General features: G+C 39.1%; 47 protein-coding genes and 1 pseudogene. 46 read left to right on the forward strand and 2 right to left on the reverse strand.

Features of this window, described 5'->3' with window-relative positions; translation table 11 throughout:
* Positions 1–299: 299 nt before the first annotated feature.
* From NE638_RS14130 to ptsP, 9 genes are all read left to right on the forward strand, one after another.
* A complete protein-coding gene (locus NE638_RS14130) occupies positions 300–1,610 on the forward strand; it encodes a peptidase dimerization domain-containing protein (protein ID WP_161209467.1) in 1,311 nt (436 codons plus the stop codon).
* Between the two features lie 104 nt (positions 1,611–1,714).
* A complete protein-coding gene (locus tag NE638_RS14135) occupies positions 1,715–2,977 on the forward strand; it encodes an ABC transporter ATP-binding protein (protein WP_173746455.1) in 1,263 nt (420 codons plus the stop codon).
* Entirely contained in the window at positions 2,970–3,824 is an 855-nt protein-coding gene (locus NE638_RS14140; protein ID WP_015525679.1) for an ABC transporter permease, read from the forward strand. Before NE638_RS14135 ends, NE638_RS14140 begins: the two co-directional genes overlap by 8 nt.
* Positions 3,821–4,615, forward strand: a complete 795-nt coding sequence (locus NE638_RS14145; protein WP_022426292.1) for an ABC transporter permease — start codon at positions 3,821–3,823, stop codon at positions 4,613–4,615. The genes NE638_RS14140 and NE638_RS14145 overlap by 4 nt, the downstream gene beginning before the upstream one ends.
* Positions 4,605–5,651, forward strand: coding sequence for a spermidine/putrescine ABC transporter ATP-binding protein (gene potA / locus NE638_RS14150; RefSeq protein ID WP_015525681.1), 1,047 nt, complete (start codon positions 4,605–4,607; stop codon positions 5,649–5,651). The genes NE638_RS14145 and potA overlap by 11 nt, the downstream gene beginning before the upstream one ends.
* A complete protein-coding gene (locus NE638_RS14155; protein ID WP_173746457.1) occupies positions 5,651–6,469 on the forward strand; it encodes an ABC transporter permease in 819 nt (272 codons plus the stop codon). The genes potA and NE638_RS14155 overlap by 1 nt, the downstream gene beginning before the upstream one ends.
* Positions 6,470–6,481: 12 nt before the next feature.
* On the forward strand, positions 6,482–8,335 hold the full coding sequence (locus NE638_RS14160) for an extracellular solute-binding protein (RefSeq protein WP_173746459.1): 1,854 nt from the start codon (positions 6,482–6,484) through the stop codon (positions 8,333–8,335).
* Positions 8,336–8,368: 33 nt separating this feature from the next.
* Positions 8,369–9,409: a polyamine ABC transporter substrate-binding protein gene (locus NE638_RS14165; RefSeq protein WP_161209455.1), complete on the forward strand. Its 1,041-nt coding sequence runs from the start codon at positions 8,369–8,371 to the stop codon at positions 9,407–9,409.
* Between the two features lie 29 nt (positions 9,410–9,438).
* Positions 9,439–11,091, forward strand: coding sequence for a phosphoenolpyruvate--protein phosphotransferase (gene ptsP / locus NE638_RS14170; protein WP_022426290.1), 1,653 nt, complete (start codon positions 9,439–9,441; stop codon positions 11,089–11,091).
* Positions 11,092–11,247: 156 nt separating this feature from the next.
* Here ptsP and NE638_RS14175 read toward each other — a convergent pair whose 3' ends face one another.
* Positions 11,248–12,126, reverse strand: coding sequence for a homocysteine S-methyltransferase family protein (locus tag NE638_RS14175; protein WP_022426289.1), 879 nt, complete (start codon positions 12,124–12,126; stop codon positions 11,248–11,250).
* A gap of 299 nt (positions 12,127–12,425) precedes the next feature.
* Here NE638_RS14175 and NE638_RS14180 point away from each other — a divergent pair, with 299 nt between their 5' ends.
* The 24 genes from NE638_RS14180 to NE638_RS14295 all read left to right on the forward strand — a co-directional run bounded on the left by NE638_RS14180 (position 12,426) and on the right by NE638_RS14295 (position 37,356).
* Positions 12,426–13,151 carry a polysaccharide biosynthesis tyrosine autokinase gene (locus NE638_RS14180; protein ID WP_015525686.1) on the forward strand — a complete coding sequence of 242 codons (726 nt, stop codon included), beginning with the start codon at positions 12,426–12,428 and terminating at the stop codon, positions 13,149–13,151.
* Positions 13,152–13,187: 36 nt separating this feature from the next.
* On the forward strand, positions 13,188–13,904 hold the full coding sequence (locus tag NE638_RS14185) for a CpsB/CapC family capsule biosynthesis tyrosine phosphatase (RefSeq protein WP_015525687.1): 717 nt from the start codon (positions 13,188–13,190) through the stop codon (positions 13,902–13,904).
* A 12-nt stretch (positions 13,905–13,916) separates the two neighbouring features.
* Positions 13,917–14,651, forward strand: a complete 735-nt coding sequence (locus tag NE638_RS14190; protein ID WP_110102089.1) for a YveK family protein — start codon at positions 13,917–13,919, stop codon at positions 14,649–14,651.
* Between the two features lie 51 nt (positions 14,652–14,702).
* Positions 14,703–15,497: an immunoglobulin-like domain-containing protein gene (locus NE638_RS14195; protein ID WP_022426287.1), complete on the forward strand. Its 795-nt coding sequence runs from the start codon at positions 14,703–14,705 to the stop codon at positions 15,495–15,497.
* Between the two features lie 88 nt (positions 15,498–15,585).
* The gene (locus NE638_RS14200; RefSeq protein ID WP_173746461.1) at positions 15,586–16,812 is read left to right on the forward strand and encodes a sugar transferase; all 1,227 of its coding nucleotides are present in this window, start codon (positions 15,586–15,588) and stop codon (positions 16,810–16,812) included.
* 630 nt (positions 16,813–17,442) lie between these two features.
* Positions 17,443–18,894, forward strand: coding sequence for a sugar transferase (locus NE638_RS14205; RefSeq protein WP_173706475.1), 1,452 nt, complete (start codon positions 17,443–17,445; stop codon positions 18,892–18,894).
* 187 nt (positions 18,895–19,081) lie between these two features.
* Positions 19,082–20,203 carry a UDP-galactopyranose mutase gene (gene glf / locus NE638_RS14210; protein ID WP_055052972.1) on the forward strand — a complete coding sequence of 374 codons (1,122 nt, stop codon included), beginning with the start codon at positions 19,082–19,084 and terminating at the stop codon, positions 20,201–20,203.
* Between the two features lie 2 nt (positions 20,204–20,205).
* Positions 20,206–21,288 (forward strand): glycosyltransferase, encoded by a 1,083-nt coding sequence (locus NE638_RS14215; protein WP_173706476.1) that lies wholly within the window; start codon positions 20,206–20,208, stop codon positions 21,286–21,288.
* Positions 21,288–22,268, forward strand: coding sequence for a glycosyltransferase (locus NE638_RS14220; RefSeq protein WP_173706477.1), 981 nt, complete (start codon positions 21,288–21,290; stop codon positions 22,266–22,268). Before NE638_RS14215 ends, NE638_RS14220 begins: the two co-directional genes overlap by 1 nt.
* A gap of 30 nt (positions 22,269–22,298) precedes the next feature.
* Positions 22,299–23,273: a glycosyltransferase family 2 protein gene (locus tag NE638_RS14225; RefSeq protein ID WP_055052969.1), complete on the forward strand. Its 975-nt coding sequence runs from the start codon at positions 22,299–22,301 to the stop codon at positions 23,271–23,273.
* A gap of 7 nt (positions 23,274–23,280) precedes the next feature.
* Entirely contained in the window at positions 23,281–24,372 is a 1,092-nt protein-coding gene (locus tag NE638_RS14230; protein ID WP_055052968.1) for a polysaccharide pyruvyl transferase family protein, read from the forward strand.
* A gap of 11 nt (positions 24,373–24,383) precedes the next feature.
* Positions 24,384–26,138 (forward strand): 2-succinyl-5-enolpyruvyl-6-hydroxy-3-cyclohexene-1-carboxylic-acid synthase, encoded by a 1,755-nt coding sequence (gene menD, locus NE638_RS14235; protein WP_173746464.1) that lies wholly within the window; start codon positions 24,384–24,386, stop codon positions 26,136–26,138.
* Between the two features lie 15 nt (positions 26,139–26,153).
* On the forward strand, positions 26,154–26,531 hold the full coding sequence (locus NE638_RS14240) for an SDR family NAD(P)-dependent oxidoreductase (protein WP_173706478.1): 378 nt from the start codon (positions 26,154–26,156) through the stop codon (positions 26,529–26,531).
* Positions 26,527–27,003 (forward strand): SDR family NAD(P)-dependent oxidoreductase, encoded by a 477-nt coding sequence (locus NE638_RS14245; RefSeq protein ID WP_256137229.1) that lies wholly within the window; start codon positions 26,527–26,529, stop codon positions 27,001–27,003. The genes NE638_RS14240 and NE638_RS14245 overlap by 5 nt, the downstream gene beginning before the upstream one ends.
* A 36-nt stretch (positions 27,004–27,039) precedes the next feature.
* Positions 27,040–28,158, forward strand: a complete 1,119-nt coding sequence (locus NE638_RS14250) for a glycosyltransferase (RefSeq protein ID WP_055052965.1) — start codon at positions 27,040–27,042, stop codon at positions 28,156–28,158.
* Entirely contained in the window at positions 28,155–29,285 is a 1,131-nt protein-coding gene (locus NE638_RS14255) for an EpsG family protein (protein ID WP_055052964.1), read from the forward strand. The genes NE638_RS14250 and NE638_RS14255 overlap by 4 nt, the downstream gene beginning before the upstream one ends.
* A 35-nt stretch (positions 29,286–29,320) precedes the next feature.
* A complete protein-coding gene (locus NE638_RS14260) occupies positions 29,321–30,301 on the forward strand; it encodes a glycosyltransferase family 2 protein (protein WP_173746466.1) in 981 nt (326 codons plus the stop codon).
* Positions 30,302–30,326: 25 nt separating this feature from the next.
* Positions 30,327–31,463 carry a polysaccharide pyruvyl transferase family protein gene (locus NE638_RS14265; protein ID WP_055052962.1) on the forward strand — a complete coding sequence of 379 codons (1,137 nt, stop codon included), beginning with the start codon at positions 30,327–30,329 and terminating at the stop codon, positions 31,461–31,463.
* A gap of 16 nt (positions 31,464–31,479) precedes the next feature.
* Complete coding sequence (locus tag NE638_RS14270; protein WP_055052961.1) at positions 31,480–33,000, forward strand: lipopolysaccharide biosynthesis protein; 1,521 nt, start codon at positions 31,480–31,482, stop codon at positions 32,998–33,000.
* A 57-nt stretch (positions 33,001–33,057) separates the two neighbouring features.
* Positions 33,058–34,122: an acyltransferase family protein gene (locus NE638_RS14275; protein ID WP_173746468.1), complete on the forward strand. Its 1,065-nt coding sequence runs from the start codon at positions 33,058–33,060 to the stop codon at positions 34,120–34,122.
* A 28-nt stretch (positions 34,123–34,150) separates the two neighbouring features.
* Complete coding sequence (locus NE638_RS14280; protein WP_256137227.1) at positions 34,151–35,143, forward strand: Coenzyme F420 hydrogenase/dehydrogenase, beta subunit C-terminal domain; 993 nt, start codon at positions 34,151–34,153, stop codon at positions 35,141–35,143.
* Positions 35,144–35,220: 77 nt separating this feature from the next.
* The gene (locus NE638_RS14285; RefSeq protein WP_081016994.1) at positions 35,221–35,415 is read left to right on the forward strand and encodes a 4Fe-4S binding protein; all 195 of its coding nucleotides are present in this window, start codon (positions 35,221–35,223) and stop codon (positions 35,413–35,415) included.
* 142 nt (positions 35,416–35,557) lie between these two features.
* On the forward strand, positions 35,558–36,460 hold the full coding sequence (locus NE638_RS14290) for a sugar phosphate nucleotidyltransferase (RefSeq protein ID WP_055052958.1): 903 nt from the start codon (positions 35,558–35,560) through the stop codon (positions 36,458–36,460).
* 152 nt (positions 36,461–36,612) lie between these two features.
* Positions 36,613–37,356 carry a hypothetical protein gene (locus NE638_RS14295; protein WP_217798545.1) on the forward strand — a complete coding sequence of 248 codons (744 nt, stop codon included), beginning with the start codon at positions 36,613–36,615 and terminating at the stop codon, positions 37,354–37,356.
* Between the two features lie 45 nt (positions 37,357–37,401).
* On the opposite strand, the gene NE638_RS14300 is transcribed toward NE638_RS14295, so the two are convergent.
* A complete protein-coding gene (locus NE638_RS14300) occupies positions 37,402–37,758 on the reverse strand; it encodes a hypothetical protein (RefSeq protein WP_055052957.1) in 357 nt (118 codons plus the stop codon).
* A 149-nt stretch (positions 37,759–37,907) separates the two neighbouring features.
* Between NE638_RS14300 and NE638_RS14305 the strand changes: the two genes are divergently transcribed.
* The 13 genes and pseudogenes from NE638_RS14305 to NE638_RS14365 form a co-directional block, all read left to right on the forward strand.
* Positions 37,908–38,150 (forward strand): helix-turn-helix domain-containing protein, encoded by a 243-nt coding sequence (locus tag NE638_RS14305; RefSeq protein WP_044987291.1) that lies wholly within the window; start codon positions 37,908–37,910, stop codon positions 38,148–38,150.
* Positions 38,151–38,261: 111 nt separating this feature from the next.
* On the forward strand, positions 38,262–38,864 hold the full coding sequence (lexA, locus tag NE638_RS14310; RefSeq protein WP_055052956.1) for a transcriptional repressor LexA: 603 nt from the start codon (positions 38,262–38,264) through the stop codon (positions 38,862–38,864).
* Positions 38,865–39,049: 185 nt separating this feature from the next.
* The gene (locus NE638_RS14315; RefSeq protein WP_004612933.1) at positions 39,050–39,286 is read left to right on the forward strand and encodes a hypothetical protein; all 237 of its coding nucleotides are present in this window, start codon (positions 39,050–39,052) and stop codon (positions 39,284–39,286) included.
* A gap of 518 nt (positions 39,287–39,804) precedes the next feature.
* Positions 39,805–40,158, forward strand: coding sequence for a helix-turn-helix domain-containing protein (locus tag NE638_RS14320; protein ID WP_055052955.1), 354 nt, complete (start codon positions 39,805–39,807; stop codon positions 40,156–40,158).
* 180 nt (positions 40,159–40,338) lie between these two features.
* The gene (locus NE638_RS14325) at positions 40,339–40,479 is read left to right on the forward strand and encodes a hypothetical protein (RefSeq protein WP_167338126.1); all 141 of its coding nucleotides are present in this window, start codon (positions 40,339–40,341) and stop codon (positions 40,477–40,479) included.
* A 164-nt stretch (positions 40,480–40,643) separates the two neighbouring features.
* A complete protein-coding gene (locus tag NE638_RS14330; protein WP_138344312.1) occupies positions 40,644–41,348 on the forward strand; it encodes a sigma-70 family RNA polymerase sigma factor in 705 nt (234 codons plus the stop codon).
* Between the two features lie 451 nt (positions 41,349–41,799).
* Positions 41,800–47,787 carry a SpaA isopeptide-forming pilin-related protein gene (locus NE638_RS14335; protein ID WP_173706481.1) on the forward strand — a complete coding sequence of 1,996 codons (5,988 nt, stop codon included), beginning with the start codon at positions 41,800–41,802 and terminating at the stop codon, positions 47,785–47,787.
* A 105-nt stretch (positions 47,788–47,892) separates the two neighbouring features.
* Entirely contained in the window at positions 47,893–48,051 is a 159-nt protein-coding gene (locus tag NE638_RS14340; protein ID WP_172725704.1) for a hypothetical protein, read from the forward strand.
* Positions 48,026–48,271, forward strand: a complete 246-nt coding sequence (locus NE638_RS14345; RefSeq protein WP_173706482.1) for a hypothetical protein — start codon at positions 48,026–48,028, stop codon at positions 48,269–48,271. The genes NE638_RS14340 and NE638_RS14345 overlap by 26 nt, the downstream gene beginning before the upstream one ends.
* 58 nt (positions 48,272–48,329) lie before the next feature.
* Positions 48,330–49,190 carry a DUF6017 domain-containing protein gene (locus NE638_RS18105; protein WP_256137228.1) on the forward strand — a complete coding sequence of 287 codons (861 nt, stop codon included), beginning with the start codon at positions 48,330–48,332 and terminating at the stop codon, positions 49,188–49,190.
* 20 nt (positions 49,191–49,210) lie between these two features.
* Positions 49,211–49,729, forward strand: coding sequence for a PcfB family protein (locus NE638_RS14355; protein ID WP_173706483.1), 519 nt, complete (start codon positions 49,211–49,213; stop codon positions 49,727–49,729).
* Complete coding sequence (locus tag NE638_RS14360; RefSeq protein ID WP_173706484.1) at positions 49,726–51,621, forward strand: VirD4-like conjugal transfer protein, CD1115 family; 1,896 nt, start codon at positions 49,726–49,728, stop codon at positions 51,619–51,621. The genes NE638_RS14355 and NE638_RS14360 overlap by 4 nt, the downstream gene beginning before the upstream one ends.
* 141 nt (positions 51,622–51,762) lie before the next feature.
* Positions 51,763–51,891, forward strand: a pseudogene (locus tag NE638_RS14365) (Maff2 family mobile element protein); the annotation flags it as partial.
* Positions 51,892–51,925: the final 34 nt, after the last annotated feature.

Consider the following 51,925-nt stretch of genomic DNA (forward strand, 5'->3'; position numbering starts at 1 on the left):
AATGCAGTAGTGGGAGAAGCAAGAATCCCCCTGCTTTAGCTGTGGGGAGTGTCAACATAAATATAAAAATAAATATCATGTTGTTTATCAGAAGGACATCTACACAGGAGAGCAGTGGCTGGAGATCATGCCGCAAAAAGCATCCAAAGCGCAGGCTGCTTTGCAGCTAAAACAAAAACTGGAATGTGACAGATTAGTTGTTTTTGGTGATGGAAGTATCTCCCAAAAATATCTATTTCCAAATCAACTGTTTTATGATATCATATAGCTTAACCTGCGGAAAATGGAGGTTATAAGACATGAATCATATTGAAGAAAAGATCATTCAGACTATAGATGAACACAGAGATGAGATCATAGCCTTTGCGAAGGATATCCAGAGCCATCCGGAGCCGGGATTTTATGAGGAGAGAACAGCCGCACATGTTGCGGCTTTTTTGCGTGGCCTGGGACTTCGTGTGCATGGAGGACTTGCACGCACAGGAGTCCGCGCTGAGTGGATGGAACAGGACGGACCGAACGTTACGATTATCGGAGAACTTGACGCCATCGGATGTAAGTCGCATCCGATGGCTGATCCCGTTAATGGGACAGCACATGCATGCGGACACCACGCACAGATTGCAGCCATGATCGGCGCAGCATTGGCACTGACCAATGAGGAGGTTCAAGCCTCTCTGTCTGGGTCCGTATCTTTTTTTGCCGTTCCGGCGGAAGAATACATTGATGCAGATAAACGTGCACGGCTTCGGAAAGAGGAAATCGGCTTCCCGGCATCCGGAAAAAGCGAGCTGATCCGGCTTGGAGAATTTGATCATTCAGACATTATTTTGACCACACATGTGCACATGATGCCGGTAGAAGAAGATTTTTACCTGGGAAATGCGGCATGCAACGGATTTTCCGCAGAACGAGTGACAGTAAGAGGAAAAGCCGCACATGCAGCCATTGATCCATGGGATGGTGTCAATGCATTAAGTATTACTTCCAGTGCCATCCAGATGATGGGACTGATGCGGGAAACCTTCCGGGAGGAAGACCATGTGCGTCTTCACAACGTGATCCGAAAAGCCGGGGATGTGATCAATGCAGTTCCGGACGAAGCGGTGATCGAAACAAAAGTCCGTGCAGCGTCTCTGGATGCGATCCGGGCAACACAGGAAAAAATGGATCGTGCCTATGACGGAGCTGCCTATGCATTCGGTGGTACGATCGAAAGAGAACCGCTTCAGGGATATATGCCGATCCTGCACAGAGGTGCGGATAAAGTGATGGAAGAATCTGTAAAGCTTCTGGACGCTACGTACCGGTGCTCAAAGCCGGCAGATTTTAACAACGCCTGTACCGACGTAGGAGACCTGACCCATCTGTTTCCAGTGCTGAATTTTACATTCGGAGGATTTGCGGGAAAACTTCACGGAGCAGATTTTAAGATCATGGATGAAGAACTGGCATATATCAAACCAGCCAAGCTTCTGGCACTGACTACGTATCGTCTTCTCTGTGATCAGGCAAAAGAAGCAAAAAAAATCTGTCGGGAATTTAAACCTGTATTTAATAAAGAAACTTATTGTCAGTATATACGAGATAATTTTCATGAAAATGAGTAGTTAACCGAATCAGGAGAATCCCCTGCGAGAGTACAATAAGCAATCTTATATCAGGAAAGTCCCATGCAGGGGGCGGATATCATAGCAAACAGAAGGAGAACTAAATGTCCGAAATTTCATTAGAACTGAAAAACATAAAAAAGAGCTTCCAGGAAGGTGAGGACGTCCTGGAAAGCATCTGTCTTACAGCAAAAAAAGGAGAATTTGTCACTCTGCTGGGGTCTTCCGGCTGTGGAAAAACCACCACACTGCGGATCATTGCAGGCCTGGAACAGCCAGATTCCGGACAGGTTTTTCTGGATGGAAAGGATGTGACATCCCTGGAACCGAATCAGCGCAATGTGAACACAGTGTTCCAGAATTATGCACTTTTTCCCCATATGAATGTAGCAGATAACATTGGATATGGGCTGAAATTGAAAAAAATATCGAAAGCGGAGATCAGCAGAAGAGTCAAAGAAATGCTGGAGCTTGTCCAGCTTCCGGGCTTTGAGAGGCGTAAGCCGTCAGAGCTTTCCGGCGGTCAGCGCCAGCGTGTGGCCATAGCCAGAGCACTTGTGAACAATCCGGAGGTACTTCTTCTGGACGAACCCCTTGGTGCGCTGGATCTGCAGCTGAGGCGTGCCATGCAGCACGAGCTGAAGCGCCTGCAGAAGAAGCTGGGGATCACCTTTATCTATATCACTCACGATCAGGAAGAAGCCATCAACATGTCTGATACGATCGCTGTGATGAACCACGGTCGCTTTGAGCAGATTGGGACGCCGGATGAGATCTATAATCATCCGAAGACCAGCTATGTGGCAACCTTTGTTGGAAATGCCAATATCCTGACCGGTATTGTGGAAAGCATTGCGGAAGAGGAGATTGACGGTACTTCCGCTCAGATCACCGTAAGAACTGATGCCGGAAAAGTAAAAGTATCAATGGACACCGTAGCTACATCTGACAGAGGATTTTTTCCGCAAAAAGGAGAAAAGGTTACCATCGCAGTAAGAAGCGAAAATATCCGGTTTGAGGAAAATAAAAAAAATGCACAACAAAGCACGCCGAATTGCACATCAGAAAACACACAAAAGAGTGTACAGGAGCCCGCAGAAAAACACACAGAGGACAGCTGCGATGGCTTAACCGCCGAAGTCATTGAAAAAACCTTCGCCGGCGGCCAGCTCCGTGTTGTTTTGAAAACTTCGGAAGGTCAGGAAATCGTGGCAAGCCGTTACGGCATTGATACAAATGTCAGTGTAGGAGAAAAGGTGCGCTGCTGTTTTCTTCCTACAGATGCAGTGCTGGTAGATCGGGAAGAAAGATCAGAAGAAGTATTGCCGGATCAGTCAGGTCCCTGTGCAGGAGGTACCCATGCGTAAGCACAGAGCAGGCTCCGTATGGATGATCCTGCCGCTGTATCTTTTTACACTGATCTTCGTCGCACTGCCTCTTCTGTATGTAGTTGCACTGAGCTTTTCCACAGCAGACGGCGGCTACGGCGTGAACTGGAAATTTACTCTGGATAATTACAAGCAGATCCTGGAGCCTGTATACCTGCAGACCTTTACGGGATCCTTCCGCCTTGCGCTCACCAGCACTTTGATCATCTGTCTGGTGGGCTACCCCTTCGGATACTTTATGGCAAAGCTTTCCGAGGGCAAAAAGAAGCTGGCCATGCTTTTCCTGATGCTGCCTTTCTGGGTGAATTCCCTGATCCGTCTTTATGGCTGGATCATCATTCTCCAGAAAAAGGGCCTTCTGAATTATCTGCTGATGAAGCTTGGCATCATCCAGGAGCCCTTAAAAATCCTGTACAGCTATCCGGCGATCGTGATCGGTATGATCTATGTATTGCTGCCGTTTATGGCACTGTCCGTATATTCCAGTGCGGAAAAGCTGGACTGGTCCCTTGTGGAAGCTGCCAGAGACCTTGGAGCCAGCAGATGGAAGGCTTTCTGGAGCGTCACCTTTAAGCTGACTTTGCCGGGACTTCTTTCCGGAGTGATACTTACCTTTATTCCGTCTATGGGTCTGTTTTTTATTGCGGATATCCTGGGCGGAAACAAGATCGTACTTGTGGGAAGTCTGATCCAGGAGCAGATGACAAGAGGCAATAACTGGCCCTTTGCCGCAGCACTGGCTGTGGTACTGATGATACTGACAACTCTGATGATCGTATTATATCGGAAGCTTACCAATGTGAAGGAACTGGAGGGAATCGGATGAAAAAGAACTCAAAGCTTTCAGGACTGTACCTGGGAATCCTGTTTTTCCTTATGTATCTGCCCATTGGTGTGGTAGTGGTATTTTCGTTTAATGAAGCAAGACTTCCGGTGCGCTTTACCGGATTTTCCCTGAAATGGTATCAGGAACTGTTTCAGGACAGGGATCTGATCCAGGCATTGAAAAACAGTTTGATCCTGGCGGTGTCCAGCTGTGGGGTATCTGCAGTGATCGGAACACTGGGGGCTGTAGGACTTTCCAGGATCCACTGGAAAACAAAAGGGGTGATGGAGTATATTTCCATCCTGCCTCTGATGATCCCGGAAATCATTCTGGGAATGGTACTGATGGCATTTTTCTATATGCTGAACCTGCCATTTGGAATGCTGACACTTCTGATCGGACACACGGTTTTCTGCGTGCCCTATATTTTGATGGAGGTAAAAGCAAGGCTTGTGGGAATGGATCCGTCCCTGGAAGAGGCAGCCAGAGATCTTGGTGCCGGTTCCTTTCGGGCCTTCTGGGACATTACCCTGCCGCTGATCATGCCGGCTGTTATATCCGGTTCTCTGCTGGCCTTTGCCATGTCCATGGACGATGTGGTGATCAGTATTTTTGTAACCGGGCCACGTGTATCCACGCTGCCGATAAAAGTTTACACACAGATGAAAACAGGCGTTACGCCGGAGATCAATGCACTTTGTACCATAATGCTGGGAGTGATCCTTCTGGTACTGGCAGTATATCTGATCGCAGGAAAACGCGGGAAGGGGAATATAAAAGATGAGCAATAAACTGATCGAGTTAAAAAATCTCACAAAAAACTTTGATGACCAGCAGGTGCTCCGGGGCATTAATCTGGACATTCACGAAAACGAATTCCTTACGCTTCTGGGACCCAGCGGCTGTGGAAAGACAACAACCTTAAGGATCATTGCCGGCTTTGAGGAGCCAAGCGGCGGAGAGGTACTGTTTAACGGAATTGAGATCTCCAAGCTGCCTCCATATAAAAGAGAGATCAACACGGTATTCCAGAAATATGCATTGTTTCCGCATCTCAATGTTATGGACAATATCGGTTTCGGCCTGAATCTGAAAAAGGTAGATAAATCTGTTATTGAGCAGAAGGTAAAAAGAATGCTGAAAATGGTAGGGCTGGAAGGCTTCGAAAAAAGAGATGTTACACTTCTTTCTGGTGGACAGCAGCAGCGAGTTGCCATTGCCAGAGCTCTTGTCAATGAGCCGAAGGTTCTTCTGCTGGATGAGCCACTCGGCGCACTGGATGCCAAGATCCGTAAGCAGATGCAGATCGAGCTGAAAAAGATCCAGAGAGAGGTAGGAATCACCTTTATCTATGTTACCCATGACCAGGAGGAGGCACTTTCCATGTCTGATACGGTAGTAGTCATGAACAACGGTGAGATCCAGCAGATCGGCAGCCCGACAGATATCTATAATGAGCCGGAGAACCGTTTTGTTGCCGGCTTTATCGGAGAGTCCAATATTATAGAAGGAACGATGATCAGGGATTTCCTTGTGGAGTTTGATGGCTTCCGTTTTGAATGTGTAGACAAGGGATTTGAGGACAACGAAGCCATTGAGGTTGTTCTCCGCCCGGAGGATCTGGATATTGTGGAACCGGATCAGGCCAAGATCAGAGGAACTGTACGGAACATTACGTTCAAGGGCGTGCATTATGAGATCCTGGTCGAGACGGAGCTTCGCACATACATGGTGCATACTACCGATTATGCAGAAGTGGGACGTGAAGTGGGACTGAAGTTTGGTCCTGAGGATATCCATGTTATGTGCAGAATGGGAGGATACTAATGAAACAGTTCAAGCATCTGATCAAGCCGTATATCATCTGGGCTTCGATCCTGATCGTGGTACCATTGATCCTGATCGTGCTTTATGCATTTACCTCAGATGGAAATGAAGTTCTGACCCTGCATTTTACATGGGCGAATTTTGCAAAATTTCTGGAAACTACATATTTAAGTGTTATCCTGAAATCCTTCCGCCTGGGTATCCTGACCACACTAATCTGCCTGGTCTGCGGATATCCGCTGGCATACATTATTTCCAAATATTCCGAAAAGGTGCAGAGCTTTCTGATCCTTATGGTCACCATTCCCATGTGGATCAACATGCTTCTCCGTACCTATGCATGGATGAACATTCTTTCTGACAATGGTCTGGTGAACAACCTTCTGAAAATGCTGGGAATCTCACCGATCACCATGATGTATACAGATTTTTCCGTTATCGTGGGCCTTGTCTGTAACTTTATGCCCTTTATGATCATTCCGATCCATACATCCTTAAGTAAAATGGACAAGTCACTGATCGAAGCGGCCAACGACCTTGGTGCCAATCCCTTCCAGACCTTCTGGAGGATCACCTGGAAGCTTTCCATGCCAGGTGTGGTCAATGGTATCATGATGGTATTCCTTCTGTCCATATCAACCTTCGTTATTCCGAAGCTTCTCGGCGGCGGCCAGTACATGCTGATCGGTAATCTCATCGAGTCACAGTTTATTTCTGTAGGTGACTGGAACTTCGGAAGTGCCATCTCTCTGATCCTGGCAGTGATCATTCTGATCTTTATGAGCCTGATGAAGAAGATGGATACTCAGGACGATTAAAGGAGGCAGGAGATGAAAAGAAAAAATACCATATTTTCAAAATTATATGTAGTGCTGTGTCTGGCATTTTTTTACCTGCCGATCCTTGTGACCATGATCTTTTCCTTTAACTCATCCAAGTCCCTGACCAGATTTACAGGATTTTCCCTGCGCTGGTACGGAGAGCTGATAAACAACATGGAGATCAGTAAGGCAGTTTATGTTTCGGTCACAGTGGCAATTCTGGCAACTGTTATTTCCACAGTGCTGGGAACCATCACAGCCATCGGACTTTCAAAATCCAGAAAGGTGCTGAAGGAGATGGTCCTTACCATCAATAACTTTCCAATTCTGAATCCGGAGATCGTAACCGCGATTGGTCTGATGCTGCTGTTTTCTTCGCTGGGAATGACGAAAGGCTATCTGACCATGCTGCTGGCACATATCGCATTCTGTACGCCCTATGTGATCACCAGTGTATATCCGAAGGTACGAAGCCTGGATCCGAACCTTGCCAATGCAGCCATGGATCTTGGTGCAACGCCATATCAGGCACTTACCAAGGTTATCGTGCCCATGATCAAAGAAGGGATTTTTGCGGGAGCGCTCCTGGCCTTTACCATGTCCTTTGACGATTTCGTAATTTCCTACTTTGTTTCCGGAAACGGAGTAAAAAATATATCCATTGTTGTATATAATATGACAAAGCGCATCAATCCCACCATCAACGCCCTTTCTACTATTGTGATCGTGGTCATTGTACTGGTGCTTCTTTTTGCAAATCTGATCATGCCGAAGCTTCAGGCCTCCACCGTGAAAAAAATGGATCCGAAAAAAAGAAGGATCGTTGCGGTTGTCACAGCTGCTGCGGTTGTTCTGGTATTGGGAAAGTGGACGATTGTAAGCCAGGGAAACCACGTGCTTCGTGTATATAATGCCGGAGAATATATGGACCTGAGTCTTCTGGACAAATTTGAGAAGCAGTATAACTGTACTGTTGTATATGAAACCTTCGAGTCCAATGAGATGATGTACACCAAGCTGGCCAGTGGTGAAACCTACGATGTTCTGGTTCCGTCAGATTATATGATCGAAAGACTGATCAAGGAGGAATATCTTCAGGCCCTTGACTGGAAAAAAATCCCAAACAGCAAAAATCTTCTTCCCGAGGTACAGAATAAGGACTATGATCCGGGAAATCGTTATTCCTGTCCGTATTTCTGGGGAACTGTAGGAATCCTTTATAATAAGAATGTAGTCTCTCAGGAGGATCTTGACAAAGAGGGCTGGAATATTCTCTGCGATGAAAAATATAAGGGAGATCTTTATATGTATGATTCCGAAAGGGATTCCTTTATGATCGCCCTGAAGGCGCTGGGGTATTCCATGAACACAAAAAATCTTGATGAGATCCAGCAGGCTTATGAGTGGCTGATCCGGCAGAGAGATACCATGGATCCGATCTATGCAGGTGATGATGTGATCGACAACATGATCTCAGGAAACAAGGCAATGGCGGTTGTTTATTCCGGAGATGCTTCCTATATTATCAGCGAAAATCCGGAGCTTGGCTATTATACTCCGCAGCAGGGAACCAATACCTGGTATGATGCCATGGTCATCACCAAGGACTGTAATGAAGTAGATCTGGCTCATGAGTTCATCAATTTTATGCTGGATGATGAAAATGCTCTTTCCAATACCGAAGAAGTAGGATATACTTCTACTGTAAAGAGTGCATTCGAGGAGATGAAGAACGGAACTTATGAGGGAATTTCTTCCTATATTCCGCAGATCGACAATCCAAAGAATGAGATCTTCGGATACCAGAAGCCAAAGATTAAGAAGAAATTCGCAGAGCTTTGGACAAAGGTAAAAGCAAAATAACAAGACGTCAGAGAGAGACATGAAGGAGGTTCTATGAAATCAAAAAAAGCAGCAGCGATCATGTTATGTGCGGTACTTGGAACATCTATGATAACAGGTGTCAGTGTCAGTGCAAAGGATAAGGATGAACTGGTACTTTATACATGGGACGGAATGTTTCCGCAGGAAGTGCTGGATGATTTTGAAAAAGAAACAGGGACCAAGGTGGTATATTCCAACTTTGATACCGATGAGACCATGCTTGAGAAGCTTTCCCAGGCAAAGGGCGGCGATTACGATGTGGTAATTGCAGATGATTACATTATCGACAGCGCGGTAAAAGAGGGACTTGTCCAGAAGATCGACAAGGATACCGTTTCCAATTTTAAGAACATCAACCCCCTTTATCAGGGACAGTTTTATGATCCGGATGACGAATATACAGTACCTTACGGAGCAGGAATCCCACTGATCGTTTATGATCCGGAGCAGGTAGATATCGACATTAAAGGATACAAGGATCTCTGGGATAAGTCTCTGGAGGACAGCATTGCCATCGTAGGTAATTACCGCGTGATCTGTGGCATCACACAGCTTTCCATGGGAGAGAGCATGAACGAAGAAGATGTAGCCGTGATCGACAAGACCGGTGAGAAGCTGAAAGAGCTGGCACCGAACATTCGTATGATCCAGGATGACAATACACAGAATGCCCTTCTCAACGGAGAGGCAAGTGTGGCATTTCTTTATACATCACAGGTAACACAGGCACTGAAGGATAATCCGGATCTTAAGGTGGTTTATCCTAAGGAAGGTCTTGGATTTGGTATTATGGGAATGTTTGTGCCAAGTGAAGCACCGAATGCGAAGGCTGCCAATGAATTTATCAATTATATCCTGGAGCCGGAAGTATCTGCACAGTGCATCAACTATATCGGATACTACAATACAAACAAGGCAGCAGATGATCTGGTAGACGAGAGCCTGGTTGTTCCGGACAGCGTGACAAAGGGTGAGATCGTACAGAATGTAAGCCAGGAAGCAGAGCAGGAATACAATAAGATCTGGACAGAGTTTAAAGCTGCCTGCGATTAAGCAGACGAACCAGTAAGGGGGTTTTTCAGGTGGAGATATACAAAGGTACATCCGCTTTTTCCGGAATAGCCATTGGAAAAATACTGTATTACCACAGAGGCGAATATCAGATCCGTCAGTCCATGGTAGACAATGTAAAAAAGGAGCTGGATCGTCTGGATAATGCAAGAACAGCGGTAAAGAACCAGATCCAGCATATGTATAAAAACGGAGCACCCCTCCCTAAAGAGCAGGAGCTGACCTTGAAACGTCAGCTGAAGCTCTTAAGTGGCGGCAGCTTTCAGCGGGCCGTGGAAAGCATGATCACGACAGAAAAGGTCAGTGCAGCTTACGCAGTCCAGACAACCAGGGATGAGCTTGCCAATGTGTTCCGCAAGCTGGAGGACGAGGCTGTCAAAGAACAGATCGAAAATATCAGGGAGATTTCTGAGCTGCTGATCGGCGCCATGGGTGGCTCCCATGCACGGATCAATCTGGGAGATGAGCCGGTGATCCTTGCAGCAGAGCAGCTTTCCCCCAATGAACTTCTGGAGATGAACAAAGCCAGTCTTCTGGCGGTAGTCATGCATCAGGGGTCTGTTATTTCCCATGTATCGATCATGGCAAAATCCATGGAAGTCCCCACCCTGGTCGAGGTGGAGATACAGAAAGAATGGGATGGTCATATGGCTATTGTAGATGGGTATACAGGAACACTGTATATCGATCCGGAGCCGGAGCTTCTTAAGGAATATGAGATCCGTCATGCAGCAGATAAGGAAGAGCGGGAAGAACTTTTGAGACTTCGGAACCAAAAGGATATTACAGCCGATGGCAAGGAGATCAAGCTTCTGGCAAACATCGGAAATCTGGATGATCTGAATACGGTTCTTTATTACGGAGCAGCAGGTATCGGCCTTCTTCGAAGTGAATTCCAGTATCTCGGAAGAGAGAATTATCCAAGAGAGAATGAGCTGTTCCGTGCCTATAAAAAAGTAGCTGAGGATATGGATGAACGTCCGGCAGTGATCCGTACCGTGGACCTGGGGGCAGACCGTCAGGCAGAATATATGGCAATTCCTGATGAGGTCAATCCTATGATGGGAAACCGCGGCATCCGCCTCTGCCTGGATCGCAAAAAAATGTTTAAAGCGCAGCTTCGGGCTATTTACCGTGCAAGTGCCTATGGAAATATCAACCTGATGTATCCGATGATCACGTCCGAGGATGAACTGGATGAGATCGAGAAGCTGATCCGTGAGGTAAAAAAGGGCCTGGATGAGAAGAACATTCCTTACAAAAACATCCGTACCGGAATTATGATCGAAACACCGGCAGCGGTCATGATCAGTGAAGAACTTGGAAAACGTGTGGATTTTCTGAGCCTAGGAACCAATGACCTGACCCAGTATACCCTGGCTATGGACCGGCAGAATCTTCTTTTGAAGGATAAATACAACGATCATCATCCAGCGCTTGTAAAGATGATCCGCATGGTAACAGAGGCAGGACATAAGTCAGGATGTGAAGTTTACATATGCGGAGAGCTGGCAGCAGATTCCAATCTTACAGAAGCTTTTATCCAGATGGGAGTGGACGGCCTTTCCGTTGTTCCTGCCTGTGTACTTCCAGTGCGAAAAGCGATCCGCAGCTCCTATGCGGATGAGGCAAACCGGCCGGAAGAAGCAGTAAAAGAGAAATAATATCCGGAAAAATAAAAATCCTGAGAATTTCTATGTTGATATCTGTTGATATCTCACATAGGATCCTCAGGAATTTTTTGACGGAATCTTTCACTCACGGCTTATTGCTGTTCTAAATTGAAGCAGTGCGTGGAAGCATATCTGTTCCGGTTAAAGTTATCGAAGTCCAAGCACCTGGGCGGTTTCCGAAATAAACTCCGGTGTGGTACCACAGCATCCGCCGATCACGGAAGCACCGTTGTCCACCAGCACCTTCATATAACCTGCAAAATCCGCAGGGGTCATGCTGTAAACTGCATTTCCAAGATCATCGATCTGGGGCATTCCCGCATTGGGTTTGGCAATGACCGGAATGGAAACGTTCTCCTTGATATTGCGGATAACCGATACCAGCTGATCCGGGCCAACCGAGCAGTTGATGCCGACAGCGTCTGCACCTGCAGCTTCCAGGGACATGGCAGCCTCTATGGCATTTCCGCCGCTGAAGATACTTCCGTCTGCTTCTACAGTCACGGTACAGATGATAGGAAGCTCGCAGACACTCTGGCAGGCGTCTACAGCAGCCAGTGTCTCCTCGATATTGATCATGGTTTCCGCTACGATCAGGTCCACACCTGCATCACGGAGATAGCCGATCTGTTCCTGATAGACTTCGAAGGCTTTTTCGTAAGTCATGTCACCGGCCGGTGCCATCATCTTGCCTGTGGTGGTGATATCACCTGCTACGAAAACACCCTCCGGTGCGATCTCCTTTGAATAGCCGGCCAGGGTATGATTGATCTGTTCAATCTGATCCTCAAGTCCGTGCATAGTGAGGTTAATGCGGTTTCCTCCGAAGGTAGGCGCATAGATGATATGGCTTCCCGCCTCGATGTATGCCTTCTGCAGAGACTGGATCACATCCTTGTGCTCAAGCACCCAGCTCTCTGTGCAGACACCACGCGGCATGCCGGCCTTCATCAGGTTGGAGCCGGTAGCACCATCCAGCAGCAGGACATGATCTTCGGTCAGTTTCTGAAATTCCTGTTTTGTCATATGTTTATATCCTCCTTATGGCAGCCAATCACGGTTGGCAAAAAATAGGGCTCCTCCTGTAACCGCTGCACTCATTGCCGTGGGTTTATTTTAACACAGGGAATAAAAATAATCTATCCTGTTTCTGGGACGGGAAATAAAAAATAATAAAAATTAGGCAAATTGTACATATTTAACGACTTTTCTGTCGAATAAAGAACTTGCGTATTAGAAAATAGGATTGTATAATAACCTATAGACATGCCCAAAGGGCAAGACTGTCATCAGATAGAACATAAAGGTAAAGGTGAAAAGGAATTATGATTAAAGTTAAACTGAGCAACTGGAAGTCTGATCACCAGATGGATGAGGCTTATAAAGCTCTGCGAACAAATATCCAGTTCTGCGGAGCAGATAAGAAAGTGATCGCACTTACCAGCTGTACTCCTAATGAGGGAAAGAGCAGTGTGGCATTTAATCTTGCTGCCTCTCTTGCTGAGAGCGGCAAATCAGTGCTTCTGATCGATGCCGATCTGCGTAAATCCGTTTTGATGGGACGTGTGACAGTAGACCAGGAGGTAATGGGACTTGCTCATTATCTTTCCAAGCAGGCCAAGCTTTCTGACGTGATCTGTGCCACTACACTTCCGAAGTTCCATATTATCTTCTCCGGTATCGTACCTCCGAACCCGGCAGAGCTTCTCGGAAACAGACTCTTCAAGGATATGATCCGCGTGGTAAGAGATGTTTATGATTACGTTATTGTAGATACACCGCCGCTTGGATTGATCATCGACAGTGCTATCATAGCAGATTCCTGCGACGGATCTGTAATCGTCGTTGAATCCGGTACCATCAGCTACCGTTTTGTACAGGAAGTAAGAGATCAGCTTGCCAAGAGCAACTGCCCGATCCTGGGAACCATCCTGAACAAGGTGGACTACAGCAAGGCCGGCAATTACGGTCACTATGGCAAGTATGGTAAATACGGCAAGTACGGTAAGTATGGTTCCTACGGAGATTATGGTGAGAGCAGCAGTAAATAAAAAAACATTGACAACAGAAATGAGTGGGTTATTTTAATGAAGGGACTTTATGATATTCATTGTCATATCCTCCCCGGGGTGGATGACGGTGCAAGAAACATGGAAGAATCACTCTGGATGCTCAACAAGGAGTATCAGGAGGGCGTACGTCATGTGATCCTGACACCACATTTCCGGTACGATATGTTTGAGCCGCATATGAACATTGTGACAAGACAGTTCATGCAGCTGCGTAGAGCAGCCATGAATATTGGTGATGAAGGCATGAGACTTTATCTGGGCTGTGAACTCCATTCCAGTATGGATATGGTGGAATGCCTTAAGAAGGGACGGCGGCTTACCCTTGCAGGTTCCAGATATGTGCTTGTGGAATTCAGCAACGGAGATGAGAAAAATTATATTGAAGAACGGGTCAGAAGTCTTCTGATGAATGGTTTTATCCCGATCATCGCTCATGTGGAACGTTATAAGGCTACCCGGAACGATATTGGATTTTTGACAGAGCTGAAGGATATGGGAGCACATATCCAGGTCAACGCAGATACCATCAGCGGTCAGGACGGATTCGGGGCAAAAACCTTTGCACGGAAAGTCATGAAGCATGGGCTTCTGGATTTTGTCGGTTCTGACGGACACCGTAAGACGGAGCGTATCCCGGAGATCGGCAAATGTGTCGCCAAAATGGAAAAAACAATGGGGAGCGAATATGTAAAGAAGATCTTTATCAAAAATCCCCGGAAAATCACAGGGTAATGGAGAAAAGAAATGGAAAATCAGACTGTTAACAACAACGACGAAGTAGAGATCGATCTTGGTGAGGTATTTCACCTGTTACTGAGCAAGCTGGGTGTTATCGTTTTATCCGGTATTGTTTTCTGCCTGGCAGCTGTTATGGGAACCATGCTTCTGATCACACCGAAGTATGAATCCACAACCAAGATCGTGGTACTGTCCAAGCAGGACAGCAGCACACTGACCAATCAGGATATCCAGACAAGTACATCACTGACCAAGGACTATGCGGAGCTGATCAAGAGCCGTACAGTTACTGAGGGTGTGATCGCACAGCTGAAACTGGATATGACACATGAGAAGCTTCTTAAGAAGCTTTCCGTAGATACACCAACGGATACACGAGTAGTATCCATCACAGTTACAGATACCGATCCTTATACAGCGGCAGAGATCGCAAACGCAGTAAGAGATATTGCTTCCAAGCATATCCAGCAGGTTATGGATATCAAGGCAGTAAATGTGGTAGAGACAGCAAACATCCCGGATGAGCCATCAAGCCCAAGTGTACCGAAAAACGGTGTGATCGGCGGACTTCTGGGTATCCTTCTGGCAGCAGCTGTTGTGATCATCGTATATCTGACAAACGATACTGTAAAGACACCGGAAGACGTAGAGAAATATCTTGGATTAAGCGTACTTGGTACAATCCCATACTCTTCCAAAATGGGCAAGAAATCCAAAAAGAAAAAGAAACGTCACGCATAAAAATAACAACAACGGATCAAAGTGTTGGGAAAGGCCGGGAGCAGCAAAAATATGAAGAAATTTTTTGTGTTTTTATTAGTGGTCATCTGCCTTGGTATGGGAGCCGGTGTAGTATACATGAAGAGCTCCGAGGATAATGAAGGACCGAAGATCACATTTGAAGAGGGAAAAGATACGAATTATACATCCGATATGACAGAAGAGGATCTTCTGAAGGATGTAAAGGCACAGGATGACAGAGATGGAGATGTTACAGAGTCTCTTACTGTAGAAACCATATATCCGAAGAATGACGGAAAACAGGTTTCTGTTATCTTTGTTGCAAAGGACAAAAACAACAATGTAACAAAAAAAGAATTTACCATGGAAGCTCAGGACGGCAGTGCCGAAAATCCGCAGCTGGGACTGATCGATAATGACGGTCTCACAGAGGACGGAGATTCCACAGATACCACAGAGCCTGCAGAAGAGACAGATATGCAGGATGGGACAGAAGCAGACAGCACAGATGCTGAAAGCGGAGATTCCGCAGAAGGAGAACTGACTCCGGAGGAACAGGCGCAGAAGACACAGGAAGACAAGATCGAGCAGCTTTCTCCGCAGGACCCGAAGATGTATCTGACTACCTATTACGTAGAGGTACCAGTAGGAACTACGCTGGATAAATTAAGCTATGTAAAGGATATCCAGGATGATACAGAGTCAACCAGTGATCTTTTCAAAAGAATCCAGATCACCGGTGATGTAAATACAGCTGCACCGGGAACTTACGAGCTTACATATTATGTAGTAGACAACAGTGGAAACAGCTCCAACGGAGCCGTACTTACCATTGTCGTGAAATAAATATCATCCCCTCTCCAGGTGCCTGAGATACCGGAGAGGGGATAAATGCAACAAAAAAATGTAAGCGAGGGAAGGCGTAGAAAAGAATATGTATCAAAAAGAAAACAGCAGCTGGGTAAAACATGCAGATTTTACGATTTGCGATATGCTGTGTCTGCAGCTTGCGTTTGTACTTGCATACTGGATCCGAAACGGGATCGATCAGCCATACGAGACAGAGCTGTACCGAAATGTGGCAGTGGTGATGTTTCTTATCCAGCTGATGGTCACATTTTTTAATGAAAGCTTCAGCGGAGTTCTGCGAAGAGGAATGCTGGTGGAACTGAAGAAAACCTTTGAACAGTGTACACTGGTCTGTCTTCTGGTCCTGGCATATATGTTTCTTTTAAGAATTGGAAACAATTATTCCAGAATGATCCTGCTGATCACCTATGTACTTTATATCTGCTTCAGCTACTGCGGCAGACAGGCATTGAAGAAATTCCTGAAGGATCACAGATACGAAGAAAGCGAGAAGCGATCCCTGCTGATCGTTACAGTCAGTGAAAATGCAGACAATGTGGTGGAAATCATCCGCAAGAATAATTACGGAACCTATCATTTGGCAGGAATTGTTTTTATGGATTGTGACAAGAAGGGAGCATCCGTCTGTGGAGTGCCGGTAGTAGCCGGGAGGGAGGATATGATCTCCTATATCCATAAGAACTGGATCGATGAAGTATTTTTTGCAGTGCCTAAGGAAATTCCGATCCCGGAGCAGATGATCAAGGATTGTTCTGCAATGGGAGTTGTTATCCATATGAGACTGGCAACCATGAAATCCCTTGGCAAGAACCAGGTGGTGGAGGAGCTTGGCGGATACACTGTGCTTTCCAGCAGTATCCACATTGTGACACCGCGCCAGATGTTTGTGAAACGAGCTATGGATATCGCAGGCGGTCTGGTAGGTTGTCTTTTTACAGGAATCGCAGCGATCTTTCTGGTTCCGGCCATTAAGATCAAATCTCCGGGTCCTGCATTTTTCTCACAGGTCCGCATGGGAAAGAACGGTCGTCCGTTCAAGATCTATAAATTCCGCTCCATGTATATGGATGCAGAAGAACGCAAAAAAGAACTGATGAAACAGAATAACATAAAAGATGGAATGATGTTCAAAATGGATGATGATCCACGAATCATCAAAGGAGTAGGACATTTTATCCGAAAGACATCCCTGGATGAATTTCCACAGTTCTGGAATATTCTGAAAGGAGTCGGCGGTATAATAGAGCCAACCGAGAAAAAACTTGATTTTACAGGGTTTTCGCTGGCTTAGCTAGGTTCCTTAGTATGATTCTTATGATTTGTCATTAAAGGAAACCAAGCGTATTTCCAGCGGGAATATATATAATAAAGTGGTTTCCTGGATGCTTATTTGGCCCAATCATAAATAAGTAAATGAGAATCATAAATAATAGGAGGTAATGGCTGAGCCTGCGGATGTCCCTCAAAAGACGTTCACAGGTTATCTGTCGTTGGAGAAAAATATAAGAAATAAATGAGAAAAAAGAGATAAGAAAGTAGCCCTCGATTTTGTCGGGGGGGGGGGTACAGTAAGGGAGATATGAAATGCTAGGAATATCAAAACGAAAGTGTACGATGGATACCCCAGTACATATTAATGGGAATGAAAAGAAAACTGAATATCGAAATTCTTATATCGCATATCTAAATATTCAAAATGTGATTCTCATGTGCTACTTACTTGTGTTCGGGGTATGGCTATGGACGGAATTACATATTTTAACAAATCTTAACATATTCCGGATTAATGCTCTTCTTGGTGTAGCAATAATCCTATCTAGTTTTAAATCACTCAAATTTGAAGGCAATTTCTACAATTGTGGGGACGATTGTAGATTAACAGATAGATTACAAAAAAATGGAAGGGGAAAGAAAAAAATCTATGTATAGAAAAGATTCTGAAGGATGGTTAAAACACACAGATTTTATAATCTTAGACATGATCTGTTTGCAATTAGCGTATGTTCTGGCATATGCAATTAGCGGATATGGATTTAATCCATATGAAACAATTATTTATCGCAATATGGCAGTTTTCCTTGAACTGGCAGATCTGGTTATGATTTTTGCATATGGCACCATGAAAAGCGTGTTAAAGAGAGGATACTATCGTGATTTTGTAGTTACGTTAAATCATGCGATTATGGTAGGTGCCTTAGCGGTTTTATATTTATTCCTGCTTCAGGAAGGGCAGGACTTTTCAAGATTAACATTGATGCTGACCATAATAATTTATTTAGTAATGACGTATCTTGTCAGAGAACTTTGGAAAAAACTTCTGCGAAAACAGATGAAGGATGGCGGAGAACGTAAACTACTGATTGTAACATCAGAAGATGTGGCTGAACAAGTAGTGTTAAGTATGCAGGAAAACAATTATGCCAGATTCTCATTGGCTGGTGTAGCTGTAATTGATGCGGACTGGACTGGAAGAGAAATTCATGGAGTTCCGGTAGTTGCCAACGAAGAGACTGCAGCAATGTATGTATGTCAGGAATGGATTGATGAAGTTCTGATTGTTGTTTCAGAAGTTCTTTCGTATCCGTCAGAGTTAATTGAGCAATTATCAGAGACAGGAGTAACCATTCATCTTAATCTTGCAAAGATCACAAGTGTGCCAGGGAAAAAACAGTTTGTGGAAAAGGTTGGTAATTACACAGTCCTTACGACAAGTATTAATTATGCATCAACCAGACAGTTAATGTTAAAACGATTGATGGATATTGCGGGTGGATTAGTTGGATGTATTTTTACCGGAATCATTTGTATTTTTGTCGGACCGGCAATTTATATTGCATCACCGGGACCAATTTTCTTTGCTCAGGAACGAGTAGGAAAGAATGGAAAGAAATTTAAAATGTACAAGTTCCGCAGTATGTATATGGATGCCGAAGAACGTAAGGCAGAGCTTATGAAAGATAACAAACTTGGAGATGGAAAGATGTTTAAACTGGACTTTGATCCTCGTGTTATCGGAAATAAGATACTTCCAGATGGGACACATAAGACAGGAATCGGTGATTTTATCAGACGAACAAGTTTAGATGAATTTCCGCAATTCTTTAACGTATTACGTGGCGATATGTCGATTATAGGTACTCGCCCACCCTTGATTTCAGAAACGAATCTGTATGAGCTTCACCATCGTGCAAGGCTGGCAATTAAGCCGGGAATCACTGGCATGTGGCAGGTAAGCGGACGAAGTGATATTACCGATTTTGAAGAAGTAGTTCGTCTTGATAAAGAGTATATCACAAACTGGAACATTGGGCTAGATATAAAAATATTATTTAAAACAGTGATGGTGGTTTTTAGAAAAGATGGTTCTATGTAATTAAATATCAATCAGCGGTTTGGTTTCTGCAAATAGAAATCAAACCGCAAGAAAGAATGTTAGATAAGTTATAAATATAAAACAAATTAAACAATGGTATTAAAAAGAAAAGTATCATCCTGCCGGATGTGATTATAGATACAAAAATACTTTTTAAGGGAAATATCAATAATTGAAGGAGTAAATTATGAAAAAATTTGATTATTTAGTAGTGGGTTCTGGTCTTTATGGAGCAATTTTCGCTCATGAAGCCAAAGCACATGGGAAATCTGTTTTAGTTGTGGATAAACGTCCTAATATTGCGGGCAACATTTACACCGAAAAAATCGAGGACATCAATGTCCATAAGTATGGTGCACATATTTTTCATACTAACAATAAAAAAGTATGGAATTATATTACACAGTTTGCAGAATTTAATCGTTTTACAAATTCTCCGGTTGCTAATTATAAAGGTGAACTTTATTCTCTTCCGTTTAATATGTACACATTCAACAAGATGTGGGGAGTTGTAACACCTGAAGAAGCAACTGAAAAAATTGAAGAGCAGCGTAGGGAAATCACTGGCAATCCACAGAATTTGGAAGAGCAAGCTATTTCTCTTGTAGGACGTGATATTTATGAAAAACTTATAAAGGGTTACACCGAAAAACAATGGGGACGTGATTGTAAAGATTTACCGGCTTTCATTATTAAGCGATTACCAGTACGTCTGACCTTTGACAATAACTATTTTAATGCTTTATATCAAGGCATTCCTATAGGTGGTTACACAAAAATGATTGCTAATTTGCTGGATGGTATTGAGGTTCGTTTGGATACTGATTATCTTGAACATAAATCGGAGCTAGATGCTATGGCTGATAAAATTGTATATACTGGACCAATTGACGCTTATTTTGGTTATAAGCTTGGACCATTGGAATATCGTTCTGTTCGTTTTGAAACGGAAACTCTGGATAAGTCAAATTTCCAGGGAAATGCTGCGGTTAATTATACAGATTCTGAGACACCGTGGACTCGTATCATTGAACATAAATGGTTCGAGTTTGGCAAAGATGAGAATGGAAATGATCTTCCTAAGACTATCATCAGTCGTGAGTATAGTAGTGAATGGAAACCAGGCGACGAGCCGTATTATCCAGTTAACGATGCCAAGAATGGATTATTGTATAGCGAATATAAGAAATTAGCAGAAGCAGAGGATAAAGTAATTTTTGGTGGTCGTCTTGGTGAGTACAAATATTATGATATGGATCAAGTTATTGCAGCTGTGTTGGATAAGTGTGAGAAAGAATTGGGAGAGTAAATATGGCAAAGAAGAAAATTTTAATGGTTTGTGAGGCTTTTGGAGGAGGCGTATTTACTTACGTATCGCAACTTTGTAATGATATGGCGGATGAATTTGATGTATATTTGGCGTATTCACTTAGACCTCAGACGCCTAAGAACTACAAAGACTTTCTGAATAAGAAAGTGCATTTAATTGAGATGAAAAATGTTGGTGTTAATGGACTAATTAATTTAAAAAGCGATATTGCAGCAATTAAAGAACTTCGTCAGATTGAAAAAAAAGTAAAGCCGGATGTAATTCATCTGCATTCTTCGGTTGCAGGTGGTTTAGGTCGACTTGCATATAAGGGAAAGAATAATACGGTTGTCTATACGCCACACGGTTATGCTCATATTCTTATGGGGCCGGGGAAGAAGAGCAAGGTATATAAATTTGCCGAAAAAGTTCTTGGAAACAGAGCATTAACACTTACCTGCTGTGAAAGTGAAGATGAAGAAGCAAAGAAATTTTCGAAGAGAACTGCTTATGTTGAAACTGGTGTGAATCTTGCAGATCTTTCTGCCTCTCTTGATGGAATTAAGCCTGTCAAAAATGATAAGTTTACAGTATTTACACTTGGTAGGGCGTGCGTTCAGAAGCAACCACAGCTTTTTAATAGGATTGCAGAATTGGTGCCAGATGCAAGATTTATTTGGATTGGTAATGGTGAACTTGAAAACGAATTGACTGCTCCTAATATTGAAGTGACTGGTTGGAAACCTCGTAAGGAAGCTTTAGCTATGGCAAAAGGTGCTGATGCATTTGTACTATGCAGTCTTGGGGAAGCTATTGCAATGAGCCTTATTGAAAATATGTACATTAAGAAATTAATTCTTGTTAGTAACACAATGGGAAATAAAAGTGTTATTCACGATGGTATCAATGGATATGTATGTGATAAGGCAGAGCAGTATGCTGAACATATAAAAGCAGCTATGAAGAAGTTCCCTAAAGAACTTCCAGAGAGAGCATATCAAGATGTGCTTGAAATTTATAACACAGAGGCAATGAAGAGAAAGTATATTAGATTATATACAGATATTATTGAAAGAAAATATTAATGGAAGAAAAAAAACATGAATTGGTGTCAGTTATAGTGCCAATATATAAGGTTGAAGATGATTTGCTTGATTGTGTAACAAGTATTCAAAATCAAACACATACTAATTTGGAAATTATTCTTGTAGATGATGGATCTCCAGATAAATGCGGAGAGATGTGTGATGTATTGGCTAAAGATGATGATAGAATTATAGTGATTCATCAAGAAAATGGTGGCTTATCGAGTGCACGTAATGCTGGAATGCAGGTAATGAAGGGTGACTACATTACATTTGTAGATAGCGATGATGTGCTTGAAAAAAAATTTGTGGAAAACTTGTTAAAATTGCTGCACAAGTATCAAGCGGAAGTTGCGGTGTGTCAGAATTCTGTTTTTACGAAAACGAGAGGTGTTGTGCATTTACATAGTCAAGATTGCATTAAAGAAAAGTGCTATGATTTTTCAGATGCAATTAAAAGTATGTTATATCAAAAGGAGTTTGATGTTGCAGCATGGGGAAAGTTGTATCGTTTAGATACACTTAAAGGTGTTACGTTTCCGGAAGGTTTAATTCATGAAGATATTCCAACAACATATAAGGCTTTGTTGAAGTGTAACAAAGTTGCATATACATCAGAGGAATTATATAGATACCAAATTAGAGAAAATAGTATTGAAAATGAGAAGTTTACTCCGAAAAAAATGGATTGCATCGCAACATCTCAAATGATGTTGGATGATATTGAAAGAAATTATCCTGAATTTGTAGCAGCAGCTCGAAGTAGATATTTTGCTGCACAATTTCATATATTGGCACAAATAAATGAAGATATTCCAGAAAAGAAAATTATAATTAATAATATTAAAAAAATTCGAGGTAAATTGATTAAAGATTCCTCTGCTAGTGTTAGGGTAAGAGGGGCGTGTTTACTAAGTTATTTTGGTTTCGATTTTACAGTGAAGATATTGAATAAGATGAATAAGCATAAGTATATTTGATATGTTAAATAGATATAAAGAGGTGATTTAATGCCAACAATCAGTGTAATTATTCCAGCATATAATGTTGAAAAATATTTAGATAAATGTATGAATTCAGTTCTTAATCAGAGTTTTACCGATTTTGAGGTTTTACTTATTGATGATGGTGCTAAGGATTCAACCGTTCAATTATGTGATAAATATGCTGAAAAAGATACTAGGGTAAAAACTTATCATAAAAAAAATGGTGGATTATCAGATGCACGTAATTATGGCTTAGAACGTATTTCAGGGAAATATGTAACATTTATTGATAGTGATGATTACATTGATGATAATTATTTAAAATATATGTATGATCTAATCCTAAAAGAAAATGCTCAAATTTGTATGGTTCAAGGACAGTTATTACTTGAAAATGAAGAGCCACATAAATTCCCCATAAATGTAGAGAAATGCGTAAGTACAGAAGAAGCAATTAGAATGATGTTACTTAGAAAAGAAGCTACACACACAAGTTGGGGAAAATTATATGACGTTTCTTTGTGGGAAAATATCCGCTTTCCTAAAGGCCAAAATTATGAGGATTATGCGACTACATATCATGTATTTTCGAAGGCAACAAGAGTTGTTTATAGTGATGCCAAATTATACTATTATATACAACGCTTAGGATCAATAATGCATGATGCTTGTTCAATTAAAACATTGAGTGTTTTAGATGTAGCAGATAACGTATCAGAGTATTTGTTAACAAAATGGCCAGAAAGTAGTGATGAGATATTAGATTTACAAGCTCATACATATTTGAAAAATTTGCAGCAGATTTTAAATAGTGGAAACAAGGCATTTTTGGAATATCAAAATAGAATTATATTATTTATTAAAGATAATAGACATAAACTTTTGACTTCAAATCGTGTACCATTAAATGACAAGGTTAAGATAGTTTCTCTTATGTTGGGAAAAGGAGTTTTTCTTAAAGTATATAATTTTTGTGATGGAAATAGAAAGGTAAATTAAAGAAACAATGAAGATTGATATAATTACGTTACATTATATTTGGCATTATGGTTCATTACTGCAAACTTATGCCACTTGTAAAGTCTTTGAAAAGTTAGGTTTAGAAACAGAAGTAATAGATTATGTTAGACCAAATGCAAGTGAAACAGAAGAAATAAAAGCAGGCGTAGTTGCAAAAGGATATGAAAAAAAACCTGTTAAAAAAGCATTATTTATAATTAGTAAAAAAATAGAAAATAAGCGAAGAAAAAAATTTAGCGAGGAATTTTTGAAAAAAACGGTTTCTATGACGAAACGTTATAGTTCATTTGACGAGTTAAAAATGAATCCTCCAATAGCTGATATTTATTGTACTGGAAGTGATCAAACTTGGAACAGTGAATATAATGGAGGCTTTCTACCAGCATATTTTTTAGAATTTGCACCTACAGGGAAAAAAAGAATTGGGTATGCGATAAGCATAGGTATGGATGAAATTCCAGAAAAAGAATTAGAGCAGACTAAAAATGCTGTACTAAAATATTCTGCAATTTCGGTTAGAGAAGATTCAGCAGTTAAATTAATAAAGAAATTAGGATATGAATCAGTTCAGCAGGTATTAGATCCTACGTTAGGATTAAGTTTAGAGGATTGGAAACCATTAATTGCTCCAGATGCGAATAATGGTAAATATATTTTAATTTATAAATTGAATCCAAATGATAAGTTAGAAAAATTTGCAGAAAAATTGGCAAAGGAAAAGAATTGTAAAATTATACGTGTAAGTTATTATTTAAATCATTTTAAGGATCAAGGAAAAATGAAATATAGTCCTAGCGTAGAAGCGTTTTTGTCATTAATTTATAATGCAGAAAGTGTAATCACAGATTCATTTCATTGCGTAGCTTTTTCGTTAAACTTTAATAAGGACTTTTATGCTTTTTATCCGGGAAAATATAGCACGAGGATTAGTAGTATTCTTGAATTGACAGGAACAAAGCATCGTGCAGTGGGAGAAAGTGAATTTAGTTATGATGTAATTAATTATGAATATGTAAACGAAGTTCTTTCAAGGGAAAGAAAACGAACACTTGATTTTTTGAAAGAAAGTTGTAAATAGGGGGATAAATTATGTATACAGAATTAAAATCATATCAAATTATTATTGCATTACTCAAAAAATATGGAATACGACATTGCGTGCTTTCTGCTGGTAGTAGAAATGTACCATTTGTTCATTCAGTTGAAGAAGATCCATATTTTAAATGTTATTCAGTTGTTGATGAAAGAAGTGCTGGGTATTTTGCATTAGGATTGGCTCAAGAAACAGGTGAGCCAGTGGTAATATCTTGTACAGCATCTACAGCATCTTGTAATTATTGGCCACCTGTTGCGGAAGCTTTTTATCAAGATGTTCCTCTTGTTATTTTAACAAGCGACCGAGATCCACATATGTTAGGACAACGAGAGGATCAGATGATTGATCAGGTAGGAATGTTTGATAGACATGTAAAAAAATCTGTAAATTTACCTATTGTGGATACTAAAGATGACTTTATATGGTGTCAAAGATTAGTGAATGAAGCCTTGTTAGAGTTAGATCATCATGGAAAAGGCCCAGTACATATTAATATTCCAATGAATAGTTATAATGTCTCATTTACTGTAAAAGAATTACCAGAGGTTACGAAATTTGAAAGATTACAGTATGCTTATGAGCAGGAAAAATGGGATGATAGAGTAGAAAAATTAAAGAGATGTAAAAAAATTCTGCTTGTTTGCGGACAGAATAGTAATGTATCTGAAAAATTAAAAACAGAGATAAAAGAATTTTCGAAAAAATTCAATTGTGCGGTATCAATAGAGTATATGTCTAACATAAATGATCCGGATTATATTAATACGGTATTATGTACGGATACACAATATATCACAAATAAAAAATTTGAAGAAATTATGCCAGAGATAGTTGTTTCATTTGGAGGAAATATTGTTGCTGGACTGAAAGAAATGCTTAGACGATTTCCAGGAAAATGTGAGCATTGGCTTATTCAGGAAGATGGTAGAGTAGTAGATTTATTTAAAAATTTAACAACCATTTTTGAGTGTACACCAGAATGGTTTTTTGAGTATTTTAATACAAAAGCAGGAGATATTCAAAATGATAATGAATATAATCTTATGCTAAAGGAATATAAAGAATCAATTAAGTATCCTGAATTTGAGTATTCTAATGTGTATGCAATAAAAGAAGTTGTTGAAAATGTGGGCTCTAATTCTATGATTCATATGGCAATTAATAATGCAATTAGAATCACTAATTATTGTTGTTTAAAACCAGATGTTAAAGTATATGCTAATATTGGAATATTTGGTATTGATGGTTGTATGTCTAGCTTTCTAGGACAAGCATGTGCGAGAAAAGATTTATGTTATTTAATAATTGGAGATCTTGCATATTTTTATGATATGAACGCAATGCGTATTAAACACATTAATAAGAATGTACGTATATTATTGATTAACAATGAAGGAGGCGGGGAATTTTATTATAATTATACTTGGATTAACAAATCTAGTGATTTGCATACGACTGCTCGTCATTGTACTAAAGCAGAAGGATGGGTTAAAGAAAATGGATTCAAATATTTATGTGCACATGATAAATTGAGCTTTGATAAAGCTAGAAAAGAATTTATGGATGAAAACAGTGATCAACCAATATTATTGGAAGTATTCACAGAAATGTCAAATGATGCAAAAGTACTTCATGATTTTTATGCTTTAAGTAAACCTGTTGATGTAAAGCAGAAAGGAAAAGAAGTTATAAAGGGTGTTATTGGACAAGAAGCAGCGAAAAAATTGAAAAGTATGTTTAGCAAGTAACTGGAGGATAAGTAAATGATAAAGAACATTCTTCGTAAAATCAAATATAAATTAAAGAATACTTTTTCTATGAAAATTCCTGTTAATAATCCAATACTTTATGGAGAATTGTTAAAAGGCAGATGTGCTCTTATTACTGGTGGCACAAGTGGAATTGGTTTTGCTATTGCTGAGGCTTTTTTAAGAAATAAGGCGGATATTATAATAACAGGAAGAAATGAGAGTAAGATTGAAAAAGCAGTTAATCAGCTAAAAAAAGAATTTGCGGAACAAAAAGTTATAGGGATTGTACTAGATAATTGTGATGTTACCAAAATGAAAGATATTTTTCAAAATCCATTGTTGGGGGGGGTTAAAAATAGATATTCTTGTAAACAATGCAGGTGTTATTAATAAAACTTTTTTTGGTAATACATTAGAATCAGATTTTGATATGGTTATTGATACGGATTTAAAAGGCCCATATTTCTTAAGTGAATTATTTGCTGAATATATGAAAGAAAATAAAATTCAGGGAAATATTTTGAATGTTTCATCATCATCGTCCATTCGTCCTGCCAATAATTCATATGGTCTTGCAAAATGGGGTATACGAGGAATGACATTGGGACTTGCTAAACATTTGAGTGCAGATGGGATTGTAGTAAATGCAATTGCACCGGGGCCTACAGCTACGTCAATGCTTATGGGAAATGATGAGCAAAGTATCAGTCGTCCAGCGTCACCTTCTGGACGATATACAACCCCAGAAGAAGTTTCCAATCTATCAGTTGTTCTTGTAAGTGATCTTGGACGAATGATTAATGGAGACACAGTTTATGTTACAGGTGGATGTGGCTTGTTAACTTTTGATGATTGGTCGTAATTAGTGGAGATAAGATTGATGGAGGAAATATGAATTATGAAAAGAGTTTTACAAGAACTTCCATCGCTAGATGGAGGCGGAATTGCGAAACTTTTATATGAGTATTATTCGCAAATGGAACATGATAAGATTCATTTTGATTTCATAATATATAGTTATTATGATGAAGGAATTTATGAAAAACCGTTGAGAGAAATGGGATGTAATATATATAAATTACCGCCATATAAATCCAATCCCAAAGAGTGTATAAAAAAAATGGAAGATATTATAGAACAGGGAAACTATGATATTGTTCATACACATATGGGAGTAATGGGATATGTGATTATGCGTATCGCTAAAAAATATAATGTAGCCAGAAGATGTATGCATTCACATATTGCAAATGAAGTTACAAGTAAAAAATCAAAATTTGCTAGTTTCTTTAGAATGATGATTGCACGCCATTATGTTACAGATAAATTAGCATGTGGTCAAGATGCAGCAATTGATATGTGGGGAAAAAAGGCCGTTGAGAATAATGAAGTTTTTATTATGAAAAATGCGGTTGATACAAATTTATTTAAGTTTAATGAGGAGAAAAGAAATCAACTTAGAAAGAAACTGGCGTTAGAAGATAAACTGGTATTAGTGATTGTCGGACGTTTATCTAGTCAGAAAAATTATCCATTTCTTTTTAAAACGTATAAAAAGGTTATAGAAAAAAGAAATGATACAGTATTATTGGTTATTGGTCGAGGAATGGAAGAGACTAGTATAAAAAATCTAGCAAAAGATATGGGATTAGAAAATTCAGTTCGATTTCTTGGAGTTAGAAATGATGTAGCAGATATTTTGAATGCTTGCGATTGCTTTTTGCTTCCGTCTTTATATGAAGGGCTTCCGGTAGTTTTAATTGAAACGCAGGCCAATGGTTTGACAGCTATAGTTTCAGATAGAGTAACAACAGAGTTGGCAGTTACCGATGTAGTTGAATTTTTACCAATAAGTGAAGATGCGGTTGAGATTTGGGCAGATAAAATATGTAGTTATAAGCCTTTAACAATGGATCTGAGAAAAAGTTATTTTAAAAAAATAGAACAAGCGGGATACGATATTATTAGTGCTAGTAAAAATATGGAAGATTTTTATCTTAAGGAGCCAAGAAGTTGAGTATATATATATCAGTATTTTTATCTTCGACAGTTTTTTTGTATGCAGGGGAGAAGATAAAAGATAAAAAATTAAATAGATTTTTAATCGTGATTGGTCTTTTGATACCATCTATAATAGCAGCTTGTCGTGCAGATAGTGTTGGAACTGACGTTTTGGTATATGGAAAAGCATTTTATACCCAAGCCGTTTCGTCTAGCAGCTTTATTACGTATGTTATTTCAAAAGTGGATTCAATGTTTTCCGATTTTGGATTCTATTTTTTGACGTACATATTATCTCGCTTTTTTAAGGATTATCATATTGGTTTTTTTGTATATGCCATTTTGGTACAAGTATTCTTTTATATAGCGTTTAAACGATGTAAAAAATTATTTAATACACCTGTTTGGTTTGCAATGCTGTTAATAAACTTATTTTTGTATAATATATCATTAAATTTAATGAGACAGTGTATAGCAGTTCCAATAGCTTTTTTGGCATGGACATATTTGGCGGATGGTAAAATTAAACAGTATATTTTGTTTACAATAATTGCTGTTGTTTTTCATTCATCAGCTTTGATAACGGTGTTGATTCTACCTATGTATTTATTACTCAGAGCTGGAAGAAATAAGCAACCTGTTGTTAAAATCATGCAAGGAATTTTGTTTTGTAGTTTAGTATTTGTAATATTATATTTTGGTTCCTCATTAATACAATTATTAGTTGCAAGAGGTATAATTCGACAAAATTATTTAAGTTATCTTGCAAACGGAAGATACTCAACATCATCTGCAATAGATATTTATACTGTTTTACAATATTTGATTTATATTATATTGGGTGTATTCACATTTAAATGCTTGAAGAATAGAAAAGTAGAGCCTACATTTTTAATAATGTGTGTTGGCTGTATTTTACTCTCTAAATTTGGAACAACATTTAACACATATGTATCCAGAGTTGGATATAATTTTTACCCGTACATGGCTTTGTTGTTGGCAAATATAGACAATTGTTTTACAAAACAGTCTAAAAAAATATATAGAATAGTAATCTTGGCTGTTGTGGGTTATTTTTGGTATCAGGCGTTTGTTTTACGAGGTTACAATGCAACAGTTCCATATTATTTCTTTTGGAATTAATTGAGAAGTTATATTTTGATGTTGAGGAGAAAATGATGAAATTAAGTATTATAATTCCAGTATACAATGCAGAGAACGATATTGGTAGATGCGTGGAGTCTATTAAAACAATTAATGAAATTGACTATGAGTGTATCGTTATTGATGATGGAAGCACAGATAATACTTGGTTGAAATTGAAAAAATATACAGAAAATATTCCCCAATTTATTATTAAACATATTACCAATGGTGGTGTTTCCAATGCGAGAAATATTGCCTTGAATTTGTCTAGTGGAGATAAAATATTGTTTCTTGATGCTGATGACTACTTACTTTCAGATGCCGGTGATATATTGAAAAAAAATATGGCATTTAATGACGATTTAATTATATTTACTCATAAGAATGTTGTTAACGGACAGATTAAGGAGAATTATATTTATCCGAATATACTAGGACTTTCCTATACAGAGGCGTTAATCAAATTGACAATAGAAAATCAATGTTTAAATAATTGTTGGGGGAAGCTCTTCAAAAGTGAAATTATAAAGAATAATAAAATAAGATTTGATTCTCAAATGAAAATTGGAGAAGATGCCAAGTTTGTATTGGAATATTTGCAAGAATCCTCTAGCTTGAAGATATGTAATCTGCCTTTGCAGGCATATATAATTAATGAAGAAGGTGCGATGCGGAAAGCAGGATTAGAAGCACTTGGTGATGAAATTAAAACCTATGAGGCAAGAATAAATACATTAAGAAATCTGCAGGTTGAAATTAGTGATGAGTTAATGCAGGTCTTAAATTTGACATATTACAATAAAATAATAGGATATTTGATTCAAGACAGTCATAAATTTGGAGTTGTAAAAAACTATGAAAATATTTGCAGATATATAGAAAATAAAAAAATAAAAGAAATTCTGAATAAATTACCTAATAAATCATTATCTTTTAAACAGAAATTACTATTATTATTTATTAAAAATAGGTGGTATTTATTACTTGCGGTCATGCTTAAAATATTTATATAAGCTTAAATATAGAATGAGAGGAATTATGAAGATTGGAATTGTAACATTAATTTATGCAACTAAATTTGATAATTATGGAGGAACGCTACAAAATTATGCACTCTCGCAGGTGCTTTCTGATATGGGACATGAGGTTTCTACTATTGCCTTATATTATTCTAAAGAACCATTTTGCTTATATGGAAAAATTAGGCGTAAATTATATTGTAAATATGGTATTGATGTTCGCATTAGTAAAAAAGGCATACAATGTGCTAAAGTTGAAAAGTACCAGAAAAAAAGAAATGATAATTTTTTGCAATTCAGATCAGAAAAAATTCATACGGATACTCGTTGGATCGAGAAAAATAATTTTAGAAATCTGGATTCGGAATATGATCTTTTTATAGTAGGCAGCGATCAGGTATGGAATCCATATTGGGCTGTGAATAAAACTACTTTTGATGGGTTCTTTTTGCGGTTTGCCAAAAAAGATAAAAGGGTTTCATATGCTGCAAGTTTTGGGGTATCAATGATTCCTGAAAACCAAATAAGTGATTATACAAAAGCTCTTTTGGAATTTAAGCGTATTTCAGTTAGAGAAGATGCTGGAGCATCCATTATAAAAAATTTGTGTAATAGAGAAGCACAAGTTGTTCTTGATCCAACTCTGTTGCTTGATAAGTGTCAGTGGGAATGTATTCAAAAAAAGATGCTTAATATTCAGACAGATAGTCCATATATACTAACATATTTTTTAGGGGAAATGCCAGAAAATGCGAAGGACTATATAGAAAAGGCTTTTTCTATAAAAGGGGAAATGAAAATTTACAACCTTGCAAAACAAAATGAAAAAGATTTATATGCACTTGGTCCGTCTGAGTTTATTTACATGATTTCTCATGCAAAATTAATTTTAACAGATTCATTCCATGCATGTGTATTTTCTTTTATTTTTGAAAAGCCATTTATTGTGTTTGATAGACAAGACAATACAGCAGATATGATGTCAAGAATTGAAAATCTGTTGAAGACTTTTTCTATAGAACGAAAATATGCATCTAGTGGAATGGAAAATGATTTATTTGAGGCAGACTATCAAATTGGACACACAATTTTAAATGAAAAAAGAAAAGAATCTATAAAGTATCTGGAAAATATATCAGATAGTAGTGGTAAATAAAGTTGGTGGTGACGGAATGAAAATTGAAAGAACGAAAAATGCATCCAGAAATATTGTATTTGGAACATTGCTAAAATTATACCAGGTAATTGGCCCTTTTTTGATGCGTACGGCTATGATTTACCTTATGGGTGTTCAATATTTGGGGTTAAATAGCTTATTTACATCAATTTTGCAAGTTTTAAATCTTGCAGAATTAGGTGTTGGTAGTGCTATGATCTATAGTATGTATAAGCCCATAGCGGATGATAACAAGACCATGATATGTGCGTTAATGAAGTTGTACAGAACATATTATAGAGTGATTGGTCTTGTTATTGCGTTGGTTGGTGGATTTCTTACACCGTTTATACCTAGACTAATTTCAGGGGAAGTTCCTAATGGAATTAATATTTACGTATTATATTTACTTAATTTAGGAGCAACAGTTTTGTCATACTGGTTGTTTGCGTATAAAAATAGTATTCTTCAGGCTTTCCAAAGAACAGATATTGTAAGTAAGGTTTCTTTGTTTACAATAACTGTTCAGTATGGTCTGCAATTATTAATATTAGTTGTTTTTAAAAATTACTATTTATATGTTTTGGTGATGCTTATAACTCAAGCATTAACAAACATTATAACAGCAATTGTAGCGGATAGAATGTATCCAGAGTATAAGCCACAAGGGAATGTTGATAAGAAACAAATTAAGCGAATAAATCAACGTATTAAAGATTTGTTTACATCAAAAATCGGAAGTGTAATATATGATTCAGCAGACACGATTGTTATTTCTTCATTTCTAGGATTAACCGTTTTAGCAGTATATCAGAACTATTTTTATATATTGAATGCTATTACCGGTTTTATAACAATAATTTTTAATTCATGTACAGCTGGAATAGGAAATAGTTTGGTTGTTGAAACGAAGGAAAAAAATTTTAAGGATTTAAAAAAATTCTCGTTTATTATTTGTTGGATTGCCGGAATCTGTACAGTTTGCTTATTGTGTTTATACCAACCTTTTATGGAGTTATGGGTTGGAAAGGAATTAATGCTTTCTTTTTATGCAGTTATTTGTTTTTCCATTTATTTTTTTATTCGGCAATTAAACGGTCTTCTTAACCTATATAAGGATGCTTCAGGAATGTGGCATGAGGATAGGTATAGACCATTGATAGCAGCTTTGACCAATTTAATTCTTAATATTATTTTGGTTAGAATTATAGGTATTTATGGAATACTTTTATCAACCGTCATTGCGGTCTTGATTGTTGGAATTCCTTGGCTTTTACATAATTTGTTTACATATGTGTTTGAAAGAGACTGTCTGGCACTTTATTTAAAAAAGATTGTAGGCTATGTGGTGGTTATTACAATTAGTTGCGTTGTTACATATTATATTTGCTCACAAATTGTATTGCCGATAATATTAAATCTGGTAGTTCGTGCGATTATATGCTGTATCTTGCCAAACTTTATTTATTATATGGTTTATCATAATTGCGATGAATTTCAGCAGGCAGTCATGCTTTTGAAAAAACTTAAAAAATAATGTAAGAGTGAACAGAAATAAGTTTAGTAGATAAGCTAAACTGGAGAGGAGTTTATTATGGCAGAACTGAAAGTGAAATCTAATACAGTTTCGGCTGTTGATTTATTTAAATGTATATTTGCAATTTGTGTAGTCGCAATTCATACAATGGCATTTAAGGATCACGGTGAATCAGCTTATTTCGCATTCACATATTGTATTACTTCTTTTGCGGTACCATATTTTTTCGTATGTAGCGGATATTTTCTGGGACGTAAAATATATAGGAAAGATTTACAAAAAAGTGATTATAGATTGATTATAAAAAATTATGCACAGAGACTTTTAAAACCGTATTTAATATGGGGATGTTGGTACTTTCTTATTGTTTTGGTAAATGAAATAGTAAGAAACCACAAAAATGTTATTGAGGCGTTAAAATCAGGTATACATAATTGGATTGTAAGTAGCCCTGGGGGGGGGGGATTATGGTATGTTCAAGCTCTCTTGATTATGCTCATAATCTTGTATTATTGCGATAAACACAGATCTAAAAAAATTGTAGGAATTGCTGTTGGTTTGCTAGTGTGTTTTTTTATTCCAGATATTTTAAAATTTATTAAATTACCATTGGTTGATTTAGTTGTTGGAACATATAATAGTATTTTTTTAACAACGAATAATTTTGTGTGGTGGGGAATTTATTTTTTTATTGGAATATTGCTTAATGAATCGAGATTTAAAGAAAAATATAGTTGTTTTAAAGTGAGTTATCAGTGGATGATTGTAATTGCAATTTATTTGATATATATGTGTGTATATTGGATTTTTGGAAAAAAATTTTTGATAGTTTCTCATCTTTTAAAATTGATAATTGTTGGAATTGTGTTTATTACGACATTAAATACGAAACTTAATTTAAAGGTAGAGTCAAGCCTTTATATGCGAAAAATGAGTGCGATTATATATTTTACTCATTTTACATTGGTTTATGCTTTTCAATTTTTGTTTAAAATAATTGGAATATCTTTGGAAACAAATTATACGTTTGAATTTGTTTTGTGTACAATTAGTGTAATTTTATATTCTCATTTTATAATGAATTGGAAGGACGGAAAAAATTTCTTATCAGGATTATATTAAAAATTGTAATGGAAGGAGAGAAAATAAAGTGGAACCAGTAAAAGCATATGCCTGTTACCTAAGGGATGATAATAAGCGTATGAATAGTTCATCTGGTGCAGTATTTTCTGCGTTGTCTTCATACATTTTTTCAGTAAATGGTGTTGTGTATGGTGTTGCGATGGCAGATGATTGCTGTTCGGCAGTTTTTATTTCTGTGACAGATGAAGAAGGATTAAAGAAACTCAGGGGATCAAAATATCTTCAAGCGAAGATAGGTGATACATATAAAAATGTAAAAAAAGATTTATTAGATGGAAAAACAGTATTATTTACTGGAACTGGATGCCAAATTAATGGATTAAAGAATTTTCTTCAGAAAGATTATAACAATCTTATATGTGTAGACGTAATTTGCCATGGAGTTCCATCTCCGGAATTATGGAGAAAATATGTATATTATCAGGAAAAAAAGAATAAAGGGAAATTAGAATATGTTAATTTTCGGTGTAAAGATGAATCTTGGACAAACTTTGGCATGAAAGAGATAATACAAGGGAAAAAACTGAAAAAGAAGTTTATTTCTAAGGATATTGATCCCTATATGTTAATGTTTCTTAGGGATTATTGTCTCCGACCTTCTTGCTATGAGTGTATTGCTAAGAAGGTAAAAAAATCTGATATTACTATTGCAGACTTTTGGGGAATTCATAGAGTTGCTACAGAAATGAATGATGGAAAAGGAACATCGTTAGTATTGATTCGATCCGAGCATGGAAAGCAGGTATTTAATTTAATTCGTGACAAGATGAAATGGAAAGAGGTTTCATATGAAGATGGGGTGAGAGGCAACCCTGCAGAATATAGTTCGCCTAGTCGTCCTAGTCAAAGAGATACTTTTTTTGGAGATATGGCGAATTTAAATTTTAATGAACTTGCTTCAAAATATGCCGTACCTACTAGTGAGGCAAAGAAGATTGAACTAAAGAGAAAAATAAAACATATAATTGCTCCAATTATTCGAAATCGGGGGGGGGTATAATATCTATAATTATGGCGTTTTGTTTATCTTCGATTTTGAATAAACTATAATATAAGAGCAAAAGTTGGTGGTTAAAAGTGGAAAAAGAAATACCTGTGTTATATAAAAGAAAAGAAGAATGTTGTGGATGTTCGGCCTGTTATGCAGTTTGTCCGAAAGAAGCTATATTGATGGTAGCGGATGATGAAGGCTTTGAATATCCGCAAATAGAGGACAGCAAGTGCATTCGTTGCTATCAGTGTATAAAAGTTTGTCCATTTAAATCTAATTAAAAAAGATTGTGAAGAAATCAATTATTTATTATGCAGAACAATTAAGTGGAAGTCCACATATTTTTCAGTATATTGATTTAGATGATTTGAAAAATATGATGTTTATATAAACAAATAATTATAAAAGGGGTAAAAGTAAAAAATGAAAACAACATTATTGATCATGGCGGCCGGTATCGGTTCACGATTTGGTGGAGGAATTAAACAGTTAGAACCAGTTGATAATAATAATCATATTATTATGGATTATTCAATCCATGATGCGATTGAAGCAGGTTTTAACCATGTAGTATTTATTATCCGTAGAGATATTGAGGAAGAGTTTAAAGAAGTCATTGGTGAGCGAATCTCAGGAATATGTGAAAAACATGGTGTGACTGTAGATTATGCTTTTCAGGATATTAATGACATTCCGGGATCATTACCAGAAGGAAGAACAAAGCCTTGGGGAACTGGTCAGGCGGTTCTTGCAGCAAAGAATGTATTACATACTCCATTTATTGTAATTAATGCTGATGATTACTATGGTAAGGAAGGATTCAAAGCAGTTCATGAGTACTTAGTAAATGGTGGAAAGTCTTGTATGGCAGGTTTTGTGTTGAAGAATACATTATCAGATAATGGTGGAGTAACTCGTGGCATTTGTAAGATGGATGATTCTAATAATCTGACAAAAGTTGATGAAACAAAAAATATTGTTAAAACAGAAAATGGAGCAGAAGCAGACGGTGTCATTATCGACATAGACTCATTAGTATCTATGAATATGTGGGGGTTAACTCCAGATTTCTTAGAAGTACTAGAGGCTGGTTTTAAAGAATTTTTTGAAACGGAAGTTTCAGAGAATCCATTAAAGTCTGAATATCTGATACCAACATTTATTGGTGAATTACTTGAACAAGATAGAATATCTGTAAAAGTTTTGCGAAGCAATGATACTTGGTACGGTATGACTTATAAAGAGGATGTTAAAGCTGTAAAAAATAGCTTTAGAAAAATGTTAGAAGATGGTATGTACAAAGAAGATTTGTTTGCAGATCTGTAAGAAAAGCTTGATAACTTTTCAAAATATCGAATTTGATAAATAATTATAGGATGTAGATATTACATAAAAATCAGAACAGAGGAATCTGCTAACATAGGCCAGTGCCTGCGGATGGTAATTCCTCTGTTTTAAACACATGTGATTAGATTAACATGAAAATGAAAGGAAACGGTATGCCTGGAAGATTAAAAAAGAAACCAGAATATAATCCAGAACTTCAATTTAATAATTTTCTTCAAGAGTTAAGGGATGCCTATGAAGAAGCAGATTCTTTAAGATCACTGGCAGATGAGTTAAATATTAGTCTGCTTAAACTCCGCAAGCTACTTATTACTGCAGATGTATTCACATCAGATATATGTACAGAAATCAATGATCTGCACCAGTCAGGAAAAAAGATTCCAGAGATTATGAAACTCACGGGTCTTTCCAGAGCATCGGTTCATTCCTATCTGCCCTACACTAAGGGACTGTATAACGCAGCAGAGATAAGTCTAAATGCGGAGCGATGCCGGACATATAAGATTCGACAAGAGCAGGTTCGGCTTTTACGGGAAATGCCATCAGAAGAAAATCTGTGGCAGGCTGTTATTGCATTTCAGGATTATCCATTTAAAACGGCAACAGGATTACCATTCTGGTATAAATTAAAGGTTGGTAAAAACGGAGAGTATAACAGAGAGTTGCTGATAGACCGAAGAGAGAAAAGTAAGAGCCTTGCCTGGAGTAGTGTGGTGCTGGCATTTGAAAATAGTAAGAGGGTTTCAGAAGAAGTGAAGAAACCGAAGGCACTTGGAGATATTAGAGGAGTTTCATATATTTATCCGATATTATGGCGATTTGGCTTGATCAGAGTTCCGGAAGCAATAGAGAAGAAAATGGGAAAGCAGAGATAAATCCCTGCTTCATTGCTTACGAGTGATTAGATTAACATGAATATATTAAAGAGTTTCTCGTAAGATAGAAAATGCATCAATGATTCCTTGCTTATAGGCAATCCGTATATATTCTATAGATGAAATGTTTTCAGCAGTGATAGCGGCATCAACAGTGTCCCATTGTTGAGGAGTTAGATTAAGATCCCGTATTTTTTCATTGGCTTTATTACATTTTTTCTGAGTTTTTTGATATTTTTTATCTTGTCTGAGTGCGGCAGGTAATCCTGTTTCCATGCGAAAAGAGGCAAGCTGATCCAGAATACTTTCTGATGATGTCAGACTGTTTTTAGGATTATGAATGAAATATTCTGTGAATGTTTTATAGAGATTCTTTTTTAGTTTCTGTTCTTTTTTGCTCATTAGATAAATTCCTCCTTAAAGTTGTACAAGTAAATAACGGTATAACGTTAATTTATCATCAGTTTGCGGAAATGTCAACGGCACACCGTTAATAAACGAAGGAGAAATCATTTATACTGAATATATATTGTGATTTAAGGAGAATTTGCATGACGTATTCAGATGCCATAATAAAGAGATTGACTGATCTGTGTGTTGAGAGAGGGATAACGACAAATAAACTTGCTACATTGTCAGGGATTACGCAATCAACGCTTAATAGTATGATGAGAGGAGAAACAAAGAATCCAAAGCTGAAGACTTTGCGTAAAATTGCTATGGGATTTAATATGACCGTTTCTGAGTTGCTGGATTTTCCAGAGATGAACGAAATGGAATTTGAGGATGAATGAACAAAAATATGTTCGGGAAAATTAAAAAACGTATTGACTTACGAAAATTTGTTCGGTATAATTACTTCTATCAGAAACGCAACGTTTCCGATAGAAAGGTAAGGTGAAAAGATGCGGCATAAAAGCGAAGAATTGATGAAGCAGATTATGGATTATGCAGAACAGTTTCAGTTGCTGAATCATCGTTCACCTTATACCAGCGAAATCGCAGATGCGCTCGGTATAGTCAAGAGTACAGTATACAAGTACCTTGTTGCTATGAATGACAGAGGAATGTTAAGCTACCGCAATGGGGAGATTGTTACTGAGAGAACGAATAAAATATCTCTACTTACGAAGCCAGCGGCAGTACTTGGGTCGGTATCCTGTGGTATGCCGCAGCTGGAGGAAGAGTACATTGAGGAATATGTTTCTCTTCCTGTTTCGTTGTTTGGAGAGGGTGAGTTCTTTATCTTGCGGGCCAGTGGAGATTCTATGATTGGAGCAGGTATCAACAGTGGAGATATGATTGTGATTCGGAAGCAGAGTACAGCTTCAGATGGAGACATTGTTGTAGCACTTGTAGATAATGAATCCACATTAAAGCGGTTTTTCCTTGATACAGAAAGAAGGTGTGTACGGTTGCATCCGGAGAATCCAAAGTACCCGGATATTTATACACAGAATTGTACTGTTCAGGGTGTTGCTGTTCATGTGATCAAGTCATTGGAGTAGATGATATGGACAGTAGCAGGTGTAGGTTGCGATGAGATTGTCAGAGCCAATCCCAGGGGAAGATTATATAGCAGGTGGCATGGCTTCGGTGCTACGGAATCGCCTGCTATTAACTCATCAACGGTTTTCATTTCCCTTATCCGTTTGAGTGATAGTTTGTGTAGATATTACTTGGAGGATTATTGATGAGCAAAGAACCATTATTTGTTACATGCCCGGTATGCGGCAAAGTGAACCAGAAAAGCCTTTTTACCTATTCAGAGGTGCGTTGCCAGAGATGTCATAGAGAGCTGACAGCATTTGCAGATTTGGGTGTAGTTGTTGGTATTGATATGAATAAGAAGCGGTCGAAGGAAGAAGTTGATCGCTTAGAGATGTATATGTCACATCTGGTAGGAGTTCTCCGGGATACGGAAGAATGAGAAGAAGTAAAGTATAGTGATACAATTTAATATGCAGGAATGAGAATATCTGTGAATCTGTAATATTAGACGGCAGGAATCTTCACATACAGCACGGATATTCAAGAGTTTGCTGAACGTGTTGGAGATGGCACAGAAACATCAGGAACCCGGCAAAACATATGCAAGAAGTTTATGGGGATAGTATACCTATATATTATCAACATAGCGATTAAGCATAGTGTTTTGTCGGGTTTTTGCGTTTTTATACCAGAAAATGGATAATTAAAGTGGACAGAAATAATTTCTTGTGATAAACTCAGTATGTTAAGAAAAATAAATAATTTACATAAAGAAAAGTTTATTTCTATAAGACTACAAATATTTAGCCTGGAATAAACAGTACAATATACATACTTGAGGATGATTTTACATAGTTGGAACTTGAGTCTTACTATGCACATTTTTAGTATGTAAGGAGATTACTGTTTATTTCAGGCTTTTTTATTTCCCAAAATATAAAAGAAAGGGGGTACTGCATGTCTACGAAAGAAAAAAACATGGATGCAAGAATTGCGTTTGGCAATTCTCTAAGTGAGAAACGTAGAGAAAGTGGTTTTTCGCAGGAAGAGCTTGGACTAAAGATTGGAAAAAGCTCTAATGCAGTATCCCGGTATGAAAATGCAGAGAATACGATGGATGTACATACCTTTGCAAAAACTGTAAATGCTTTAAAAGCAAGTCCATATGAATTACTTAAAGATTTAGAAGTACCAGAACCCGATAGTAAAATAGTGTCTTTGTTCTTCCAGATACAAAGATTAGATAAGAATAAAAAAAAGTTTGCATTATCAATGGTGGAATCCATGCTTGATAATCTGGCAGGTCTTTAAAAATTTAAGCCTAGCACTTACTTATAAAATATGAGTAGGTGCTTTTTTTGTACAAAATTTTATTTCCACAGATGTGGGGAGAAGTATAAGGATTTCCACACATCTGCCGGGGAAAAACGAAAATGATTATTCTATAATCAAAGCATCAACAGCGAGGTGCTGAAATAAGGAGGACAGAACATGACTCAGGAAGAATTAGAGTTTCGCCGCAGGTGTCCCTACGATGCCTTTGGTGATTATTCAGATGTATTAAAGGAAATCCGTCAGAAAGAAAAAGAGAATAAGACGGATACCGTATCAGTAGTAAATAGAAGTAAATAATGCTGGTTGAATCTTAGCACTGTGATTGTGCAGCAGATTTTTCCATACAGAAGGCAGCAGGCTGGAGCTTCGGTTCCGCTAATAAAAAAATTAGCGGAATCGGGGTCTATTTAGCTTAGCTGCCTTTCTTTTTGTCACCGGTTCCTGCGAGAAAGGTGGCAATTATGCTGACATTAAGAACACTGAAAGAACTGATCGACACACCAAAGAGAGGAGAGAAACTTCCTACACCGAAGCAGCTTCGTACAGGGGAATCACCGGTAGTTGCTCATAAAATAACAGGAGCAGGAGTGAATGAGGTACATATTATTGTATATCAGTCCGGATATGCGGTTTATGGCATCGGAAACAGAGCAACGGTATTCCCGGTAAATTTGGAACTTGGTTATGGTTATTCTTCTGTGACAGAAAAGAAGAGAAAGGAAGATGAGAAGTATAATACCTGGAATCCAGAGACAGGACTTCGTGAGAAGAAATATTTCTGTGAATTAGAGGAAAGTTTTTTTGAAAAGGAAGAATGGTATCTGCGTCTGATGCTGATTGGCGAGGACCGGCTGGCACATAATCTGGCTACTCGTGATCGGGGACGCTGCATTTCATTCAATGGCATTTCAGAGGATTTTGAAGGAATGGAAGATGAATTGATGGATGTAGAAGAACGTGTGAACCGTCAGCAGATCGCAGAAGAGATGATGAGTGTACTTAGTGATAAGCAGAAAAAAGTAGTTCAGGAATTTTACTGGAATCAGAAAACACATAAACAGATTGCAAAGGAAAATGGAACTGGACGTACTGCGGTGACAAATATGCTGCAGAATGCTCTCAATATAATCGAAGAAAAATTCAATGAATATGGAGAACTGAAATAGTCTCTCCAGAGAAAAAATATAGTTTTTTAAAAAATTTCAAATCTATGTGACATTTTGCCCTCTGCCGCCTGTGATTAGTGGAAAGAGGGCAAAGTCATTCGAGACAACATTTCTAAATGATTTAATCCCAATCCACCGTACCTTGATAACTGAATAAAAGGTCAGAGGAGGATGAAAGCTCAGCTACGCATTTTGCGGCCAGTGGAAGTTCTCTTCTGATCGGAAATGCTCAATCCTTATTTTTGTTATGCCCGGTTCGCCGGGCGATGACAGTAGACCATGCGTCGGAGCTTTTGCTTTTGCAGGTTCCGGCGTATGACTGTGCTGTCATCAGTAATGATTTTGGCACAAATAATTTAAAACGGGGTGATGCCTATGATTTGATTGTATCAGACAGGTGAAAGCCTGTAAACCGGTAACAGAAAAAATAAAGCAAAGTGAGGTATTGAGAATGAAAGGGACATTGAAAAGAGTAATGTCTGGAGTATTATCTGTTATTACGATTGCAAGTGCTGTGGCACAGCCAATGACTGCTTATGCAGCAGAACCGGAAAAGGCAGCTTCTTCTTTTGAAGCACAGTATCCGGAACTGGAAGCGGTGAAAGATAAACTGGCTGCGGATGAGATTTTAACTGCCAATGATTACAGCATTGATTATGGTTCTGATTTTGACATTAAGGTGGATTTTTCCGGTATTGAAGGAATCAATGATGCCAAAGTGAAAGTAGAGCTGTATGAAGCGAAGAATGAGGCAGGAGATGATTTTGACACATACCAGGCAGATACCTATAAAACAGTTTATAAGGTAGAGCCAGTCAGTGGAAATCCTTCTTATCGTATCAGCCGAAATGTAACCGTAAAAGAGCCGGAAACAGAACAGCTGACAGAACCAAATACTTCTGAAAATACCGTCGGTGAAGGAAATGCTGGCGAGACAGAAGATTCTGGTAATGCGGAAGAAGATGCCGATGCAGAAGGGCAGACGGAAATAGTAACTGATTTGCCAGAAGAGGAGAAAGTCACAACAGATGAAGAGTCTGGATTAACTGTTTCTGAAGTAATGGATCAGGCAGAGGATAGTGGTATTGACCTTTATTCAATGGAAGAAGGGGAAGCGGTTACTTTCATGGCAAGGGAAGCATCAAGCCGAAGCACAAAGAAGGTAACTGTGACCAGAGGAGCCTGCTATCAGTATTCGGATTATGGGTATGGAAGCTATCTGACGTATAAGTACACCGTGAAGTTTGGAAATGTTTCTGCAACCGCTTATTGTATCCAGCCGGAGAAATCCAGTCCTGGAACCGGAACATACGATATTACAAAGCTGAGTGACGGTAAGAAACTGGCTAAGGTTTGCTATTATGGAACGAAGGCGGCAGGTGATGAAGGATTCTTTACAGAAGAGAACGGTTATGGCAATTTAAGTGCAGGTGCCAGATTTATTTTGGTTCATCTTGCTGCATCATATGCAAATGGTGGAGATTCCGCTTTTTCCGGAGCAAGCAGCAAAGCAAAAACACTTGCTATGAAATTGTATAACTACTGTATTTCACAGCCGGAGATCCCGGATGTCGATATGAGTTTTTCGGATGCAAATGTAACTGCTTATGTAGATGGCAGCAGCCAGAGAACAAAGGAGATTACATTTAAGGCAGACAAACTACAGAGTATCACGATGAAACTTCCAAGTGGCGTGAAGCTTCATAATGTAACAACCGGAAAGACAAGTAAAGCTGGGGAAGCCGTAGAGATCATTGGTGGAACAAAGTTTTATTTATCAGCACCATTGACACAGGTGCAGGATGTTGCAGGAAGCTGGTCAGCTACGATGAAAGGAAGCGTAACAAAAGACTATTCTGCTTATAAGATCAGCACAGGGTCAGGTTCACAGGATTTAGCACTGGTATTTGGTGAAGGTGTGGATGATGAGAAATATGTGGACTTTAAAGTAACCTGGGTACAGTACGCAAGCGTTAAGGTGATTAAGAAAGATGCCAAGGCGAATGCGAAGCTGGCCGGGGCAGTGTTTGGCTTATACAGCGATGCTAATTGTACGAAGCTGATCACAAAGTTACCGGCAACAGATGCAAATGGTGAAGCGTCTGTACAGATTGTTAAGACACAGGACACCGTATATCTCAAAGAGATTACAGCACCAAGCGGATACCGTATCAATGCAACCGCTTATAATGTGAAACTGGAAGTCAGCAAGACCACAACTGTTACAGTTCCAGATGAAGAACAGCTGGGACAGCTTACCGTTTATAAAGAAGGTGAGGTACTTGTTGGTGCTGACGTGACAGAGAACGGTACAACATTTAAGTATGAGAAACGTAGACAGAAAGGTGCGGTTTACGATGTGTATGCCGGAGCAGATATTAAAACTGCCTATGGCACAAAAGTTTACAGCAAGGGTGATCTGGTAAAAGAAAATCTGACAACAGATACGAATGGAGCCATCGTTCTTAAAAATCTGCATCTTGGTACATATGTTGTAAAGGAAAAGCAGGCTCCGACAGGATTTTATAATGCTGGAGAGGAGAAGAAAGTGACTCTTTCTTATGCTGGACAAAATGTGGATGTTGTTTTCTCCGAGACAACCTTTACGAACGACAGACAGAAAGCAGAAGTGATTGTTACCAAACAGGATGAAGATACAGAAAATCCTCTGGATGGAGGAATCTTTGGACTTTATGCTGCAAGTGATATTACCAATGCAGATGGTACAGTTGTTGTGAAGAAAGGTACGCTGATCCAGAAAGTGACAACAGGAGCAGACGGTACAGCAAAGTTTACAGCAGATCTGCCACTTGGATTTTCTTATGATGTGAAGGAAGTGCAGGCTCCAGAAGGTTATGTGAGAAATACAGAAGATGTTTATATGTTTGCTCTCTCATATACAAATGATAAAGAGGCAAAACAGACATTTCAGCATACATTCAAAAATGAGCGTGTGACAGCTAAGATTTCTTTGCAGAAGCAGGATAAAGAAACCAAAAAGGCAGTTCCACAGGGCGATGCCACTTTGGAAAAAGCAGTGTATGGACTTTATGCCCGTGAGGACATTGTGCATCCGGACGGTGCGACTGGTGTGGTCTATAAAGCAGGAGAACAGGTTGCCACTCTTACGACAGATAAGAATGGACAGGCTTCTGTGGATGGATTATATCTTGGCAATTACTATGTAAAAGAGATCACTCCTCCAATCGGTTATCTGGTCGATGAGGAAGAACATGATCTGGTCTGCAATTACGAGGGTGACCTTGTAGCAGAAGTAAAACGTGATTGTCTGTCTCTGGAGCAGGTGATGAAACAGCCATTCCAGATCATTAAAGCGGCAAACAATGGAAAGACCGATGCAGACTTACTGAAAGGGGCAGGATTTACCGCTTATCTGGTATCTTCCCTGAAAGTAAATGAAGATGGCAGCTATGATTTTGATTCTGCCAAACCAGTAGTAATCGGAGAAAACGGTGCTACAGAAATCTTTACAGACGAGAAAGGGTATGCCTGCAGTATTGCGATCCCTTATGGAACGTATATTGTCCGTGAGACAACAACTCCGCATAACTATACTCCGGTAGATGATTTTATTGTACAGATTACAGAGAACCATCCAGGCACTCCGCAGGTGTGGAGAGTGATGCTGGATAAAGAGTTTGAAGCGAAGCTGAAAATCATCAAACAGGATGACGAGACAAAGAAAGCAGTGCTTCAGAAAAATACAGAGTTCAAAATCTTCAACATGGACACTGAAAAATATGTGGAGCAGGTAACGACTTATCCGACTACGGTAAAACATAAATCCTATTTTACAGATGAGCAGGGATATTTGATCCTTCCGCAGAATCTTAAAATCGGGCATTACCGCATTGAGGAAGTAAACGCACCTTATGGATATATTCTGAATGAGAATTACTATGAGGTGAATGTAGATTCCAACACAGCATATCAGATGGACGGAACTTCTGGCGATGTCATCATTGAGATCGTATATGAAAACCATCCGGTCAAAGGGGAACTGAACATCGTAAAACAGGGCGAAGTTCTGAATGGATTTAAGAATGAGTTCACTTACCAGAAAGAAAATCTGGAAGGTGCAGTTTTTGAAGTATATGCAGCTGAGGATATTTACACAGCGGATTTCCAGAAAGATGACCAGGGCAACCGTATTCTGGAATATGCTTCTGGAGTATTAGTAGGAACGGTTACGACCGATAAAGATGGAAAAGCTCAGATTGCTGATCTTCCGATTGGAACGTATAAGGTTGTCGAAAAGACAGCACCAGAGGGCTTTGTGTTAAACGAAGAGGCACAGACCGTTACTTTCTCTTACAAAGACCAGAAAACACCAGTGATCGAGCAGACAGCAGCTTTTGAGAATGACCGTCAGAAGGTAGAGGTATCCGTAGTAAAACAGGATGCTGAGAACGAGACGGTTGTAGCAGGTGCAGAATTTGGACTTTATGCAAAGGAAGATATTCTCGCTCATGGAGAAGTGGTTGTGAAAGCAGACACTCTGCTTGGAAAAGCAGTCAGCAATGAAGATGGGAAGGCTGTGTTTGAATCTGATCTTCCATTCGGAAGCTATTATATCAAAGAGCTCGCAGCTCCTGCCGGTTATGTATCTTCATTTGAGACACTGGAAGTAACTGCGAAATATCAGGGACAGGATGTGAAAGTGGTAAAACTGGAATCTGTATTTAAGAACCAGCCAACAAAAGTAACATTCAAGAAGTCAGATATTACTACAGGAGTAGAACTTTCCGGTGCTACTCTTATAGTGCTTGATAAAGATGGAAATGTGGTGGATACATGGAAATCTATAAAAGGGGAAGAACATCTGATTGAGCGATTGACTGCTGGGGAGACTTATACACTTCGTGAAGAAATGGCTCCTTATGGTTATCTGATGGCAGAAGAGATCACATTTACTGTGGAGGATACTGCAGAAATTCAGAAGGTGGAAATGAAAGATGACGTACCGACCGGAACACTGATCATCAATAAAAAAGGTGAGTTCCTGGACAAAGTATCTGCACTGGATTCCGTTGGTGGCTGGCTCAAGCATCTGTTTGAATATTTCTCTGGTTCCTTGAAAGAGGTTACTTTTGAAGTTTATGCCTTAGAGGATATTAAAGCGGCTGATGGTGAGAGTGAGGATTATTACAAAAAGGATGCACTGGTAGCAACCATTACAACGGATGAGACTGGTGTGGCAAAACTGACCGATCTTCCTCTTGGCAAATATTATGTCAAAGAGAAGGAGACAGCAAACGGTTATGTCCTTGATGGGGAAACCCGTGAGGTTGACCTGACTTACCGTGATCAGAATACTGCGGAAGTTACTTACTCAGCAGACTGGCAGAATAAACGTCAGAAGGCAGAAGTGAAAGTGCTGAAAAAAGCGAAAGATTCTGACCGTGTACTGGAAGGAGCTGTATTTGCTCTGTGTAATAAGGATGATATTGTCAATGCAAAAGGTGATGTGATCCTGAAAGCGGATACGGTGATAGAAGAACAGGCTACAGATAAAGACGGAAAACTGACCTTTACTGCGGATCTTCCTCTTGGTCATACCTACTATGTGAAAGAAACTTCACCAGCACCGGGATTTGCGACTACAGATCAGGTACAGGAGTTTACTTTTGAATATGGCGGAGCTGAAAAAGAGACTCTTTCCTATGAGTTTACTTTTGAAGATGAGACAACAACCGTAGAATTTACCAAGACATCTCTGACGGATGGAAAAGAGATTGAGGGAGCAAAACTGAAAGTGACCGATGAAAGTGGAAATACCGTGGATGAATGGACTTCCGGAAAAGAGCCACATATCATTAAAGAACTGACAGTTGGTAAGAAGTATACCCTGACAGAGACACTTCCAGCGGATGGCTATGTTACAGCAGAGAGCATTACCTTTACGGTTGAAGATACCAGTGAGGTACAGAAGGTAGAAATGAAGGATGATGTGACAAAGGTGCAGATTTCCAAGACCGATATTTCTGGTAAGGAACTGCCGGGAGCGAAGCTGACAATCCTTGATAAAGATGGAAAGACAGTGGAGAGCTGGACATCCGAGGAAAAACCACACTATATTGAAATGCTTCCGATTGGAGAATATACACTTCGGGAAGAGACTGCACCGGATGGATACCTGGTAGCAGAAGATGTGAAGTTTACGGTAAAAGATACAGGAGAGATCCAGAAAGTAGTGATGAAGGACGAAGTGAAACCAACGGAAACACCAACAGAGACTCCGGCGGAAACACCAGAAACAACATCAACACCGGAAACAAAAGATACTGAGACAACAAAGACATCTACTTCACCGAAGACAGGAGATAACACACCGATCCTTTTCTGGATTCTGCTTGCAGGAGTTGGAATGGCAGGAGTCGGAGGTACTGTGATTCTCCGCAAAAAGAAGAAAAAATAAGAGATCCTAAGATTTCTTAAAGAGGAAGAGGGCATTTATGGACAAGTGTTTCATAGATGCCCTTTTTGCCAATACTGATAAAAAAGTGAAGGGAGAAGAAATGGGATGAAAACCGTATTGATCGTTGCAGGGATTATCGTATTCCTGGTATATGGGTTTGTTTTATACTGCTGCATAAAAGTTGGAAAGGAATCCGATGAACAGTATAACAAGCTGAGAGAAGGAAAGGAGCAGGAAGATGACAGAAGTAGGGTATGCAAGTGATAAGCCTTCGGACTGTGCGTATTGTTACTTCTTTAGTGCCGGGAGAAAGAAATGCAAAAGGAAAGAATGTTATTATCGTATTTCTTCTCCACCACTTCGCAGGAAGGTAACTCACTGGGAGCCATGTGAAGGCTGTCCCTATGGAAAACATACTCCCTGTCTGGGTTACTGCATTGTGAAGGCTATGAAAGAAGTGAAGGAGCATCGGAACACAGGATAATACATATGAATTTCCGTATCATTACGGTGAAGAAGCGGAATCCTATTCTTTTTACCGTGTGCCTAAAGTCCTTTTTACAAATACGCAGTTTAAGAGCCTTTCCTGTGAAGCGAAATTGCTTTATGGACTTTTGCTTGACCGTATGCAGCTATCTATAAAGAACCGTTGGCTGGATGAAGAGGGAAAGGTATATATTTATTTTTCCCAGGAGCAGATCTCCGGCATGATGGGATGTGGCTTGAAAAAGGTAGGGAATCTGTTAGCAGAGCTTGACAGCCGGAACGGAATTGGATTGATTACGAGGATACGGCAGGGGTTAGGCAGACCGGATAGGATTTATGTACGCAAATGTACGCAACAAGATATGTATAAAAGGAATATCCAGACACGTCAAAATGACATTTCTGGAAATGCCAATATGACAGGTACAGATATGTCAGAAATGCCGGGTAATGATACTGAGGATAATAAGACTGAAATAAGTGACACTGATAGGAGTGATACTGAGTATCTTTCTTTCTATTCTGAAGAGAGTGAAGAAATACACAGGAAACGAATGGAAAGAGAAGTATATCACCAGATGATTCTGAACAACATTGGGTATGAATATCTGATTGATGTGTATAACCGGGATATGCTGAACGAGATTGTGGAACTGATTGTGGATACTGTCTGTTCCGAACAGAAAATGATACGGATAGGTGGGGACAGAAAGCCAAAGGATGTGGTTAAAAGTCAGTTTTTGAAACTAAATTCTGAACACATCCGGTTTGTCCTGAAATGCTTGAAGGAGAATACCAGTAAGGTAATCAATATCCGGCAGTATTTATTGACGGTTTTATATAACGCACCACTTACGATCAGTAATTATTATTCCGCACTGGTACAGCATGATATGTATGGTGACAGTGAAGAATAAGGAAAGGAGGAGTGAGATAAGTGCAGGATGAAGTAAATGAAAAAACCGTATCGCTTTGTATCCGATGTGGGAAGGTTACTGCAAATCTGTTAAAGGCAGCAATGAAAAAAGCTCTTGCTAAGATGGAACAGGAGAAACAAAAGCTGCAGGGGCAGAAACAGCCTAAGCAGGATAAAGAGGATAAAACCTATAAGGGAAAGCAGAGTATGGATAAGCTGATGAAGCAGGATGTACAGCTTTCCAATATTGAGATCACGGATGGAAATATCAAATCGTTTGAGCGTGTAGCAAAAAAGTACAGCATTGATTTCAGCCTGAAAAAAGATGTGAACGCTGATCCGCCAAGATATTATGTGTTCTTTAAAGCCAGAGATGCAGATGTAATGACTGCGGCTTTTAAAGAATATACAGGACAATCTCTGAACAAGGATAAAAAGCCATCTGTAAGGAAAAAGCTTCAGCAGGCGATTTCCAAGTCGCTTAAAAAGCACAGAGAACTGGAGAAAACAAAAGGAAAGGAGAAAGAGCCGTCATTATGAGCAGATTACAGAAGTTGCTTGGTGTAGGAAAAGGATACCTGGAGAGATTACCGCCGGTGGATGTACATAAGCTGCTTCGGCTCATTCTGCTGAATCTTCCGTATATCATGATATTTTATGTAGGAAATAAGCTGGCATGGTTGTATCAATACTGTGCAGGTAATTCCATGATAGAAAGACTGATAGTGTTAGTCCTGAATTTTCAGCTGGCATTTAGCAGGATTCTTCCAAGTATGCATAAAAATGAATTGCTGGTTGGGCTGACCGGAGCCGTGGGAGTGAAGCTCATGGTTTATCTGAAAGGAAAAAATGCCAAAAAGTTCCGGCAGGGAGTGGAGTATGGTTCGGCTAGATGGGGGACAGCAAAAGACATTGCACCCTTTATCGACCCAATATTTGAGAATAATATTCTTCTTACCATGACTGAACGGCTGACTATGAACGGCAGACCAAAGAATCCGAAATTTGCAAGGAACAAGAACGTGATTGTAATTGGCGGATCTGGTTCCGGAAAGACCCGGTTTTATGTAAAACCAAATCTGATGCAGATGGGAAAATATATCAGCTATGTGGTCACGGACCCCAAGGGAACGATCATCATTGAGTGCGGAAAGATGCTGGTACGGCATGGATATAAAGTGAAAGTATTGAATACGATCAATTTTTCCAAGAGTATGCACTACAACCCGTTCCACTATATCCATTCAGAAAAAGATATTCTGAAACTGGTGAATACTATCATGGTAAATACCAAAGGGGAAGGGGAGAAGTCCAGTGAGGATTTCTGGACGAAGGCAGAAAGGCTTCTGTACTGTGCATTGATTGGCTATATCTGGTATGAAGCACCGGAGGAAGAACAGAACTTTGCGACACTGCTTGAATTTATCAATGCATCGGAAACAAGGGAAGATGATGAGACATTCAAAAATGCAGTAGATATGCTGTTTGAAGAACTGGAGAAAGAAGAACCGGAACACTTTGCAGTACGTCAGTATAAAAAATATAAATTAGCCGCCGGCAAAACAGCGAAGTCGATTTTGATCAGCTGTGGAGCCAGACTTGCTCCATTTGATATTGCGGAGCTTCGTGAGATCATGAGCTATGATGAAATGGAACTGGATATGGTAGGGGATCAGAGGACAGCATTGTTTATCATTATTTCAGATACCGATGATACGTTTAACTTTGTTGTGGCAATGATGTACAGCCAGTTATTTAACCTGTTATGTGACAGGGCAGACGATGTACACCATGGACGATTACCTTATCATGTCAGAATATTAGCTGATGAATTTGCAAATATCGGACAGATTCCGAAATTTGACAAGCTGATCGCAACTATTCGTAGCCGTGAGATTTCAGCATCCATTATCCTCCAGTCGCAGTCACAGCTCAAGACCATCTATAAAGATGCTGCTGAAACTATTTTAGGTAACTGCGATACGATGTTGTTCCTTGGCGGCAAGGAAAGTTCCACATTAAAGGAGATTTCCGAGACACTGGGAAAGGAAACGATTGATTTATACAACACTTCTGATACCCGTGGACAGAGCCGTTCTTATGGGATGAATTATCAGAAAACAGGAAAGGAATTGATGAGCCGGGACGAGCTTGCGGTCATGGATGGCAGTAAATGTATCCTTCAGCTGAGAGGTGTCAGACCGTTTTTCAGTGACAAGTTCGATATTACCAAGCATAAACGATACAAGGAATTGTCTGACTATGATAAGAAAAATGAATTTGATGTGGAAGCGTATATGCGGCATCGGATGGAAGTGAAGCTGACAAGGACACAGGAATTTGACCTGTATGCCTTTTCAGAGGAAAGTCTGGCAGAAGAATTAAATACAGAAAACAAGGAAGCAGAGCATGTGAAAGATTTAAACACATAGCTCTTTTTTCTTTGCCCTTATAGGGAGGTGATGGATTTGAGAGATCATGAAAGGCCGCCCATAAGGGCAGAGCCGGAAGAGACTTCTTAAAACATAGATAGAAACCGGGAAAAAGCAATGATTTGAAAGGAGACAACGACTATGGCGTTTTTTAATCAGGCAATTAATATTTTACAGACTCTTGTAGTAGCGATCGGAGCTGGTCTTGCAGTATGGGGTGTTATCAACCTGCTGGAAGGTTACGGAAACGACAATCGTGCGACACGTTCGTAAGTGAAAAGCTTACGCACAAAGTCGAAGGGCA

The sequence above is a fragment of the Blautia sp. MSK.18.38 genome (assembly GCF_024460535.1).
In the GTDB taxonomy this organism is placed as follows: Bacteria; Bacillota; Clostridia; order Lachnospirales; family Lachnospiraceae; genus Blautia_A; species Blautia_A fusiformis.

Excerpts from the sequence above, each read along its gene's own strand:
- NE638_RS14340 (WP_172725704.1), top strand. The coding sequence starts at position 47,893 with ATGAAAACCGTATTGATCGTTGCAGGGATTATCGTATTCCTGGTATAT.
- NE638_RS14335 (WP_173706481.1), top strand. The coding sequence starts at position 41,800 with ATGAAAGGGACATTGAAAAGAGTAATGTCTGGAGTATTATCTGTTATT.
- NE638_RS14155 (WP_173746457.1), top strand. The coding sequence starts at position 5,651 with ATGAAACAGTTCAAGCATCTGATCAAGCCGTATATCATCTGGGCTTCG.
- NE638_RS14160 (WP_173746459.1), top strand. The coding sequence starts at position 6,482 with ATGAAAAGAAAAAATACCATATTTTCAAAATTATATGTAGTGCTGTGT.
- glf (WP_055052972.1), top strand. The coding sequence starts at position 19,082 with ATGAAAAAATTTGATTATTTAGTAGTGGGTTCTGGTCTTTATGGAGCA.
- NE638_RS14330 (WP_138344312.1), top strand. The coding sequence starts at position 40,644 with ATGCTGACATTAAGAACACTGAAAGAACTGATCGACACACCAAAGAGA.
- NE638_RS14200 (WP_173746461.1), top strand. The coding sequence starts at position 15,586 with ATGTATCAAAAAGAAAACAGCAGCTGGGTAAAACATGCAGATTTTACG.
- NE638_RS14305 (WP_044987291.1), top strand. The coding sequence starts at position 37,908 with ATGACGTATTCAGATGCCATAATAAAGAGATTGACTGATCTGTGTGTT.
- potA (WP_015525681.1), top strand. The coding sequence starts at position 4,605 with ATGAGCAATAAACTGATCGAGTTAAAAAATCTCACAAAAAACTTTGAT.
- NE638_RS14260 (WP_173746466.1), top strand. The coding sequence starts at position 29,321 with ATGAAATTAAGTATTATAATTCCAGTATACAATGCAGAGAACGATATT.
- NE638_RS14325 (WP_167338126.1), top strand. The coding sequence starts at position 40,339 with ATGACTCAGGAAGAATTAGAGTTTCGCCGCAGGTGTCCCTACGATGCC.
- NE638_RS14130 (WP_161209467.1), top strand. The coding sequence starts at position 300 with ATGAATCATATTGAAGAAAAGATCATTCAGACTATAGATGAACACAGA.
- NE638_RS14240 (WP_173706478.1), top strand. The coding sequence starts at position 26,154 with ATGATAAAGAACATTCTTCGTAAAATCAAATATAAATTAAAGAATACT.
- NE638_RS14215 (WP_173706476.1), top strand. The coding sequence starts at position 20,206 with ATGGCAAAGAAGAAAATTTTAATGGTTTGTGAGGCTTTTGGAGGAGGC.
- NE638_RS14145 (WP_022426292.1), top strand. The coding sequence starts at position 3,821 with ATGAAAAAGAACTCAAAGCTTTCAGGACTGTACCTGGGAATCCTGTTT.
- NE638_RS14275 (WP_173746468.1), top strand. The coding sequence starts at position 33,058 with ATGGCAGAACTGAAAGTGAAATCTAATACAGTTTCGGCTGTTGATTTA.
- NE638_RS14250 (WP_055052965.1), top strand. The coding sequence starts at position 27,040 with ATGAAAAGAGTTTTACAAGAACTTCCATCGCTAGATGGAGGCGGAATT.
- menD (WP_173746464.1), top strand. The coding sequence starts at position 24,384 with ATGTATACAGAATTAAAATCATATCAAATTATTATTGCATTACTCAAA.
- NE638_RS14230 (WP_055052968.1), top strand. The coding sequence starts at position 23,281 with ATGAAGATTGATATAATTACGTTACATTATATTTGGCATTATGGTTCA.
- NE638_RS14180 (WP_015525686.1), top strand. The coding sequence starts at position 12,426 with ATGATTAAAGTTAAACTGAGCAACTGGAAGTCTGATCACCAGATGGAT.
- NE638_RS14225 (WP_055052969.1), top strand. The coding sequence starts at position 22,299 with ATGCCAACAATCAGTGTAATTATTCCAGCATATAATGTTGAAAAATAT.
- NE638_RS14270 (WP_055052961.1), top strand. The coding sequence starts at position 31,480 with ATGAAAATTGAAAGAACGAAAAATGCATCCAGAAATATTGTATTTGGA.
- NE638_RS14295 (WP_217798545.1), top strand. The coding sequence starts at position 36,613 with ATGAAAATGAAAGGAAACGGTATGCCTGGAAGATTAAAAAAGAAACCA.
- NE638_RS14190 (WP_110102089.1), top strand. The coding sequence starts at position 13,917 with ATGGAAAATCAGACTGTTAACAACAACGACGAAGTAGAGATCGATCTT.
- NE638_RS14290 (WP_055052958.1), top strand. The coding sequence starts at position 35,558 with ATGAAAACAACATTATTGATCATGGCGGCCGGTATCGGTTCACGATTT.
- NE638_RS14195 (WP_022426287.1), top strand. The coding sequence starts at position 14,703 with ATGAAGAAATTTTTTGTGTTTTTATTAGTGGTCATCTGCCTTGGTATG.
- NE638_RS14345 (WP_173706482.1), top strand. The coding sequence starts at position 48,026 with ATGACAGAAGTAGGGTATGCAAGTGATAAGCCTTCGGACTGTGCGTAT.
- NE638_RS14315 (WP_004612933.1), top strand. The coding sequence starts at position 39,050 with ATGAGCAAAGAACCATTATTTGTTACATGCCCGGTATGCGGCAAAGTG.
- NE638_RS14165 (WP_161209455.1), top strand. The coding sequence starts at position 8,369 with ATGAAATCAAAAAAAGCAGCAGCGATCATGTTATGTGCGGTACTTGGA.
- NE638_RS14360 (WP_173706484.1), top strand. The coding sequence starts at position 49,726 with ATGAGCAGATTACAGAAGTTGCTTGGTGTAGGAAAAGGATACCTGGAG.
- NE638_RS14205 (WP_173706475.1), top strand. The coding sequence starts at position 17,443 with ATGTATAGAAAAGATTCTGAAGGATGGTTAAAACACACAGATTTTATA.
- NE638_RS14300 (WP_055052957.1), bottom strand. The coding sequence starts at position 37,758 with ATGAGCAAAAAAGAACAGAAACTAAAAAAGAATCTCTATAAAACATTC.
- NE638_RS14135 (WP_173746455.1), top strand. The coding sequence starts at position 1,715 with ATGTCCGAAATTTCATTAGAACTGAAAAACATAAAAAAGAGCTTCCAG.
- NE638_RS14175 (WP_022426289.1), bottom strand. The coding sequence starts at position 12,126 with ATGACAAAACAGGAATTTCAGAAACTGACCGAAGATCATGTCCTGCTG.
- NE638_RS14320 (WP_055052955.1), top strand. The coding sequence starts at position 39,805 with ATGTCTACGAAAGAAAAAAACATGGATGCAAGAATTGCGTTTGGCAAT.
- NE638_RS14140 (WP_015525679.1), top strand. The coding sequence starts at position 2,970 with ATGCGTAAGCACAGAGCAGGCTCCGTATGGATGATCCTGCCGCTGTAT.
- NE638_RS14220 (WP_173706477.1), top strand. The coding sequence starts at position 21,288 with ATGGAAGAAAAAAAACATGAATTGGTGTCAGTTATAGTGCCAATATAT.
- NE638_RS14265 (WP_055052962.1), top strand. The coding sequence starts at position 30,327 with ATGAAGATTGGAATTGTAACATTAATTTATGCAACTAAATTTGATAAT.
- NE638_RS14185 (WP_015525687.1), top strand. The coding sequence starts at position 13,188 with ATGAAGGGACTTTATGATATTCATTGTCATATCCTCCCCGGGGTGGAT.
- lexA (WP_055052956.1), top strand. The coding sequence starts at position 38,262 with ATGCGGCATAAAAGCGAAGAATTGATGAAGCAGATTATGGATTATGCA.